The organism is Microbacterium sp. Nx66 (assembly GCF_904066215.1).
Lineage (GTDB): Bacteria > Actinomycetota > Actinomycetes > Actinomycetales > Microbacteriaceae > Microbacterium > Microbacterium meiriae.
This window is the reverse complement of record NZ_LR880474.1, coordinates 1,075,080-1,131,046: the sequence shown is the minus strand read 5'-3', so window position 1 is coordinate 1,131,046 and position 55,967 is coordinate 1,075,080. Positions and strand designations below refer to the sequence as shown.

Annotated in this window: 53 protein-coding genes, 1 tRNA gene and 1 riboswitch (2 of these 55 cut by a window edge); of the genes, 23 read left to right on the top strand and 31 right to left on the bottom strand. The window is 71.5% G+C overall.

The features are described from left to right. A protein-coding gene (locus MICNX66_RS05295) for a class II fumarate hydratase (protein ID WP_187663597.1) crosses the window boundary here: on the top strand, nt 1-1,301 show its 3' portion. The gene continues 94 nt to the left of window position 1, outside the view; the window shows 1,301 of its 1,395 coding nt (coding positions 95-1,395); the start codon falls outside the window, past its left edge; the stop codon is at nt 1,299-1,301. A 277-nt stretch (nt 1,302-1,578) separates the two neighbouring features. Continuing rightward, the gene (locus tag MICNX66_RS05290) at nt 1,579-2,415 is read left to right on the top strand and encodes a DUF559 domain-containing protein (RefSeq protein ID WP_187663596.1); all 837 of its coding nucleotides are present in this window, start codon (nt 1,579-1,581) and stop codon (nt 2,413-2,415) included. Between the two features lie 426 nt (nt 2,416-2,841). On the opposite strand, the gene MICNX66_RS05285 is transcribed toward MICNX66_RS05290, so the two are convergent. The 3 genes from MICNX66_RS05285 to MICNX66_RS05275 all read right to left on the bottom strand — a co-directional run bounded on the left by MICNX66_RS05285 (nt 2,842) and on the right by MICNX66_RS05275 (nt 6,327). Continuing rightward, entirely contained in the window at nt 2,842-4,224 is a 1,383-nt protein-coding gene (locus MICNX66_RS05285; protein WP_187663595.1) for a PhoH family protein, read from the bottom strand. A gap of 158 nt (nt 4,225-4,382) precedes the next feature. Beyond that, nucleotides 4,383-5,513: an aminotransferase class V-fold PLP-dependent enzyme gene (locus MICNX66_RS05280; protein ID WP_187663594.1), complete on the bottom strand. Its 1,131-nt coding sequence runs from the start codon at nt 5,511-5,513 to the stop codon at nt 4,383-4,385. A gap of 34 nt (nt 5,514-5,547) precedes the next feature. Beyond that, complete coding sequence (locus tag MICNX66_RS05275) at nt 5,548-6,327, bottom strand: isoprenyl transferase (RefSeq protein WP_187664116.1); 780 nt, start codon at nt 6,325-6,327, stop codon at nt 5,548-5,550. A 96-nt stretch (nt 6,328-6,423) separates the two neighbouring features. Here MICNX66_RS05275 and trhA point away from each other — a divergent pair, with 96 nt between their 5' ends. Beyond that, a complete protein-coding gene (trhA, locus tag MICNX66_RS05270; protein ID WP_187663593.1) occupies nt 6,424-7,155 on the top strand; it encodes a PAQR family membrane homeostasis protein TrhA in 732 nt (243 codons plus the stop codon). Nucleotides 7,156-7,162: 7 nt separating this feature from the next. On the opposite strand, the gene MICNX66_RS05265 is transcribed toward trhA, so the two are convergent. Then, nucleotides 7,163-7,450, bottom strand: coding sequence for a hypothetical protein (locus MICNX66_RS05265; RefSeq protein WP_187663592.1), 288 nt, complete (start codon nt 7,448-7,450; stop codon nt 7,163-7,165). A 68-nt stretch (nt 7,451-7,518) separates the two neighbouring features. On the opposite strand from MICNX66_RS05265, the gene MICNX66_RS05260 reads away from it, so the two are divergent. Continuing rightward, nucleotides 7,519-7,905 (top strand): DUF4307 domain-containing protein, encoded by a 387-nt coding sequence (locus MICNX66_RS05260; RefSeq protein WP_187663591.1) that lies wholly within the window; start codon nt 7,519-7,521, stop codon nt 7,903-7,905. A 97-nt stretch (nt 7,906-8,002) separates the two neighbouring features. Further along, on the top strand, nt 8,003-8,494 hold the full coding sequence (gene greA / locus MICNX66_RS05255) for a transcription elongation factor GreA (RefSeq protein ID WP_136051615.1): 492 nt from the start codon (nt 8,003-8,005) through the stop codon (nt 8,492-8,494). A 66-nt stretch (nt 8,495-8,560) separates the two neighbouring features. Here the strand turns inward: greA and ilvA are convergent, their stop codons facing one another. Both ilvA and MICNX66_RS05245 read right to left on the bottom strand, forming a co-directional pair. Then, nucleotides 8,561-9,790 (bottom strand): threonine ammonia-lyase, encoded by a 1,230-nt coding sequence (ilvA, locus tag MICNX66_RS05250; RefSeq protein WP_187663590.1) that lies wholly within the window; start codon nt 9,788-9,790, stop codon nt 8,561-8,563. Next, nucleotides 9,787-10,983, bottom strand: a complete 1,197-nt coding sequence (locus tag MICNX66_RS05245) for an AI-2E family transporter (protein ID WP_187663589.1) — start codon at nt 10,981-10,983, stop codon at nt 9,787-9,789. The genes ilvA and MICNX66_RS05245 overlap by 4 nt, the downstream gene beginning before the upstream one ends. A gap of 85 nt (nt 10,984-11,068) precedes the next feature. On the opposite strand from MICNX66_RS05245, the gene MICNX66_RS05240 reads away from it, so the two are divergent. After that, nucleotides 11,069-12,328, top strand: coding sequence for a winged helix-turn-helix domain-containing protein (locus MICNX66_RS05240; protein WP_187663588.1), 1,260 nt, complete (start codon nt 11,069-11,071; stop codon nt 12,326-12,328). Further along, entirely contained in the window at nt 12,325-13,224 is a 900-nt protein-coding gene (locus tag MICNX66_RS05235) for an Rv0361 family membrane protein (protein ID WP_187663587.1), read from the top strand. Before MICNX66_RS05240 ends, MICNX66_RS05235 begins: the two co-directional genes overlap by 4 nt. A gap of 9 nt (nt 13,225-13,233) precedes the next feature. Here MICNX66_RS05235 and MICNX66_RS05230 read toward each other — a convergent pair whose 3' ends face one another. The 3 genes from MICNX66_RS05230 to MICNX66_RS05220 form a co-directional block, all read right to left on the bottom strand. Beyond that, nucleotides 13,234-13,800, bottom strand: coding sequence for a LemA family protein (locus tag MICNX66_RS05230; protein WP_136051621.1), 567 nt, complete (start codon nt 13,798-13,800; stop codon nt 13,234-13,236). An 88-nt stretch (nt 13,801-13,888) separates the two neighbouring features. Next, on the bottom strand, nt 13,889-15,202 hold the full coding sequence (locus MICNX66_RS05225) for a D-arabinono-1,4-lactone oxidase (protein ID WP_187663586.1): 1,314 nt from the start codon (nt 15,200-15,202) through the stop codon (nt 13,889-13,891). Continuing rightward, complete coding sequence (locus MICNX66_RS05220) at nt 15,199-16,443, bottom strand: alanine racemase (RefSeq protein ID WP_187663585.1); 1,245 nt, start codon at nt 16,441-16,443, stop codon at nt 15,199-15,201. Before MICNX66_RS05220 ends, MICNX66_RS05225 begins: the two co-directional genes overlap by 4 nt. Nucleotides 16,444-16,507: 64 nt before the next feature. On the opposite strand from MICNX66_RS05220, the gene MICNX66_RS05215 reads away from it, so the two are divergent. Then, nucleotides 16,508-16,580 (top strand) — tRNA-Leu (locus tag MICNX66_RS05215). 4 nt (nt 16,581-16,584) lie between these two features. On the opposite strand, the gene MICNX66_RS05210 is transcribed toward MICNX66_RS05215, so the two are convergent. The 11 genes from MICNX66_RS05210 to MICNX66_RS05160 all read right to left on the bottom strand — a co-directional run bounded on the left by MICNX66_RS05210 (nt 16,585) and on the right by MICNX66_RS05160 (nt 27,411). Then, nucleotides 16,585-17,439 carry a cation-transporting ATPase gene (locus MICNX66_RS05210; protein ID WP_187663584.1) on the bottom strand — a complete coding sequence of 285 codons (855 nt, stop codon included), beginning with the start codon at nt 17,437-17,439 and terminating at the stop codon, nt 16,585-16,587. A gap of 199 nt (nt 17,440-17,638) precedes the next feature. Then, nucleotides 17,639-18,721 (bottom strand): hypothetical protein, encoded by a 1,083-nt coding sequence (locus tag MICNX66_RS05205; RefSeq protein WP_187663583.1) that lies wholly within the window; start codon nt 18,719-18,721, stop codon nt 17,639-17,641. 163 nt (nt 18,722-18,884) lie between these two features. Then, entirely contained in the window at nt 18,885-20,396 is a 1,512-nt protein-coding gene (locus tag MICNX66_RS05200) for an NAD(P)/FAD-dependent oxidoreductase (protein WP_232089201.1), read from the bottom strand. A 25-nt stretch (nt 20,397-20,421) separates the two neighbouring features. Further along, nucleotides 20,422-21,741 (bottom strand): S8 family serine peptidase, encoded by a 1,320-nt coding sequence (locus MICNX66_RS05195; protein WP_187663581.1) that lies wholly within the window; start codon nt 21,739-21,741, stop codon nt 20,422-20,424. After that, nucleotides 21,738-22,280 (bottom strand): DUF501 domain-containing protein, encoded by a 543-nt coding sequence (locus tag MICNX66_RS05190; protein WP_187663580.1) that lies wholly within the window; start codon nt 22,278-22,280, stop codon nt 21,738-21,740. The genes MICNX66_RS05195 and MICNX66_RS05190 overlap by 4 nt, the downstream gene beginning before the upstream one ends. Nucleotides 22,281-22,328: 48 nt before the next feature. Further along, nucleotides 22,329-22,757 carry an FtsB family cell division protein gene (locus MICNX66_RS05185; protein ID WP_232089200.1) on the bottom strand — a complete coding sequence of 143 codons (429 nt, stop codon included), beginning with the start codon at nt 22,755-22,757 and terminating at the stop codon, nt 22,329-22,331. A gap of 182 nt (nt 22,758-22,939) precedes the next feature. Beyond that, nucleotides 22,940-24,220 (bottom strand): phosphopyruvate hydratase, encoded by a 1,281-nt coding sequence (eno, locus tag MICNX66_RS05180; protein WP_187663578.1) that lies wholly within the window; start codon nt 24,218-24,220, stop codon nt 22,940-22,942. Between the two features lie 112 nt (nt 24,221-24,332). Continuing rightward, complete coding sequence (locus tag MICNX66_RS05175; RefSeq protein WP_187663577.1) at nt 24,333-24,992, bottom strand: O-methyltransferase; 660 nt, start codon at nt 24,990-24,992, stop codon at nt 24,333-24,335. A gap of 4 nt (nt 24,993-24,996) precedes the next feature. Continuing rightward, nucleotides 24,997-25,965, bottom strand: coding sequence for a CPBP family intramembrane glutamic endopeptidase (locus tag MICNX66_RS05170; protein ID WP_187663576.1), 969 nt, complete (start codon nt 25,963-25,965; stop codon nt 24,997-24,999). Continuing rightward, nucleotides 25,962-27,017, bottom strand: a complete 1,056-nt coding sequence (locus tag MICNX66_RS05165; protein ID WP_187663575.1) for a DUF1648 domain-containing protein — start codon at nt 27,015-27,017, stop codon at nt 25,962-25,964. Before MICNX66_RS05165 ends, MICNX66_RS05170 begins: the two co-directional genes overlap by 4 nt. Beyond that, nucleotides 27,004-27,411 (bottom strand): GntR family transcriptional regulator, encoded by a 408-nt coding sequence (locus MICNX66_RS05160; RefSeq protein WP_187663574.1) that lies wholly within the window; start codon nt 27,409-27,411, stop codon nt 27,004-27,006. Before MICNX66_RS05160 ends, MICNX66_RS05165 begins: the two co-directional genes overlap by 14 nt. A gap of 99 nt (nt 27,412-27,510) precedes the next feature. Between MICNX66_RS05160 and MICNX66_RS05155 the strand changes: the two genes are divergently transcribed. Beyond that, nucleotides 27,511-27,981, top strand: a complete 471-nt coding sequence (locus MICNX66_RS05155) for a PaaI family thioesterase (protein WP_187663573.1) — start codon at nt 27,511-27,513, stop codon at nt 27,979-27,981. 41 nt (nt 27,982-28,022) lie between these two features. Next, nucleotides 28,023-29,261, top strand: coding sequence for an APC family permease (locus MICNX66_RS05150; RefSeq protein ID WP_187663572.1), 1,239 nt, complete (start codon nt 28,023-28,025; stop codon nt 29,259-29,261). 6 nt (nt 29,262-29,267) lie between these two features. Here the strand turns inward: MICNX66_RS05150 and MICNX66_RS05145 are convergent, their stop codons facing one another. Continuing rightward, entirely contained in the window at nt 29,268-30,047 is a 780-nt protein-coding gene (locus MICNX66_RS05145; protein WP_187663571.1) for an AraC family transcriptional regulator, read from the bottom strand. A 93-nt stretch (nt 30,048-30,140) separates the two neighbouring features. On the opposite strand from MICNX66_RS05145, the gene MICNX66_RS05140 reads away from it, so the two are divergent. After that, on the top strand, nt 30,141-30,668 hold the full coding sequence (locus MICNX66_RS05140; RefSeq protein WP_187663570.1) for a VOC family protein: 528 nt from the start codon (nt 30,141-30,143) through the stop codon (nt 30,666-30,668). Here MICNX66_RS05140 and MICNX66_RS05135 read toward each other — a convergent pair. The 4 genes from MICNX66_RS05135 to nhaA all read right to left on the bottom strand — a co-directional run bounded on the left by MICNX66_RS05135 (nt 30,637) and on the right by nhaA (nt 34,667). Beyond that, complete coding sequence (locus MICNX66_RS05135) at nt 30,637-31,440, bottom strand: SGNH/GDSL hydrolase family protein (protein WP_232089199.1); 804 nt, start codon at nt 31,438-31,440, stop codon at nt 30,637-30,639. The genes MICNX66_RS05140 and MICNX66_RS05135 overlap by 32 nt on opposite strands. A 60-nt stretch (nt 31,441-31,500) precedes the next feature. Next, the gene (gene hisS / locus MICNX66_RS05130; protein WP_232089228.1) at nt 31,501-32,751 is read right to left on the bottom strand and encodes a histidine--tRNA ligase; all 1,251 of its coding nucleotides are present in this window, start codon (nt 32,749-32,751) and stop codon (nt 31,501-31,503) included. Nucleotides 32,752-32,818: 67 nt separating this feature from the next. After that, complete coding sequence (locus tag MICNX66_RS05125; RefSeq protein WP_187663568.1) at nt 32,819-33,481, bottom strand: MazG family protein; 663 nt, start codon at nt 33,479-33,481, stop codon at nt 32,819-32,821. Nucleotides 33,482-33,500: 19 nt separating this feature from the next. Continuing rightward, entirely contained in the window at nt 33,501-34,667 is a 1,167-nt protein-coding gene (nhaA, locus tag MICNX66_RS05120; protein WP_187663567.1) for a Na+/H+ antiporter NhaA, read from the bottom strand. A 78-nt stretch (nt 34,668-34,745) separates the two neighbouring features. Between nhaA and MICNX66_RS05115 the strand changes: the two genes are divergently transcribed. Both MICNX66_RS05115 and gdhA read left to right on the top strand, forming a co-directional pair. Further along, nucleotides 34,746-37,562 (top strand): phosphoenolpyruvate carboxylase, encoded by a 2,817-nt coding sequence (locus MICNX66_RS05115; protein WP_187663566.1) that lies wholly within the window; start codon nt 34,746-34,748, stop codon nt 37,560-37,562. A 132-nt stretch (nt 37,563-37,694) separates the two neighbouring features. Continuing rightward, entirely contained in the window at nt 37,695-39,065 is a 1,371-nt protein-coding gene (gene gdhA / locus MICNX66_RS05110) for an NADP-specific glutamate dehydrogenase (protein WP_071328131.1), read from the top strand. A 74-nt stretch (nt 39,066-39,139) separates the two neighbouring features. On the opposite strand, the gene MICNX66_RS05105 is transcribed toward gdhA, so the two are convergent. After that, a complete protein-coding gene (locus MICNX66_RS05105) occupies nt 39,140-39,736 on the bottom strand; it encodes a gamma carbonic anhydrase family protein (RefSeq protein WP_025103909.1) in 597 nt (198 codons plus the stop codon). Between the two features lie 145 nt (nt 39,737-39,881). Further along, nucleotides 39,882-43,448 (bottom strand): transcription-repair coupling factor, encoded by a 3,567-nt coding sequence (gene mfd, locus MICNX66_RS05100; protein ID WP_187663565.1) that lies wholly within the window; start codon nt 43,446-43,448, stop codon nt 39,882-39,884. A gap of 142 nt (nt 43,449-43,590) precedes the next feature. Between mfd and MICNX66_RS05095 the strand changes: the two genes are divergently transcribed. The 7 genes from MICNX66_RS05095 to MICNX66_RS05065 all read left to right on the top strand — a co-directional run bounded on the left by MICNX66_RS05095 (nt 43,591) and on the right by MICNX66_RS05065 (nt 49,296). Then, the gene (locus tag MICNX66_RS05095; RefSeq protein ID WP_187663564.1) at nt 43,591-44,154 is read left to right on the top strand and encodes a GNAT family N-acetyltransferase; all 564 of its coding nucleotides are present in this window, start codon (nt 43,591-43,593) and stop codon (nt 44,152-44,154) included. A 48-nt stretch (nt 44,155-44,202) separates the two neighbouring features. Further along, nucleotides 44,203-45,066 carry an Fpg/Nei family DNA glycosylase gene (locus MICNX66_RS05090; protein WP_187663563.1) on the top strand — a complete coding sequence of 288 codons (864 nt, stop codon included), beginning with the start codon at nt 44,203-44,205 and terminating at the stop codon, nt 45,064-45,066. A gap of 66 nt (nt 45,067-45,132) precedes the next feature. Continuing rightward, a riboswitch (FMN riboswitch) is annotated at nt 45,133-45,277 on the top strand. Nucleotides 45,278-45,343: 66 nt separating this feature from the next. Next, nucleotides 45,344-46,402 carry a bifunctional diaminohydroxyphosphoribosylaminopyrimidine deaminase/5-amino-6-(5-phosphoribosylamino)uracil reductase RibD gene (gene ribD, locus MICNX66_RS05085; protein WP_187663562.1) on the top strand — a complete coding sequence of 353 codons (1,059 nt, stop codon included), beginning with the start codon at nt 45,344-45,346 and terminating at the stop codon, nt 46,400-46,402. Beyond that, a complete protein-coding gene (locus MICNX66_RS05080) occupies nt 46,402-47,115 on the top strand; it encodes a riboflavin synthase (RefSeq protein WP_187663561.1) in 714 nt (237 codons plus the stop codon). Before ribD ends, MICNX66_RS05080 begins: the two co-directional genes overlap by 1 nt. Continuing rightward, nucleotides 47,112-48,380 (top strand): GTP cyclohydrolase II, encoded by a 1,269-nt coding sequence (gene ribA, locus MICNX66_RS05075; protein WP_187663560.1) that lies wholly within the window; start codon nt 47,112-47,114, stop codon nt 48,378-48,380. Before MICNX66_RS05080 ends, ribA begins: the two co-directional genes overlap by 4 nt. Continuing rightward, complete coding sequence (gene ribH / locus MICNX66_RS05070) at nt 48,377-48,850, top strand: 6,7-dimethyl-8-ribityllumazine synthase (RefSeq protein ID WP_025103903.1); 474 nt, start codon at nt 48,377-48,379, stop codon at nt 48,848-48,850. Before ribA ends, ribH begins: the two co-directional genes overlap by 4 nt. Nucleotides 48,851-48,936: 86 nt before the next feature. Beyond that, nucleotides 48,937-49,296 (top strand): Fe-S protein, encoded by a 360-nt coding sequence (locus MICNX66_RS05065; RefSeq protein WP_187663559.1) that lies wholly within the window; start codon nt 48,937-48,939, stop codon nt 49,294-49,296. Between the two features lie 8 nt (nt 49,297-49,304). Here the strand turns inward: MICNX66_RS05065 and MICNX66_RS05060 are convergent, their stop codons facing one another. Further along, nucleotides 49,305-49,763 carry a GAF domain-containing protein gene (locus MICNX66_RS05060; protein ID WP_232089198.1) on the bottom strand — a complete coding sequence of 153 codons (459 nt, stop codon included), beginning with the start codon at nt 49,761-49,763 and terminating at the stop codon, nt 49,305-49,307. A gap of 41 nt (nt 49,764-49,804) precedes the next feature. Further along, on the bottom strand, nt 49,805-50,302 hold the full coding sequence (locus MICNX66_RS05055) for a metallophosphoesterase family protein (RefSeq protein WP_187663557.1): 498 nt from the start codon (nt 50,300-50,302) through the stop codon (nt 49,805-49,807). A 144-nt stretch (nt 50,303-50,446) separates the two neighbouring features. Here MICNX66_RS05055 and MICNX66_RS05050 point away from each other — a divergent pair, with 144 nt between their 5' ends. Further along, nucleotides 50,447-51,907, top strand: coding sequence for an MFS transporter (locus MICNX66_RS05050; RefSeq protein ID WP_187663556.1), 1,461 nt, complete (start codon nt 50,447-50,449; stop codon nt 51,905-51,907). Between the two features lie 62 nt (nt 51,908-51,969). Here the strand turns inward: MICNX66_RS05050 and MICNX66_RS05045 are convergent, their stop codons facing one another. Continuing rightward, nucleotides 51,970-52,590, bottom strand: a complete 621-nt coding sequence (locus MICNX66_RS05045; RefSeq protein ID WP_232089197.1) for an HAD family hydrolase — start codon at nt 52,588-52,590, stop codon at nt 51,970-51,972. Nucleotides 52,591-52,721: 131 nt separating this feature from the next. On the opposite strand from MICNX66_RS05045, the gene MICNX66_RS05040 reads away from it, so the two are divergent. Together MICNX66_RS05040 and MICNX66_RS05035 are read left to right on the top strand one after the other, a co-directional pair. Next, nucleotides 52,722-52,928, top strand: coding sequence for an AsnC family protein (locus MICNX66_RS05040; protein ID WP_187663555.1), 207 nt, complete (start codon nt 52,722-52,724; stop codon nt 52,926-52,928). A gap of 76 nt (nt 52,929-53,004) precedes the next feature. Then, entirely contained in the window at nt 53,005-54,891 is a 1,887-nt protein-coding gene (locus MICNX66_RS05035) for an ABC transporter ATP-binding protein (RefSeq protein WP_187663554.1), read from the top strand. A 239-nt stretch (nt 54,892-55,130) separates the two neighbouring features. Here the strand turns inward: MICNX66_RS05035 and MICNX66_RS05030 are convergent, their stop codons facing one another. Continuing rightward, nucleotides 55,131-55,967 carry the final stretch of a phosphoenolpyruvate carboxykinase (GTP) gene (locus MICNX66_RS05030; RefSeq protein ID WP_187663553.1) on the bottom strand. 1,026 nt of this gene lie beyond the right edge of the window, so only the last 837 of its 1,863 coding nucleotides appear in the window; the start codon falls outside the window, past its right edge; it ends in the stop codon at nt 55,131-55,133.

The window sequence follows — 55,967 nt, the reverse complement described above, 5'->3', positions numbered from 1 at the left end:
TGGAGAACTTCCCGATCTCCGGCAAGGGCCTGGAGTCGACGCAGATCGCCGCACTCGCGCGTATCAAGAAGGCCGCCGCCCTGGCCAACAAGGAGCTCGGCACCCTCGACGGCGCCATCGCCGATGCCATCGCGCAGGCCGCCGACCAGGTCGCATCCGGCGCACACGACGGCGAGTTCCCGGTCGACACCTACCAGACCGGCTCCGGCACCTCCTCGAACATGAACATGAACGAGGTCCTGGCGACGCTCGCGAGCCGCATCCTCGGATCGACCGTGCACCCCAACGACCACGTGAACGCCTCGCAGTCGTCGAACGACGTGTTCCCGACCTCGGTGCACATCGCGGTCACCCAGGCGCTCATCGACACCCTGATCCCCGCGCTCGACCACCTCGCGGTCGCGCTCGAGGCCAAGGCGGAGCTCTGGAAGGACGCGGTCAAGTCCGGCCGCACGCACCTCATGGACGCGACGCCCGTCACGCTCGGCCAGGAGTTCGGCGGCTACGCCCGCCAGATCCGTCTGGGCATCGAGCGCGTGCAGTCGGCGCTCCCCCGAGTGGCCGAGGTGCCCCTGGGCGGCACCGCCGTCGGCACCGGGATCAACACTCCCCTCGGATTCCCGCAGAAGGTCATCGAGCTGCTCGCGGCCGAGACCGAGCTGCCGATCACCGAGGCGAAGGACCACTTCGAGGCGCAGGCGAACCGCGACGGTCTCGTCGAGGCTTCCGGCGCGCTCCGCACGATCGCCGTGTCGCTCACGAAGATCAACAACGACCTGCGCTGGATGGGCTCCGGCCCCAACACCGGTCTCGGCGAGCTGCACATCCCCGACCTGCAGCCGGGGTCGTCGATCATGCCGGGCAAGGTCAACCCCGTCGTGCCCGAGGCCGTGCTCATGGTGTGCGCGCGGGTCATCGGCAACGACGCCACGGTCGCCTGGGCCGGCGCCTCCGGCTCGTTCGAGCTGAACGTCGCCATCCCGGTCATGGGCACCGCGGTGCTCGAGTCGATCCGTCTGCTGTCGAACGCCTCGCGGGTGCTCGCGGACAAGACGATCGACGGCCTGCAGGCGAACGTCGAGCGGGCGGCGGCCTTCGCGGGTATGAGCCCGTCGATCGTGACGCCCCTGAACAAGCTCATCGGCTACGAAGCCGCGGCGAAGATCGCCAAGCACTCTGTCGCCAAGGGCATCACGGTGCGCGACGCCGTGATCGACCTCGGCTACGTCGAGCGCGGCGAGCTCACCCTCGAGCAGCTGGACGAGAAGCTCGACCTGCTGTCGATGACCCACCCGGGCTGATCCACGCTCGAAGACGGATGCCGCGAGGACCTCGGTCCCCGCGGCATCCGTCGTTTCCGGCACCGTCCCGTTCTCCGATCCCGTTTTCCGTCCGTCTCGGTTCCCACCTCGGATGCACGACCACGTTCCGTCTGCACGACGGAATCCCCGGATCAGGACTACCCGCGGCTCCGGATCGTGCAGGTGACTCTTCCTCCACGGATCCCCGGACATCCCGACTCGTCCCCACGACGTCCTTCGGCCCCCGCCGTGACGCCGGAGGACGCAGAATCGGCGAGTGCTCGATCCCGTCTCGACCGTTCACCGTCTCGGAGGCATCGCCCGCGGTCGCGACCTCGGGGCTTTCGGAATCTCCCGCTCCGCCTTGTCCCGCGCGGTGCGCGCCGGCCGGATCCATCGGGTCCGCGCGGGGGTGTTCGCCACCCACGACCTCGACGCGACGGTGCTCACGGCGGCTGCCCACGGAGGGGCCATCAGCTGCGGCACCGCGCTACGTGCCCACGGAGTCTGGGTGCTGTCGGAGAGCGATGCGCCGCACGTCTGGCTCGGGCGCAACGGCCGCGCGCACCCGCACATCGAGTGCCGGTGCATCCCGCATCATTTCGAGGGACGCACCCGGTTCGGCATCGTGGCTGTCGAGGACGCGCTCCGGCATCTGCACGCCTGCGAGGGTGACGAGTCGTTCTTCGTCTCGTTCGAGTCCGCCTGGCGCCTGGGTCTGATCGGCAGCGCGTCACGAGCCCGGATCCGCGCCGCGCTGCCCCGGTCCGCGCGTTGGCTCGTGGACTTCGCCCGTTCCGACGCGGACAGCGGTCTGGAATCCCTCCTGCGCCTCCGTCTCCACATCCTCGGCGTGCACCTCGCGACGCAGGTCTCGATCCCCGGTGTCGGCCGCGTCGACTTCGTGGTCGACGGCCGACTCATCATCGAGGTCGACGGCCGGGAGCACCACGGTGCTCCCGAGATGCGCCACCGCGATCTCTCCCGCGATGCTGCGGCATCGCGACTCGGGTACGAGACGCTGCGCTTCGACTACGCCCAGGTCGTGCACGACTGGCCCATGGTCCAGGCTGCGATCGAAGGGGCTCTGCGCCGGGCCCGCGACCGCGTCTGACCGCGGTTCCTCCCGCACGGCCCTGTTCCGCCCGCACGGCCCCGTTCCACCTGCACGACCTCGTTCCGCGTGCACGACCCCTCTGGCCCCGGCAGCCGGCCGACGGACCAGGATCGTGCAGGTGTCGCTACCGACGTCCGAGGGCCCGCGGGACGGATGCACGAGCTGGATACGCCTGCACGACGGAACACCCCTGATCGACCCACCACTGTCGTCGGATCGTGCATCCGGGAGATCGTGTATCCGACGTGACCGTGCATCCACCCGCTCGTGTGACGTGACGTCCGGACCTCCAGGTGCACGAGCCCGACATGGATGCACGATCGAAGAGGCCGGTGGGGCCAACAGGCGGGACGAGATCGTGCGGCCGGGACGCGATCGTGCGGGCGGGCCCGGGTCGTGCAGAGCCCGCCCGCACGGATCGGGTCAGCTGAGCTCGCCGCCCTCCAGGAGGTCCGTGACGAGGGCGGCGATGGCGGAGCGCTCCGAGCGGGTCAGCGTGACGTGGCCGAAGAGGCCGTGTCCCTTGAGGGTTTCGATGACACTCGCGATGCCGTCGTGCCGACCGACACGGAGGTTGTCGCGCTGCCCGACGTCGTGGGTGAGGATCACCCGGGAGTTCTGGCCCATCCGGCTGAGCACCGTGAGCAGCACGTTCCGCTCCAGGGACTGCGCCTCATCCACGATCACGAAGGCGTCGTGCAGGGACCGTCCGCGGATGTGGGTGAGCGGCATGACCTCCAGCAACCCGCGCTCCACGACCTCGTCGATGACGTTCCCGGAGACGACGGAGCCGAGGGTGTCGTACACCGCCTGGCCCCAGGGGTTCATCTTCTCCCCCTGGTCGCCCGGGAGGTATCCGAGCTCCTGGCCCCCGACGGCGAACAGCGGACGGAACACGATGATCTTCTTCTGCTGCTGCCGCTCCAGCACGGCCTCCAGACCCGCGCACAGCGCCAGCGCGGACTTGCCGGTGCCCGCGCGTCCGCCCAGCGACACGATGCCCACCTCGGGGTCGAGGAGCAGATCGATCGCGATGCGCTGTTCGGCGGAGCGCCCGTGCATGCCGAAGATGTCCCGGTCCCCGCGGACGAGCCGGAACTCGCCGTCGCCGGTGACCCGACCGAGGGCCGATCCGCGCTCGGAGTGGATGATGAGGCCGGTGTTGACGGGGAGCCCGTGCACGTCCTCACTGATCCCGACCTCGCTCTCATAGAGGTCGCTGATGTCATCGCCGGAGAGGTCGAGGGGGGCGATACCCGTCCAGCCCGAGTCGACGGCCTGCTCCGCGAGATACTCCTCGGCACGCAGCCCGAGGGACGCGGCCTTCACCCGCATCGGGAGATCCTTCGACACGATGGTCACGTCCTGGCCGTCCTGCGCGAGGTGCATCGCCACGGAGAGGATGCGGCTGTCGTTGTCACTGAGGCGGATGCCGGCCGGGAGCACCGAGAGGTCGGCGTTGCCGAGCTCCACGCGGAGGGTGCCGCCCTCGCCGACCTCCACCGGGAAGTCGAGGCGGCCGTGCTCGACGCGGAGGTCGTCGAGGTGACGCAGCGCCTGGCGGGCGAAGTAGCCGATCTCCGGGTCGTGCCGCTTGCCCTCGAGTTCGGTGATGACGACCACCGGGAGCACCACGGAATGCTCCGCGAAGCGGAAGAGCGCCTGCGGATCGCTCAGCAGGACCGAGGTGTCGAGGACGTAGGTGCGCAGATCCTGATCGGGTTCTGCGGCCGCGGCCTGTCTCGTCGTCTGACGGGTGGACTGCTGCGCGGTGCTGGTGGACTGCTGCGCTGAACGTGTGGTCACGACCCACTCCCGACCCGGGGATTCCCGGCTATTCGAACGAGTCGACCAGGGGGTCACGAGTCGCGAACCTGAGGCCGACCCGACCGGGCGCCTTGCCCGATGCCTTGAAGGTACGACCGCCCGGGCGTTTTCCACGGACAAGACACGCCAGCGATTCGTTACGGGACGATGAACGATTCCTTGCCGAACGCGCCGAGGGTCTCATCGAGCAGTGCGAGGGTCTCGGCGTCGGTGCCCGCGTGCGGTGCGACGCGGATCGACTCGCCACGCGCCGTGACGACCAGTCCGGCGTTCGCGAGGGCCGCCGCGAGCCGAGCGGGTTCCTCGGGTGCGAGGGCGACGATCCCCGCGCGCTCGGTGCGGTCGCGCGGGGAGACGACGGCGATCCCATGGCGGTCGGCGGTCTCGATCACCGCGTCCACATGCGCGGAGACCCGCTCTTCGATGGCCGCGACACCGGCGTCCCTGACATCACGTGCGCCGGTTGAGAGCCGGCCGGCGGCGAGCGTGTCCGGCACGCTGATCGTGTACGCCTTCGCGTCCGGTGCCGGGGCGGGCAGCTCGTCGACGAAGAGTCCGCTCGCCGTCGTCCCGGTGATGCCGGAGAGCACGGGCGCGATGCGCTCGCGCGCCTGCGGCGAGAACCAGGCGAACCCGGTGCCCCGGCCCGCGCGCAGCCACTTGTACCCGTGCCCGACGACGACGTCCGCGACGCTGTAGTCGGCGTCGATCACACCGAAGGACTGCACGGCATCGACGATGAGGAGGCGATCAGGGCCGAGGACGTCACGCAGCGCGGCGAGGTCGGCACGGTAGCCGGTGCGGAAGTCGACGTGGCTGACGGCGAGGGCGACGACCTCGTCGTCGAGGACAGCACTGACGGCGTCGGGAGTGACCCGTCCGTCCTCGGGCGTGATCCACCGTGGTGTGACCGCGCGGCCGGACGCGGTCGCCGCGCGCTCCAGAGTGAGGCTCACACTCGGGAACTCCGCCGTGCTCGCGACGACCGCGCCGGAGACCCCGTAGAGCGCGTGCATGAGGCCGTGCGTCGACGACGGCTGCAGCGTGACCTCCGCGGCGTCCGCGCCGAGGAGTTCGGCGATGACCTCCTGCGCCTGCCCGATCCGCTCTCCCACGAGGGCCAGCGACGACGGCCGACCGCTGCCGAGCAGGTCCGCGTCCGCGAACACCTCGGCACGGACCGAGGGTGACACGGGGCCGAACGCCGCCCAGTTCAGGTACCCGGGCTCGGCGTCGAACGTTCCGATGTAGTCGTCGAAGGAGCTCACTGCGTCATTGTGACACGCGCGCGCGGTTCCCGGATCAGCGTCCGAATCGGCGGTCGCGGTCGGCGTAGTCGCGGATCGCGCGGAGGAAGTCGACCTGGCGGAGGTCCGGCCCCAAGGCCTCGACGAAGTAGAACTCGCTGTGCGCGCTCTGCCACAGCAGGAAGTCGCTCAGCCGCTGCTCGCCGCTTGTGCGGATCACGAGGTCGGGGTCGGGCTGGCCGCCCGTGTAGAGGTGCTCCCCGATCATCTCCGGAGTGAGGTGCGCCGCGAGGTCTTCCAGCGTGCCACCCGATGCCTCATGCTTCGTGATGATGCTGCGCACCGCGTCGACGATCTCGTTCCGGCCGCCGTAGCCGACCGCGAGGTTCACGTGCAGTCCGGTGTGGTCCTTCGTCCGCTCCTCCGCGTCGGCGAGCACCCGTGCCAGTTCGACGGGGAGGATGTCGGAGCGGCCGACGTGCTTGACCCGCCAGTTCCCCTTCTGGGATAGCGCCTCGGCGAGCTCCGCGATGATCTCGATGAGATCGGCGAGCTCGGCCGAGTCACGTTTGCGGAGGTTGTCGCTGGACAGGAGGTAGAGCGAGACGACCCGTACCCCGAGCTCATCGCACCAGCCGAGGAACTCCTGCATCTTGGCCGCCCCCGCACGGTGTCCTTCGGCCGGGGTGTCGAATCCGAGCTGCCGCGCCCACCGGCGATTGCCGTCGATCATCATCGCGACATGGTGCGGAACGGAGGCCGGATCGAGCTGACGACGCAGCCGGCTGGTGTACAGCCGGTACAGCGGTCCCCGCCCCGGGCTCTCGCGTGACATCACCCACCTACGCTACCCTGCCCCGGTCTTCCGCGCCGGTGCAGAACCTGGGGACATGTACGGGGCGGGGCATGCGCAGCCGCTTAGAGTGAGCACGTGAGCACTTCCGACCAGACCGGCGCCGACGTCCCACAGCTGCCGCTGCTCGAAGCCGCGGCCGCCGATGCGGCGACCGAGATCAAACCGACCTGGCGCGGCTGGATCCACGCCGGCACGTTCCCCGTCGCGCTCGTCGCCGGCATCATCCTCGTCGTCGTGTCGCAGGGCGCCGCGGCGAAGTGGGCCGCGGTGGTCTTCATGGCCACCTCGCTGCTGCTGTTCGGGAACTCGGCCGTGTACCACCGCTTCAACTGGCGGCCGCGGGTCAAGGGCATCCTCAAGCGGATCGACCATGCGAACATCCTGCTGCTCATCGCCGGCACGTACACGCCGCTCGCGACCCTGGCGCTGCCGCCGGCGAAGGGCGTCCTGCTGCTGACGCTGGTCTGGAGCGGAGCCCTGCTCGGCATCCTCTTCCGGGTGTTCTGGATCCACGCGCCGCGCTGGCTCTACGTCGCGCTGTACCTACTGCTCGGCTGGGCCGCGGTGATGTACATCGTCGACCTGCTCGACGCCAACGTCGCCATGATGGTCCTCGTGATCGTCGGCGGTCTGCTCTACACGGGCGGCGCCATCGTCTACGCGCTGAAGAAGCCGAACCCCTGGCCCGGACACTTCGGCTTCCACGAGATCTTCCACGTGTGCACTGTTCTGGCGTTCCTGTGCCACTGGACGGCGTGCCTGCTGATCGCCCTGCACCCGCTGTCGCCGTCGCTCGGCGCGCCCTGAGCCGGGGTCAGCGCTCGCGCGGCTCCTCATCGGACGCGGCCGGAGCTTCCGGTGCGGTGCGACCGTCGTCCGCGGCGTTCTCGGCGGCGCGGGCGGCTTCTTCCGCGTCGAGCTCCTCGCGGACCTCTTCGCGGTACCGCACCCGGCGGATCCGGCGGTTCATGTCCCAGATCAGCAGGATCACGGCGATGAGCACGAAGACGATCACCGCGAAGCCGGCGAAGCCCGGCGTGACCGACTCCGGAGCCACCGTCATCGACGGTGTCGGCATCGGAGTCTCGGAGAGGAAGCGCATGAATCGGCCTTTCGTACGCAGGTCGCATAACCTGGTAACACCAGCCTAACGACCGGAAGACCCCACCTGTGACGACCGCCCTCCAGCTCGACGAACGCTACGGCCGCACCCGCCGCCGTCGGTGGCCGTGGTTCCTCGCCGGGGCCGTCGCCCTGCTCCTCCTCGCCGCCCTCGCCTGGTCCACCGTGAGTCAGTCGATGAGCTCCGTCGATGCCGACGACCTGGGCTTCGAACTCGTGGACGAGCATGCCGTCGACCTCCGCTTCCAGGTCACCGGCGTCCAGGGCAAGGACGTCGTCTGCGTGCTCGAAGCCCTCGACGAGGAGTTCGGTGTCGTGGGCTGGAAGATCGTGGAGATCCCGGCCGGAGACGCCCACTCGCTCACCCGTGCGGAGCGCATCCCGACCGTCGCGGAGGCCACGACAGGTTTGGTGAACACCTGCTGGGTCGCCTAGACTGATGCCAGACAGACGACGCCCCGGCACCGTGCCGGGGCGTCTTGGCATATCCCCCGCGGCATCTCGGCGGGATCCCGATAGAAGGAGCTTCGTCATGTCCACCGATGCTCAGGTCCCCTTCCTCACGCAGGAAGCCTACGACCGGCTCGTCGCCGAGCTGGAACACCTCTCCACCGTCGGCCGCGACGAGATCGCCAAGCGCATCGAGGCGGCCCGCGAGGAGGGCGACCTCAAGGAGAACGGCGGCTACCACGCGGCGAAGGACGAGCAGGGCAAGCAGGAGGCGCGCATCCGCACCCTGGAGGCGCTGCTGAAGACCGCGAAGGTGGGCGAGGCTCCCGCCAGCCGCGGCATCGTCGAGCCGGGCACTGTCGTGACCGCGGTCGTCGCGGGCGGCGAGGAGGTCTTCCTCCTCGGCAGCCGCGAGATCGCCGCCGCCGGCAGCGACCTCGACGTCTACAGCGAGGCCAGCCCGCTGGGCCAGGCGATCCTCGGCCTCAAGGTCGGTGAGTCCTCGTCGTACGAGGCGCCGAACGGCCGCTCGATCAGCGTCGAGATCGTGAAGGTCGAGACCTACACGGGCTGACGCCTGTTCGTCACGACGCACCCCCTCGACCGCGACGGTCGAGGGGGTGCGTCGTATCGGGCGGACTCAGTCCGGGACGACGATGGGCGCGAACCCGGCGCGACGGAGGGTGTCCAGCGTGTGGGCCGAGTGCTCCGCCCCGCGGGTCTCCACGCTCAGTTCGAGGATGACCTCGCTGATCTGGAGTCCGTGGCCGTGACGGGTGTGCATGGCCTCGATGACGTTCGCTCCCGCCTCCGCGATGAGCTCGGACACGCGGGCGAGCTGACCCGGACGGTCGGGTAGCGGGATGCGGATCGTCAGGTACCGCCCGGAGGCCGCGAGGCCGTGCGACACCACCCGCTGCAGCAGGAGCGGGTCGATGTTGCCGCCGGACAGCACCGCCATCGTCGTGCCGGTCGCCGACACGCGTCCGGAGAGGATGGCGGCGACGCCTGCCGCACCGGCCGGCTCGACCACGACCTTCGCCTGTTCCAGGAGCACGAGCATCGCGCGCGCGAGGTCGTCGTCGGAGACCGTGACGACCTCGTCGACGAGCTCCTTGATGATCTCGAACGGCACGGCGCCCGGTCGCGCGACGAGGATGCCGTCCGCGATGGTGGGGCGCGTGACGATGTCGACCGGCTCCCCGGCCGCCAGCGACGGCGGGACGGCGGCCGCGTTCTCCGCCTGCACGCCGATCACGCGGATCGTGCGACCGAGTTCCGCGGCCTTGGCCTTCACCGCTGCGGCGACGCCGGCGATCAGCCCGCCGCCGCCGATCCCGAGGACGACGGTGTCGATCTCGGGCGCATCCTCCAGCAGTTCCAGGCCGAGTGTGCCCTGCCCGATGACGATGTCACGGTGATCGAAGGGATGGATGAGCACGGCACCGGTGCGCTCCGAGAACTCGGCGGCCAGGCGCAGCGAGGTGGCGACCGTCTCCCCCTCGAGCACCACGTCCGCGCCGTACCCGCGTGTGGCGAGGAGCTTCGGAACCGGGACCCCGAGCGGCATGAAGATCGTCGCGGGGATGCCGAGTGCCTGGGCGGCCAGGGCGACGCCCTGTGCGTGGTTCCCGGCCGAGGCCGCCACGACGCCGCGGGAGCGCTCCTCCGCGCTGAGCCGGGAGAGGCGGTAGGCCGCACCGCGGATCTTGAAGGAGCCCGTGCGCTGCAGGTTCTCCATCTTCAGCAGCACCGGGGCGCCGAGCGCATCGGACAGCGCCCGCGAGGGCAGGGTCGGGGTGTGCGAGATCACCTCAGCCAGACTTCGAGCCGCGTCCTGGAACTCGGTCAGGCTGGGGACTGCGCTCATCGATTCCTCCGTCTCCGCTCGCGCGGAACTGTGCTCCAGATCAGGTCTCCGCTCGGCCCGACGCCGGTGCGCCAGGATCCCGAGCTGATGGTCACCGCCGCCACGTTCACGAACGCGGCCAGCGGAACGGCGAAGAGGGCGCCGGGGATCCCCGCGATCATCGCGCCGCCCGCGACCACGAGGACGACGGCGAGCGGGTGCACCTTGACGGCGGAGCCCATCATGATCGGCTGCAGGATGTGACCCTCGATCTGCTGCACGGCCAGCACGACCACGAGCATCCAGAGCGCGATCCACGGGCCGTTGTAGACGAGCGCGAGGAACACGGCGACCGCACCGGTCACGACCGCACCGACGATCGGGATGAACGAGCCGAGGAACACCAGGACGGCGACGGGCAGCGCGAGCGGGACCTGGAGCAGGAAGGCACCGAGGCCGATGCCGATCGCGTCGATCGTCGCCACGAACAGCTGCGTCCTGGCGTAGTTGACGATCGTCGTCCAGCCGTTGCGCGCGGCACCGTCGACAGCGGGACGGGCCTTCCGCGGGAAGATCCGGAGCGTCCAGCGCCAGATACCGGCGCCGTCCGCGAGGAGGCAGATGAGGATGAACAGGGACAGCAGCGCCCCCGTGGCGACGTGCCCCACGGTGGTCCCGATCGCGAGGGCCCCCGTCCAGAGGACCTGCGCCTGCTCGCTGATGAAGTCGAGGCCCTGCTGCAGATAGTCCGCGATCTGCGTGTCCGACAGACTCAGCGGGCCCTCGTGCAGCCAGACCTGGAACTGGTCCAAGGCCTCGGTCGTGCGCTGCTGCACGTCGGGGAGCTGGGCGCGCACCTGCCACACCACGAGCCACATGAGTCCCGTGACGATCGCCGCGGTGCCGATGAGCGAGACGGCGATCGCGAGCCAGCGCGGGAACCCGTGGCGCAGCATCCAGGAGAACGCCGGCCACAGCAGGGCGGTGATGAGGATCCCGACCATGAGCGGGATGACGAGGAGCTTGAGCAGCATCACCAGCCAGATGAAGACGCCGATGGCCGCTGCGATGAGCAGCAGGCGCCAGGCGTAGCTCGCCGTGATGCGCAGAGGCAGCGGCACCGCTTCGTCGGCTTCGGTGGTCACGGTCCGGTCGGTCACCACGGGGCGCGGACGGAACAGATCGCGCAGCCGGGGTCGCTGGTCCTCGCTCATCGCCTCAGTCTACGGTCATGCCGTATGCCGTTCGACGCATCTTGCGCGCGGCGACGATGTCGGATACCGGGGATACGCTGGCGGCGTGACCGACACCCTCAGTCCCGCTCAGGCACGCCGGATCGCCCTCGCCGCCCAGGGCTTCACCCGCGCACGTCCGGCCACCGTCTCCGGGCGCCATCTGCACCGCGTGATGGACCGGCTCGGCGTGCTGCAGATCGACTCCGTCAACGTGTTCGCCCGGTCGCACTACCTCCCGCTGTTCTCCCGTCTCGGCGCCTATGATCCCGCGCTCCTCGACCGCCTCTTCCTGTCCCGCACGACCCATTACGTGGAGTATCTCGCCCATGAGGCGACTTTCATCCCCGTCGAGGACTGGCCCCTGTGGCGGTTCCGCATGGACGACTTCCGGCGACGCTGGTCCGCGGAGGACTCCTGGCTCCGCTCGAATGCCCGGACGGTGGAGTGGGTGCAGGACGAGCTTCGCGCGCGCGGACCCCTGCGCCCCGTCGACCTCCGTGCCGATGCCCCGCGCGAGCGCGGCACCTGGTGGGACTGGGACGAGGTCAAGCTCGCTCTCGAGCATCTGTGGCGCACGGGCGATGTGGCCGTGAGCGGGCGGCGGGGGTTCGAACGCACGTACGCCCTCGCCGAGCAGGTCATCCCGGACGGCATCCGGTCCCGGGAGATCCCGCGGGAGGACGCCATCCGCGAGCTCGTCCGGCGTGCGGCGCGCTCCAGCGGCGTCGGCACCGCGGCCGATCTCGCGGACTACTACCGTCTCCGCGACCGCGCTGCGGTGACGGCGGCGATCGCCGACCTCGTGGACACCGAAGAGGTGCAGCCGGTGAGCGTCCGCGGCTGGGAGCGTGGTGGCAGACCTCTCCCCGCCTGGCGGCACCGGGACGCCGTGCTCCCACGCCGGGTCGAGACCGCCGCCCTGCTGACCCCCTTCGATCCGGTGGTGTGGTTCCGGGAACGCGCGTTGCGGGCATTCGAGCTCGACTACCGCATCGAGATCTACGTCCCGGCTGCGAAGCGCCGCTACGGCTACTACTCGCTGCCCGTGCTCGTCGGCGACCGGATCGTGGCGCGCGTCGACCTCAAGGCCGACCGCGGCACCTCGACCCTCCAGGTGCAGTCGGCGTGGTGGGAGCCGCAGGCTCGCCCGGGTGATGCCGAGGCGATCGCCGCGGAGCTCCTGCGGGCCGCGCAGTGGCAGCGCCTCGAGCAGGTGTCGGTCTCCGGGTGGGGCGATGCGACCGCAGCCGTCCACGCGGCGCTCGCCTCGACCGCGCCGGGCGTGGTGCGGCGTCATGTCCACGTGCGCGAGGGTGTCGCATGACCCGTCGTCACCGGTGGCTCCTGGCCGGTCTCGTCGCGGTCGTCGCCGTGGCGGCAGGGGTGTGGTGGGGTGTCTCCACGCTCCGCTCGCCCACCCCGGAAGAGGCCGTGCGGGACTACCTCCGGGCTCTGGAGACGGGCGATCCGGAGGCGGTCACGGCGACCGGGACCGCGGTGTCCGACCGCGCCCTCGCCGCCTTCGCCGGGGCAGCCTCGACCATCGAGGACGCCCAGGTCACGGGGGTCCGCGACAGCGACGGCGAGGCGTCAGCGACCGTGACGTTCCGGCTCGACGGGGACGAGCACGAGGCTCGGCTGAGGCTGGATCAGGAGGACGGGCGCTGGGTCGTCGACGCCTCCGGCCTCGGCACGCTCCGCGCCACGACGACGGTCGGGACGGCCGTGCAGGTCGGCGACGCCGTCCTCCCGGTGGCGGAGGATGCGGCGCTGCTGCCTGCCGTGTATCCCGTGGCGGCCGCGCCCCTGACGCTGCTGACGGGGACGACCGAGGCCGTCGTGCTGCCCGGCGGCGACGCCACGGCGACAGTGACCGCCGCGCTCCGCCCCGAGGCGACCGAGGCCGCGCAGTCGCAGCTCGAGGCCTACCTGGAGACCTGCACGGCCGGTGGAAGCGCGATTCCCGAGAACTGCGGCATCCGGATCCCCTGGGGCACGGAGTTCCGAGAGGTCTCCGATGTCGCCTTCCGCGTCGAGCGGTTCCCGATGGTGACCCTCACCCCGACGACGTTCGCCGCCGACGACGGCGTCCTCGAGGCGACGGTGACCGGCACCGGACAGAACGGGACGACGCGGTCGGTCACCTATCGCAGCACCGCATGGAGCGTGCGCGGAGGCGTCGAGATCACCGCAGACGAACTCGCCCTCACCGTGTGGTGAGGGCGAGGATCAGAACTGCACGCGCGGCGGCTCGGAGATGGCGCCGCTGTCGGCGACCTCGAAGAACTCGCGCTCCGTGAAGCCGAGCCCCTTGGCGAAGAGGTTGTTGGGGAACACCTTGATCTTCGTGTTCAGCTCCCTCACCCCGCCGTTGTAGAAGCGCCGCGCGGCCTGGATCTTGTCCTCGGTGTCGACGAGGGCCTGCTGCACCTGCAGGAAGTTCTGGCTCGCCTGAAGCTGCGGGTAGGCCTCGGCCACGGCGAAGAGGCTGCGCAGCGCCTGCTGCAGGTGCCCTTCGGCGATCCCCGCCTCACCGGGGCTGCCGGCGGAGAGGGTCTCGGCACGGGCGCGGGTGACGTTCTCGAACACCGCCTTCTCGTGCGAGGCATAGCCCTTGACCGTCTCGATGAGATTCGGGATGAGGTCGGCACGGCGCTTGAGCTGGACCGTGATGCCGCTCCAGGCTTCGTCCACGCGGACGTTCAGCTGCACCAGCGAGTTGTACGTCGCCCAGAGATAGACGCCGACGAGCAGGATCACCCCGACGACGATCAGTACCGGCACGAGCCATTCCATCAGTGCCCCACCCTTTCCCGTGTTTCTCTCATCCTAGACGCGGTGCCTGCACGTGGACTGGGGACTCGGCAGCTCGCCGGCCCGCGCATCAGCTGCCCAGAACCCGCTCCAGGTACCGGTTCGTGAACCGGCGCTCCGGATCGAGGCGGTCGCGCACTGCCACGAAGTCGTCGAAGCGGGGATACCGGTCACGCAGGGTCTCGTGCGTCAGCGTGTGCAGCTTGCCCCAGTGCGGGCGGCCGCCGTGCGCCAGCATGATCTCCTCCACCGCGCCGAAGTACACGGTCGGGTCCGCCCGCCAGTACCGGTGCACCGCGATGTACGCGGTCGCGCGGTCGTGCGCCGTCGAGAGCCAGCGGTCGTCCGCCGCCGCGAACCGCACCTCCACGGGGAATTCGATGCGCCAGCCGCGCTGTGCGATGAGCTCCTGGAGGGCGCGGAACGCCGGCACGACCTCGGCGGCCGGCAGCGCGTACTCCATCTCGCGGAACCGCACGGTCCGACTCTGGGTGAGCACGCGGTTCGACAGGTCGGTGTACTCCCGGTCCCCGGTGAGCCGCACGGCGAGCCGGTTGAACGGCGGCGTGATCGCCGGGACGGCCTGTCCCGCCGCGCAGACGACGCGGTACACGCCGTTGGCGAGAAGGGTTTCGTCCACCCACCGGCCCACGATCGGCAGAGGCTTTCTCCGCGTCGACTCGGGCAGCCGCGATTGCCGCTTGGTCAGTGCCACGTCGGTGTGCGGGAACCAGTAGAACTCGAAGTGGTCGGCCGCGGCGATGCGTTCGTCGATCGTGGAGAGCACCTCGTCCAGGGGCACCGGCTCGTCGATCGCATGCATCACGAACGTCGGCACGCACTGCAGCGTCACCTCGACGATGATGCCGAGCGCACCCAGCCCCAGGGCGACCGCCGGCAGCAGCTCGGGACTGTGCGCCTCATCGATGCGGAGGAACTCCCCGTCTGCGGTGATGAGGGTCACCCCCACCACCTGCGTGGCGAGACCGCCGAAGCCGGCGCCGGTCCCGTGCGTGCCCGTGGAGATCGCGCCCGCGATGGATTGCCGGTCGATGTCGCCGAGGTTCTCCATCGCGAGACCGTAGCGCGCGAGCAGCCCGGGGATGCGATGCAGCCGCGTGCCGGCGAGGAGCGTGACGTGTCCGCTCGCGACGTCCGCCGAGACGAGGCCCTGGAGATCGTCGAGTTCGAGGAGCACACCGGGCGCGACGGCGATCCCGGTGAAGCTGTGACCGGCGCCGACCGCTTTGATCGTCAGCCCCTGCCGCGCCGCTGCCCGCACGGCGCGCTGCACGCCTTCGGGGCTGCGCGGGCGCTCGACCCGGACCGGGCGGACGGACGCCGATCGGCCCCAGTTCTGCCAGGTGCCGCCGATCCTCGTCACAGGAACGCCTTCCCCTCGCCGCGATACGTCGGCAGCTCGTCGACGACCTCGTCGCCGGAGACGAGGTGGTAGGCGGCGATGCGCTCTGCCGGTTCGCCGCTCTTGGCGTGACGGAACCAGACGCGATCGCCGACGCCCAGGGTCGCGGCGGTCGGCCCCTGCACCGGCGTCTGCACCTCTCCGGCCGCCTCCCGCGGAAGCGTGCGGAGGTTCGCCGGCCACACCGGGCGCGGCTGCCGCGAGGCGACCGCGGGACCGGAGGCGATCCAGCCGCCGCCCAGCACGGTGGCGATGTCCACCGCGGGACGGCGCACGACGTCGAAGGCGAACGCGGCGGCCGGTGCGGGCCGGAAGGACCGGTACCCGTCGAACAGGTGTCCCCCGAGCAGGCCGCTGCCCGCGCTGGCCTCGGTGAGGGACTCGTCGCTGCCGCTGAACTCGAGGGAGCCCGTCCCCCCGCCGTTGAGGAACTCGAGGGGCGTCACCGCGCCGACTGCGGAGACGATCGCCGCCCGCCGCTCCCGCAGCTCGTCACGCGACCGGGCCTGGACTCGACGGATGAGCGGCCCATCGGGGCCGGCGTCGCCCTGTCCCGCGATCTGCGCGTCGTACATCTGCAGCCCCACGAGACGGAAGCCGGGGCGCGCCGCGACCTTCCGAGCGAACGCCGCGACCTCACCGGCCGAGAAGAGGGCCGAGCGGCGGACGCCGATGTGTCCGAGCAGCGCCGATCGCCAGGACGCGTCGACGTCGATCGCCACCCGGAGCTCGGGCCGCGCCGAAGGAGCCGCAACGCTGTCGACGAGATCAAGGTGCACCGGGTCGTCGATCATGAGAGTGATGCGCTGCGCCGCCTGTTCGTCGGCGCAGAGCCGTTCGAGGGCGGCCCGGTCGACCGTCGGGTAGCCCAGCACGATGTCGTCGTGCGTCTCCGCGAGCCAGAGGGCCTCCTCCAGCGTGAACGCGAGGATGCCGCGGAAACCCGGGAGGCGCAGCACGGCATCGAGGACCGCACGCACCCGCACCGACTTCGACGCCACCCGGATCGGCAGACCGCCCGCACGGACGAGCAGGTCCATCGCGTTGTAGCGGAGGGCCTCGCGATCGATCACCGCGACCGGCGCCGGAAGATGCCCGGTCGCCGCCGACAAGCGCGGCCAGTAGCGGCCCGGGTCCTCCCATTCGGGGGCGACCGCGGGGCCGCCCGGGACGGGGCTCAGTTCGTCGGTGAGGTCGAGCACTCCCCCACCCTATGGCCTGAGCCCCGCCGGGTCACGACCCCGCCGACGATAGGCTGGCCGCGCGGCCCCCGTAGCCCAATGGCAGAGGCAGGCGACTTAAAATCGCTTCAGTCTGGGTTCGAGTCCCAGCGGGGGCACCCGTCACCGTCCGAGGATGTCGCCGATCCCGGGGATGCCGAGATCACCGAGCCGCTCCCCCCAACCGGTCGCCGCCTCGCCGAGCCCCGACACGGCCTCGCCGGCCGAGCCGAGGATCTCGTCGGCGCCGCCGGCCAGAGCATCGAGGTCGACGCCGGAGGCCAGGGCCTCGAAGTCCACGCCGAGCCCCGCCGCCTGCTCCAGGAGCGGTGCGGCCACGGTGCTCACGACGGCGCCGCCGGCCACGACGCCCAGCACGCCGACCGCCGCGCCGCCCGCAGCGACCGCGGCCCCGCCCGCACCGCCGCCGCGGACACGGGAGAGGAGTCCGCGCAGACGGCCCGGTCGCATCGCCTCGGTCCGCCCGGCCGCGCGGGCGAGGTCGTCAGGGGAGGACGAGCGCGGCCGCTCTTCCGCGGGGAGCTCGGCCCGCATGCGGGCCTCGACGTGCTCCCGCTGCGTCGGCGTGAGGCGCGTGAAGGCCTCGCGATGGATCTGCTCGATCCGGTGGGGGTCGGCCGTCTGCAGGAGGTAGTCGTACCGGGCGATGGCCGCACGGTCCGCCGCGGTGACGTCGCGCCCGCCGGCGGCACCAGGGGCCGGCGGTGGGGCGTACGTGCCCGAGGTGGACGCTCGTGCGCCACCGGGACGGGCGTCCGGAGTCGAGGAGGCGGCAGAAGGCGTGGTCGGGCGTTGCGGCTGGGGGTCCTGGGCTCGGACGGCGTCCACCGCGCTCCGGATCATCCCGCTCCAGTCCGTCGAGGGGCGAGTGCCGTCGCCGGCACGCGCACCGGGACTTCCGCCCTTCGCATCGATGGCATCGGTGGCGAGGCGGATCAGGCGGGAGAGCTTCGACATGGGGGTCCCTTCGTGGGACGGGCCGCCGTTCTCCGCGACGTCGGGCGACGACAAGGGTTCCGGGCAGCCCGCGATTCGGGTGCCAAGGTCTCCTCCACCCTCGCGGGCCAGCGGGCCGGGGCACGATGACATGCCCGTCATGACGACGTCGCTGCAGACGGGAGTACTCCCCTTGCCTTCGACACGCTAGCGAGGCGGCCTATGGATCGGCTCCACGCTCCGGCATGGGGAGGGAGCCGCCGAGGATCCCGGTCATCTCCTCATACAGCGTCTGGAACGCGTCGCGGAGCTCGGCAGCGCCATCCGGTCGCCCCGCGGCCGGTACCGCCTCCGGCAGCGTCCCGAGGGCGAGGGTCGCCGCCGCCTCCCGTGCTACCGCCGCGCCGAAGCCGTCGGACGGCCGCCCCCGATCCGATGCCAGGACGAGCTGGTCGCGCAGCACTCCCGCCACCCCGAGGAGCACGGCGGCCGCGCGCAGGTGGCTGCGAGCGACCTCCGTGCCGAGAAGGCGGTCGTGCATCATGCGTGCGAATCGGCGGGCATGCGGCGTCGGAACGTCTCGCCGCGCGCGAAGGCGCCAGCTGTCCGCCGCGCCCGGCACGGCCTCGTAGGAGAGCGGCTCTCCATCCCGCAGATGCACCACCGGGATCGAGGGCGGCGCGAGGAGCGTCTCGCGCTGCCACCAGTCCGCGGGAGCGACCGCGGCGGGGAGGAAGGCGGTGCCCGGAGCGTGCGTCCCCGGCCGGTCGGGCTGCACGAGATCGGCGGTACTGGCGAGCAGAGCGAGGCCGCGTTCCCTCGCGAACCGATGCAGCAGCACTCCCGCAGGGGCGACCTCGCCGACCTGGAGGGAACGCGCGAACTCCGCGGCCTCGGGGAGCGGGAGCACCACGGCGACCGCCGACGGGTCGGGTCCGGGCGGCATGAGCCACGGGCGGCCGGAGAACGCCGCCACCCGGAGGGCGTGCGAGGCGTAGCCGTCTCCGGGGGTGAAGAGTCTCAGGGCCGCCCCGGGCCGTCCGGCGATCGCCTCGTGCACCTGCGCGATGAGACGCGGGTGCGGGCGCACCGCGGCGTCGAGTACCAGATGGTGGGTGGCTCGTCGTGTCCATGGCTGCCACGCCCCGGCCTCGGCGCCGACATCCGCCTCCGTGTTCGTGCGGCTGATGCGGACGAGCGCGCCGTCGAGCTGTTCCGCGAGTCGCTCCGCCCGCTCCTCGTCGCCCGCCGCCGTCCGGATCGACACACTGACGGTCGGCGACTCTCCCCCGTGCGCGCTCACCGGACCTCCTCCCAGCGTCGTCCGGGGGTGCGTGCACACGCCCTTCCCGAGCACCCTGCGAGCGTACAATGTGAGATGTTACGTCGCCAACTCTCGCCGCCCCGCGAACGGAAGAAGGCCCCGGCGCTCACGCGCTCAGGGCCTTCTCCTCAGAACCGGGTGGTCACTTCGCCGCGGCGGTCTCCGCGGAGTCCTTCGTCGAAGAGGCCGGAGCCTTCTTGGCTGCGGGCCGCTTGGCGGCCGGCTTCTTGATCTCTGCAGGCGTCTCCGCCGCGGGGGCAGCGGCCGGCTTCTCGGCGGCCGGGGCCTTCGCCGCCGGGGCACCAGACGCCGGAGCAGTGTCCGCGGGTGCGGCGGGACGCGGGCGGGCGGCGAACTCCTCGAAGACGTAGCGAGGGTTCTGCACCGTCTGCAGGTTCACGAGGTCGCGGCCCAGCCACAGGTTGTTCCACCAGCCCCAGAGCACGCGCCACTTGCGCTCCCACGTCGGCATCGCGAGGCCGTGGTAGCCGCGGTGCGCGAGCCAGGCGATGAAGCCCTTGAGCGCGATCTTGCCGGACTGGAAGACGCCGTTGTACAGACCGAGGCCCGCGACAGCGCCGAGGTTCTTGTGGAAATACTCCTTAGGGCTCTCGCCACGGAGCACGGCGACGACGTTCTTGGCCAGGAGCTTCGCCTGACGCACGGCGTGCTGGGCGTTCGGGACGCAGAAGCCGCCCACGCCGCCACCCGAGAGGTCGGGGACGGCCGAGACATCACCGGCGGCCCAGGCGCCCTCGACGAACGCCTCGGGCGTACCGACGCGGAGGTCGGCACGGGTCTGGATGCGACCGCGCTCCTCCACCGGCAGATCGCCGCCGCGCACGACGGTCGGGTTGGCCATGACACCGGCGGTCCAGACGATGACGTCCGTCGGGATGACCTCGCCGGTCGAGAGTTCGACGTTGCCGTCGATGGCACCGGTGACCTGTGTGTCGAGGTGGACGTTCGCGCCGCGCTTGGCGAGGTCCTTGAGAACCCACTCACTCGTCTTCAGCGAGACCTCGGGCATGATGCGCCCCATGGCTTCGATGAGGTGGAAGTGCGTGTCCTCGAAGCTCAGCTGCGGGTACTTGCTCACCAGCGAGGAGGCGAGCGAGCGGAGCTCCGCGAAGACCTCGATACCCGCGAAGCCACCGCCGACGACGACGACGGTCAGCAGGCGGTCGCGCTCGGGGCCGGCCGGGAGGGAGGCGGCCTTGTCGAAGTTCGACATGACCTTGTCGCGGATCGCGACGGCCTCTTCGATCGTCTTGAGCCCGATGGCGTTGTCGGCGATGCCCGGGATCGGGAACGTGCGCGAGACGGCGCCCGCGGTGACGACGATCTGGTCGTACGCGAACTCGTACGGCTCGCCGACGGGCGGCGTGATGGTGGCCACCTTCTGCGCGTGGTTGATGTTCGTGACCTTGGCGGTGAGCACGTGCGTGCGCTTCAGGTGACGGCGGTGCGCGACGACCGAATGCCGGGCCTCGATCGATCCGGCGGCGACCTCGGGGAGGAACGGCTGGTACGTCATGTACGGCAGCGGGTCGACCATGGTCACATCGGCCTCACCCTTGCGCAGGTGCTTCTCGAGCTTCCACGCGGTGTAGAAACCCGCGTACCCTCCGCCGACGATCAGGATCTTGGGCACAGTGCTGTTCTGAGGCACAGAAGAACTACTCCTCGGAGTCGGGATTGTGGCGTACGGGAACGCGCGCCGATCGGATGCGCCGGGCAGCTGCGGTGACGCCAAGCGCTACCAGGATACCAGGGACCGTGAGGGCGATGAGCGGCAGGGTACCGTAGCGCAGGGAATCGGCGCTGGGAAGCAGCGGTGAACCGGGCTCGGTCGGTGCATCCGCATCCGGCAGCGGCGGGATGTCCACGGGGGCGAGGGTGGGCTCGGGGGTCGGCGCGCTGTCCGCGCGGCGGAACAGCCGCACCCATTCGGCAAGGTCGCCCATCGGGTTCTCGCTGACGGTCGGGATGTTCGCCGAGATCGCCGCGTCCGCGTCCACGAGCCCGAAACCGTACAGCGGGTCGCGTGGCTTCTGCGCATCGGCCACCGGCATCGCCGTCTTGATGATGCGGTTGATGACGTCGTTGGCCGAGATGTCGGGATGCGCCGAGCGGATGAGTGCGGCGACACCGGCCACGATGGGGGCCGCGCCGCTGGTCCCGCTCCAGGAGACGACCTCGCCGTCCGCGGACACGCCGAGCAGGCCCTCGCTCGGCGCCGAGATGCCGATGGTGATGCCCTGGGTCGAGGCCTCGATGCTGGCCGTTCCGGTCTGGTCGACACCGCCGACCGTGAGCACGCCGGGGATCGTGGCGGGAGCGCCGATGATGTTCGTGCCGCTCCCCCGGTTGCCGGCCGCGACGACGACCACGACATCGTGCTCGAAGGCGTAGAGGAACGCGTCGTCCCAGCTCTCGTCCCAGTCGAGGGTGTTCGTCGTGAACGACAGGTTGATGATGTCGGCGCCGTGATCGACCGCCCATCGGATGCCCTTGGCCACCTGCTCGGTGAACGGCACGGCCGCCGCGGCGCCGAAGCCGACCGAGACCGAGAGCAGGTCCGCCTCCGGTGCGACGCCGATCATCCCGGTGCCGTCGGGCTTGCCTCGCCCGGCCGCGAGCGACGCGACCCAGGATCCGTGGTTGCCGTCCACCGCACCGAGCGGCGTGCGGCCGTCGGGGGTGCCGGCTCCGGACACGTCGGTGCCGCCGACGACCGCCTCGCCGAAGACCTGCGGCACCTTGCCGATGCCCGTGTCGATGACGGCGATGGTCACGCCCTCGCCGCGCGTGGTCTGCCAGGCCTCCCTGATGCCGGCGCCGTCCAGCCAGTACTCCGCCGCGCGGATCGGGTCGGCGGGGTCGTCGGCGACCGGCGGCGGCGTGGGGGTCGGCGTGGCGGTCGACCCGAGGAGCAGGACGGATGCCGCCACCGCCACGAGGGCGACGGCGCCGCGCAGCACCCGCCGCCGCGTCATGCCGAGCGTGCCGGATCGTCGCGGAGGGCGGCGCCGGGCTCCTCGCAGCGGCACACCTCGGGAGACCAGGAGCTGCGGGCGAGCGCGGCGTCGCCGATCGGGTTCACACCGGCACCCGCCGCCAGGGCGTGCCCGGCGAGCGCGTGCAGGCACTTCACCCGCGTGGGCATGCCTCCGGCAGAGATCCCGTCGATCTCGGGCACCTCGCCGAACTGCGCCCGGTCCGCGAGATAGGCCTCGTGCGCCGCCTGATAGGCCGCGGCCACGGTCTCGTCCTCGGCGAGCAGCCCCGCCAGCTCGGGCATGACCTGGTTCGCCTCGAGCGTGGACATCGCCGCCGTCGCGGCCGGGTGCGTCAGGTAGTAGAAGGTGGGGAACGGCGTGCCGTCCGGCAGGCGCGGAGTGGTGGCCACCACCGTCGGGTTGCCGCACCGGCAACGGGCCGCGATGCCGACGACTCCGCGGGCGGGCCGTCCGAGCTGGGTCGACACGACGGCGAGCTCGGCGGAAGTGGGCGCGGGGAACGGCGGAGTGGTCACCCCACCAGCGTAGGGGAGCCGTCCGGGAGGATGCTCGGAGCCGGACCCTCAGCCGGCGGTGGCGGCGGTGTCGCTCAGTCCCGCGGAGACGAGGGTGCGCAGCAGCTGCGGCATCCAGTCGGCCGGCTTCTCCTCGAGCGTGTCACTCACCGGCTCCTGATCCCGCGGGAGGGCGGAAGGATCGAGGTCGTTGTCGATGAGGTACACGACCTCGCCCGGCTTGACGTAGTAGAGCCGCTCACGGGCCTGCGTCGTGATGTACGCGGGGTCGTCCCACCGCTCCCGCTCCGCGGTCAGCGCCGCGATCTCGTCTTCGCTCACCTGCACGGACTGCTCCAGCGCGGCGATCTTCTGCCGCTGGTCGATGAAGGTCCCGAGCGTGGGGACGAGCACCCAGGCGCCCAGCACGACGAGGGACAGCATGATCACCGAGAACGCGGACAGACGGATGCCGGATGCCCACTCGCGCACGTCCACGCGTGGCGCGGTCGTGGCGGCCTCGCGGGGCCGTCGCGACCTGGACGATGCGGGGCGGGCAGGGGCCGCCCCGGGAGACGGCGAAGGAGGAGCCGGTTGTCGTGCCACGGCTCCTCCTTCGTCTCTGCCGCCTTCCGGGCGGCGCGGTCGTGCCGCGGAAGCGGCGTCGCTGTCTCGGGCGCTCAGGCCCGGTAGCGCGGGAAGGCCGAGCGGCCGGCGAAGACCGCCGCGTCGCCCAGCTCCTCCTCGATGCGCAGCAGCTGGTTGTACTTCGCGACGCGCTCGCTGCGCGCCGGGGCGCCCGCCTTGATCTGGCCGGCGTTCGTCGCGACCACGAGGTCCGCGATCGTCGTGTCCTCGGTCTCACCCGAACGGTGCGAGAGCATGGCGGTGTAGCCCGAGCGCTGCGCGAGGCTCACCGCGTCGAACGTCTCGGTGAGCGTGCCGATCTGGTTGACCTTCACCAGGAGCGAGTTGGCGACGCCGCGCGTGATGCCGTCGGCCAGACGCTGCGGGTTCGTGACGAACAGGTCGTCGCCGACGAGCTGCACCTTCGAGCCCAGGGCGTCGGTGAGGTGCTTCCAGTTGTCCCAGTCGTCCTCCGCGAGGGCGTCCTCGATCGTGACGATCGGGAAGTCGTTGACGAGACCGACGTAGTACTCGGTGAGCGCCTCGGCGTCCCAGTCCTTGTTGTCGAGACGGTAGACGCCGTCGGTGAAGAACTCGGTGGCAGCGACGTCGAGGCCGAGCGCGATGTCGGTGCCGGGGGTGAAGCCCGCCTTCTCGATCGCCTTGACGAGGAAGTCGAGGCCCTCGCGGTTGCTGGGCAGGTCGGGGGCGAAGCCGCCCTCGTCGCCGAGACCGGTCGCGTAGCCCGCGGCCTTCAGCTCGGCACGCAGCACGTGGTAGGTCTCCACGCCCCAGCGCAGCGACTCGGAGTAGGTCTCCGCGCCGATGGGCGCGAGGAAGAACTCCTGCATGTCGATGCCGTTGTCGGCGTGCTCGCCGCCGTTGATCACGTTGAACAGCGGCACGGGCAGCACGTGCGCGTTGGGACCGCCGAGGTAGCGGAACAGCGGCAGGTCGGCGGAGTCGGCGGCCGCCTTGGCCACGGCGAGGCTCACGCCGAGGATGGCGTTGGCGCCGACGCGCTTCTTGTTGTCCGTGCCGTCGACCTCGATGAGGATCTCGTCGACGATGCGCTGCTCGCTCGCCTCCACGCCCTCGATGGCCGGGCCGAGCTCGTCGATGACGGCCTCGACGGCCTTGAGCACGCCCTTGCCCGAGTAGCGGCTCTTGTCGCCGTCGCGCAGCTCGTACGCCTCGAAGGCGCCGGTCGAGGCGCCGGAGGGGACGGCCGCGCGCTGCACGATGCCGTCGTCGAGGAGCACCTCCACCTCGACGGTCGGGTTTCCGCGCGAGTCGAGAATCTCGCGTGCGCCTACAGCCTCGATCAGTGCCACTGATGTGCTCCTTGTTCAGGATGGAAGGGTGTGTGGAGCGTCGTCGATCCGCGCCCAGTCTATCCCCGGCATCGGACGGCTCCCGGAGACGAGGCGGGGCGATGCGCCGGAGTCACACGACGAGTGCGAGCGCGATGCCGTCCCACCCCTTGATCCCGACCGTCTGCAGCGCCGTGGCGTCGAAACGCGGGTCTTCCCCCAGCATCCGCAGGCCCGCACGGGTGCCGTTGACCTTGGAGTCCGTCGAGTCGTCGCGGACGATCTCGCCGTCGCGGCCGATGTTGTCGAGCACGACCACGGTGCCGGGGTGACCGAGCTTCGCGGCCCAGTCCAGGTAGACGGTGTTCGACTCCTTGTCGGCGTCGATGAAGACCAGGTCGAAGGCGCCGGTGAGGGTCGGCAGCACGTCGGCTCCGCGCCCGATCCGGATGTCGACCCGATCCCCCACTCCGGCGGCATCGATGCTCGCGCGGGCGACGGCGGCGTTGTCGGCCTCCGCCTCGATCGTGACCACTCGTCCGTCCGGTCCCACCGCTCGCGCCATCCAGATCGTCGAGTAGCCGCCGAGGGTGCCGATCTCCAGCACGCGGCGCGCACCACTCATCCTCACGAGGAGGTTCAGCAGCTTCCCCGCGACCGGGGCGACCTCGATCTCGGGGAGCCCCGCGGCCCGCTGCGCCTCGAGCGTCGCCTCCAGGGCCGGGTCCGTGCCCACGAGCGTGTCGGCGAGGAAGGTGTCGGCGCGGGCCCAGGCGGCGGGAGTGGATTCCATGTGCTCAGCCAACCCCCGGCGCCGGTCGGCCGTCAAGCGTCGGCGGGGCCGGAGGGGTCCGCGGCGCGGCGAGCTCCGGCTGACGGCGGAACTGCCCGGTGAGCGCCAGGACGAGGGCCACGACGGCGGCGACGATCCAGCCCGCCACGCCGAGCGGCCCGGCCAGGGCGAGGTCGGGCTGCACGGCGGCGACGATCATGATCATGCCCGCGGCGGCGTTGAGGGATCCATGCGCGACGACCGCCGGCCACAGCGAGCCGGAGCGCAGCCGGAGCCAGCCGAACAGCACGCCCCACGCCACGCAGCCGCCGATCATGAACATCACGCCGGTGACGTCCGTCCGGCCGAAGTTGTAGCCGAGCAGGATGACAGGGCTGTGCCACAGCCCCCAGATTGCTCCGGTGAGCAGGAGCGCCGGCCAGGTGCCGAGCGGACGAAGCGCCGGGAGCAGCCAGCCGCGCCACCCGAGCTCCTCCCCGAAGGCGAGCACGCTGTTCACGAGGGCGCCGACGGGGATCGCCGCGAGCTGCGCGAACACGACCACGCCGACCGGCGGCACCGGCGTCCCCGGGGGAAGAGCCTGGGCGAGCTGATCCGCGAAGGCCGAGAAGGTGAGGTCGAGCCGCACCCACCCGAGCACGGCCGCGAGGAGGATGCCGAGGGCGACGAGCACCGGCGGCACGAGCCAGGCCGCGACCAGCAGCCCGACGACGCGCTTCGCGGGCCGCAGGGGCCACATCCCGAGGAAGCGCGCGCGGACGCCCTTCTCCGGCACGCCCGTGGTGAGCATGACGACGAGCACCGCGGCCGCCGGGGTGAACATCATCACGGGAAGGATCGCCCCCGCGAAGGGCTCGGCGAGGCCGTCGCCGAGCCAGAGGGGCAGGCAGACGAGAGCGGCGAGCCCGCAGGCCGTGAGGGTGAAGATGAGGACGGCGCGCCACGGGACGCGCGTCGGTGTCGTGGTGGTCATCGCTCCGCCCTCTCCGTCTCCCCGGAGATCGCAGGCCCCGCAGACCGGTCCACGTACGTCTGCAGGAGCGCTGCCGCCTCCTCCGCGCCGTCGATCGTGATGACGAAGGGACCGTGGTCGCGGCGATGCACCTCGATCGCCGGCCCCTGCCGCATCACGATCCCGCTGCGGCCGTCCGGGGCGAGACGCCAGCCCCAGCCGCCGAACTCCCCGAAGGGCGAGATGCGCACGGCCCGGACCGAGACGATCTCCGCCACCGGGATGGTCCTGCGAGGCCACCCGATCACGGCGCGGGCGTCGATGCCGTCCGGCGTGACACGCACCCGGAACGACGTGGTCGCCGCCAGCGCGAATCCGACGACGAGCGCCACCAGGGCCGAGACCCAGGCCATCGGGGTTCGGGTGACGACCATGATCACGGCGAGCGCCACGAGCCCGAGCAGCACGAGCAGCAGGAAGACGAGAGCACCGGTGGGCATGGTCGTCGTCCCCACCCACACGACGCGCTCCCCCTCGCCGACCCGCACGTCGTGTCGCGGCGTGAGGGCGGCGCCGGGGATCGCACGGACGCGCGGCTGCACGAACCACGCCATCGCGCCCACGCCGAGGAGGGCCGCGAAGGCCAGCCCCATCACCCCCGCGATGCCAGGGACGTCACCGGCGGGCGGCAGGTCGCGCTGGATCGCGAGGGAACCCAGGCAGATCACGGCCGCGAACGCCGACATGCCGGCTGCGGTCGCCCCGAGCAGCCGGGCGGTGGCGCCCCAGTGCGCCCCGACGGCGACGAGCGTCGTGATGGTCAGGAGCACCGGGATGCCGAGACCGACCCCGAGGAGCACCCAGAGGTAGGTGGTTGCCGGGCCGAACCCGTCCGCCCCGTCGACGCCCCAGTGGATCGCGACGTCGGCGGGGAACGACGGCAGCCAGGTCATCAGCACGAGAGCGGAGATCGCGACGATGAGCACGGGGAGGACCGACGCCACGAGGACGAAGGCCCGTCGCGCGCGGCGCAGGGTGGCCGGAGGGGTGCGAGTGGGGTCAGGCGTCGTCATCGGGGGCCTCCTGGGGAGTCGCGGCTGGAGTGGGCGGTTCGGCTTCTGCGCGGTGCGTGCGGACGATTCCGGCGAGAGTGTCGGCGGAGACCCCCAGGGCGGCGGCCCGTCGGATCAGCCCGTCGATCTCGTGCGAGAGCTCCGCGAGGGGCGCGGCGGAGGCGGCGATCACGGCGCCCCTGCCCCGCCGGAGGTCGACCAGGCCCTCGTCCCGCAGGCGCTGGTAGGCGTGCAGGACGGTGTGCTGGTTGATGTCGAGCGCGGCCGCCACGTCGCGGGCGGCCGGCAGACGATCGCCGGGCGCGAGGGCGCCGGAGAGGATGTCCGCGCGCACCGAAGCGGCCACCTGGTCGTAGAGCGCGTGCGGACTGTCGACATCGACGCGGATGAGCATGGCGCCTCCCTTCTCTAGTTATTCTATGTGAACTAGAATAACTGTGCCAACCCTCCAGTCGTCTTCGTCGCAGCCGCGCGCATCCTCCACACTGACCTCATGCGCATCACGCCCCGCCGCCTCGCCCTCGGCATGAGCCTCTGGATCCCCAACCTGTGCAGCGGCATCCGTGTCCGCCGGTTCAGCGACGACTGGACGCGCGCGACCGTGGAGCTGCACGTGAACCTCCTCACCCGCAACTATGTGAAGACCGCGTTCGGCGGGTCGATGTCGGCGATGACCGACCCCTACTTCTTCATGCTCGTCATGCACCAGCTCGGGCGGGACTACGTCGTATGGGACACGCGCGGCGAGATCGAGTTCCTCAAGCCGGGGCGTGGGGTGCTGACCGCGGAGTTCGAGGTGACGCGGGAGAAGGCCGAGGAGTTGCGACAGCGTGCCCACGGCGGGGCCAAAGTGCTCGAGTGGTTCGAGACCGTCATCACCGATCGCCACGGGGACGTCGTGGCGAAGGTGCGCCGCGAGGTCTACATCCGCGAGAAGAAGCGCGTCACCGCAGCGCGGGGATGACCCGTCACCCGCCGTTCACTCCGGCGTGGGACGATGACCGGATGCCCCTCGCCCGCCGCCTGACGCTGCCAGACGCCGTAGCGATCGGCCTCGGATCGATGATCGGCGCCGGCGTGTTCGCGGTCTGGGGTCCGGCCGTCGACGTCGCCGGAAACGCGACGCTCGTCGCCCTCGCGATCGCCGCCGCGGTCGCCTACGCGAACGCCACCGCCTCTGCGCAGCTCGCCGCTGTGCACCCGGTCGCCGGCGGCACGTACGCCTATGCGCGGGCGGAGATCGGACCGTGGTGGGGCTTCGTCGCCGGATGGAGCTTCGTGATCGGCAAGATCGCGAGCTGCGCCGCCATGGCCATGACCTTCGCCGCCTACGCCGCGCCGGCGGGATGGCAGACCCCCGTCGCCGTGATCGCCGTCGCCGCCCTCGCGGTCGTGAACTGCCTGGGCGTGACCCGGACGGCGCTGGCGACCCGCATCCTCGTGGCGTGCTCCCTCCTCGGGCTCGCGGTCGTGGTGGCGGTCGGCTTCGGCGCCGCCCCGACCGCCTCGCCCGCACCGCTGCCTGACGCGACCGTCTACGGGGTGCTGCAGGGCGCCGGGCTGCTCTTCTTCGCCTTCGCGGGCTACGCCCGGATCGCCACGATGGGCGAGGAGGTGGTGGACCCCGCGCGGACGATCCCGCGCGCGATCGTGCTCGCTCTCGGCGGCGCCGTCGTCGTCTACGCGCTCGTGGGCCTCGTGGTGCTCCTCGTCCTCGGCGGCGACGCGCGGGGAGCGGCCGCACCCCTGGCCGACATCCTCACCGCGGCCGGCTGGTCGGCGTTCGCCCCCGTGGTGCGGATCGCTGCGGCGGCCGCCTCCCTCGGCGCGCTGCTCGCCCTGCTCACCGGCATCGGCCGCACGACGCTCGCCATGGCGCGGGAAGGCGATCTCCCTCGGGTCCTCGCCCGTATCGACGACCGGCACCAGGTGCCGCGCCGTGCCGAGATCACCCTCGCCGTCATCGTGATCGGGCTGGTGCTCGTGGGAGACCTCCGGGAGGTGATCGGGTTCTCGTCCTTCGGCGTGCTGCTGTACTACCTCATCGCGAACGCCGCCGCGTTCCGCCAGCAGGGGGCCGCCCGACGCTACCCGCGGATGCTGCAGGTGGGAGGAGCGCTCGGCTGTCTCGTGCTGGTGAGCACGCTTCCCGTCCTCGCCTCGCTCCTCGGCACAGGCGTCGTGCTGCTCGGCATCGCCGGACGGGCCCTGCGGATGCGGTGGCCGCAGCGCGGGCGGCCCTGATCGGTCTCAGCCGGAGACACCCGCGCGATAGTCGCGGGGTGGCAGACCGAGGACGGCCGCGAAGTCGCGCGTGAGATGGGCGTGGTCGGCGTACCCCAGCGCGGCGGCGAGCGACGTCAGATCCGTCTCCGGCTCCTCGCGGAGACGCTGTGCCGCCTCCTGCAACCGGCGGCGGCGGATGATCGCGCCCGGCGAGAGCCCGACGGTGCGGTGCGTGAGCCGCTGCAGCGTGCGCACCGAGACCGCGAGTCGGGTCGCCGCCTCCTCCGGAGTCAGCGCCGCCCCCTCCCCCAGCAGCACGTCGAGCATCGCGTTGGCCTGCCGCCCCACCGCGCCGACCGGGCCGACGCGCTGAGACAGCCACGCGGAGAAGACCGCGACGGCGCGCTCCCGTCGCCCGGGCTGTGACCGCATCGCCGCCGTCACCCCCTCGTGCAGATCGGGGGCGTCGAAGGACCGCTCCGCGTCGACCAGACCCGGCGCGTCGTCGGTGAGGGCCACGACGGCCGCCGGGCGCAGGAGAGCGCCGACAGCCCACCCCGACCCCCGCAACTCCCTGGTCGACGCCCGTGTCGTGGCGCCCGAGATCGACACGCCCTCGGGGGCGACGACGAGGTTGACGGCCGGATACGCGACGATCTCCTGCCGGGATACCTCGCCCTCCGGCAGGCTCCACTCCGGGATCCAGAACCAGGCGACGAGCGCGGCGGCGTCTTCGGGCGGGGGCAGCCGATGGAACGCGGGCAACCGCGCGGGGTAGAGCACTCCGCGCGTCCGGTCCACCATGGCCCCCAGCGTAGAGCGCGCCACCGACGTGTCGTCGAGGACGTGTCGCGGATCTTCAAGCGGCTGTCGCCCTCCCCGTCCTACCGTGGCGACATGACGGATCAGACACCTCCGGCCGGCGTGACCGGCGCGCACACGACCGACGGCCGCCCCCACAGCGCGACCTCGCTGACCCCCTTCCTCGCGATCCCCGACGCCGCCCGCGCCGTGGAGTTCTACCGGGACGTCTTCGGCGCCCGCGTGGTCGACGTCACGGAGTTCGGCGGTACTGTCGCGCACGCCGACCTCGACTTCGGACTCGGTCGGCTCCAGCTCGGCGAGCCCAGTCCCGAATATCACCTCGTGCCCGCTCCCTCCGGCGACGACGACTGCTATTCGATGGGCCTCTATGTCCCGGATGTGGACGCCGTGGTCGCGCGCGCCGTCGAGGCGGGGGCGACCGTCCGCGAGGCGCCGTCCCTGTTCGTCTCCGGCGACCGCTACGCGAGCATCCGCGACCCGTTCGGCGTGCGGTGGTCGATCATGACGCGCGTGGAGGATCTGTCCGACGAGGAGAGCGCCCGACGGGTGGCCGCGTGGGCTGCCTCCTTCACTGCGGCACCGCAGGGCGCCGAGAGCTGAAAGCGGCCACGGCGGCGCGCTCGACCGCGGGCAGCAGCGCCTCCGCGGTGCGGCGGTAGCCGAGGGCGCTCGGATGGAAGCGGTCGAGGCTGAACATCTCCTCGGGCTCGTCGAAGAACATCGGCCCCACGGCGCGCCGCAGGTCGACCGTCTCCGCGCCCTCTCGGCCTGCCGCCTCCGCCTGAACCTCGGCCAGCCGCCGGGACAGACCGGAGGCGATGCGGCGCAGCGGCTGGGGCACGGCACGCAGGGCGCCGAGGTCGGGGCAGGTGCCGACGACGACGCGGGCGCCGAGCGCGTGCAGGCGGACGATGGCCTCGCGCAGATGCCGTGCCGACTCCGCGGGCGGGAGGCGGTGGGTGACGTCGTTTCCGCCGACCACGATCACGGCGACGTCGGGGCGATAGTCCGTGGGGAGCCGGGAGATCTGCCCGGCGAGATCCCGCGACTCCGCGCCCACGACCGCGGCGGTGCGCAGCCGCACCGGACGCCCGAGTCGGCGTGCCGTCGCCTTCGCGAGCCGCGCCCCGAGGGTCTCCTTCCGCCGTGCCGCTCCCAGCCCGGCGGCGAGGGAGTCGCCCAGCAGCAGGAGGTCGAGCGGCTCGCCCTCGAGCCCTGGGCGCCAGACACGGTCGGCGTCGAGCGACTGCTCCCCCAGCGGCTTCCCGATGCGGCGGCGCGCGACGGCGGCCTGCCGGTCGAGGACCGTGCGGGCGCCCACGAGCAGGGCCGCGGCGAGCGCGATGACGGTGAAGAGAGGCAGGCGGCGCACGGCCCGATTCGAGCCGACCGCCGTGAACGCCCGGTGAACGCGTCTTCCGACGGGGGCGACTCAGGCCAGCGTCTTTATCTCGAGCTCGTCGTCTCCCGGTCGCACGCTCGCGAAGTGCGTGTACCCGTCCGCCGCCGACCGTTCCAGCAGCGCCTTGAGGTTCTTCGTCCGCTGCTCGAGTCGCACCCGCGCGCCCCTGGCGACGAGAGCCGTCTTGTGCGCCACGAGCTCCGCCACGGGGACGGCGGCGTCGTGGACGAGCACGATGGCCTGCGCGGCGGTCGCCGGATCCGTCGAGACGAGGTCGACCAGGCGCTCGAAGCCGAGGGAGAAGCCCACCGCCGGGACCTCCTGCTGCAGGAACCGGCCGATCATGCCGTCGTACCGTCCACCGCCGCCGAGCGAGTACGTCACGGAGGGGTGCGCGAGCTCGAAGATGGTCCCCGTGTAATAGCCCATGCCCCGCACGAGGAAGGGGTCGAACACGAGAGGGATGTCGTCCTGCCCGCGCCCCGCCGCGACCGCCTCGCCGATGCCGACAAGGTGGGCGACGAGCTCGTCCGGCGCGCCGTCCGGGAGCGCCTTGCGGATCTGGCTGTCGCCGAACGGGTGGTACTCGAGCGTCTGCGGGCGACCGAGGAAGGCCTGGAACGCGTCGACCGCCGTGGCCGTCGCCCCCCGCTCGCGGAGCTCGGCGGCCACGCCCTCCGGTCCGATCTTGTCGAGCTTGTCGATCGTGATCAGCACCTGCGGGCGCTCGTCCTCGGTGAAGCCGAAGTGCTCGAGCATCCACTCCAGGACGCGGCGGTCGTTGATCCGCACGCTCGCGCCCTCCAGACCCAGCGCGTCGACGGTGTCGAGCGAGGCCGCCAGCAGCTCGGCCTCCGCGCGCGCCGACGCGTCGCCGATGATGTCGATGTCGCACTGGACGAACTGGCGGTAGCGCCCCTTCTGCGGGCGCTCGGCCCGCCACACGGGCCCGATCTGGATGGACCGGAAGACACCGGGGAGCTGCCCGCGGTTGCTCGCGTAGAAGCGGGCGAGCGGCACCGTCAGGTCGTAGCGCAGGCCGAGATCGGAGAGCTCGGCGGGGTCATCGGCAGCGGCGCGGATGGCCTCCGCATCCAGGCCGCGGCGCAGGATGTTGAACGACAGCTTCTCGTTGTCGCCGCCGATGCCGGCATGCAGCCGGTCGTACTCCTCGACCACGGGGGTCTCGATCTCATCGAATCCGTGCGCGCGATAGCGGTCGCGGATGACGGAGAGCACCCGCTCACGGCGGGCCTTGTCGGCGGGGAGGAAGTCGCGCATGCCGCGCGGCGCGTTCACGGTAGCCACCCGTCCATCTTCCCAGGTCGGCGGCGGTGTCCGCGTCGCGTCAGCCGGCCTCGGCGGCGCGGACCTCGTCCTCCAGGCGCGTCAGCCGTTCCCGGAGCGCGCGCTCCGCGTCCCAGCCCTCGGCCCTGGCGGTGTCCACGAGGGCGAGCAGGGCATCGCCGAGTTCCTCCTCCGAAGACGGGCGCAGGGCGGACGGATGCGTGGGCACCACGCCGGCACCGGCGGCACGGCCCGACATCTTCTGGGCGCGGGCGAGGGCCGGCATCGCGCGCGGGATCCCGTCGAGCACGCTGCGGCGGGTGCGCTTCTCCGCCGCTTTGGCGGCGTTCCAGTGCACGAGCACCTCCTCCGGCGTCTCCGCGACCTCGTCGCCGAACACGTGCGGGTGCCGCCGCACCATCTTCTCGGTGAGCGTGCGGGCCACATCGTCGATGTCGAAGGGGCCGTCCGGATCCTGCGCCGCGATGGCGGCGTGGAAGAGCACCTGCCACAGCAGATCGCCGAGTTCCTCGCGGAGGTCGGCGCGAGACCCGTCCTCGACCGCGTCGATCACCTCGTGGGACTCCTCGATGAGGTACGGCACGAGATCGCGATGCGTGATGCGCTGCGACCACACGCACCGCTCCCGCACCGTGCGCATGGTCTCCGCGGCCGCACGCAGCGGATCATCGATGCCCTCGGGTCCTCGCTGCTCGCTGGTCATGCTTCCTCCGGACTCCGGCTCACGCGGGAATGGGCGCAGCGCGACGGTACCACCGGGCGCGCAGGGTGACGACGATGCCGGACAGGATGAGCGCGAGCAGCGAGCCCACGAGGACGCCGAGGATCGCCTGGTCCCGGATGACCGCATCGTCCTCGAACGCGAGATTCGCGAGCAGGAGCGAGACGGTGAACCCGATACCGCCCAGGGCGCCAGCGGCGACGATGTCCGCGAAGGGCAGCGCCGGGTCGGCGCCCTTCGGCCGGATGCGCATGGCGAGCCAGCCGAACAGGGAGATGCCGATGATCTTCCCGACCGGCAGCGCTACGACGATCGCCCAGAACGCCGGGGACAGAGCCGTCGGCGAGACCGCCGGGATCACGACGAACGCCGCCACGAACGCGAACAGCGGCAGGATCGCCCCGTTCACGGTCGGCTCCAGCGCATGCCGGGTGCGTCCGGCGGGTACCGGCGCCATGACGAGGCCGAGCATCACGCCGGCGATGGTCGCGTGGATGCCGGACGAGGCGACGAGGCCCCACGTGACGACGCCGACGACGGCCATCGCGACCGCGACGAGTGTGTGGCCGGTGGCATGCAGCAGGCGGCTCAGCAACCAGAACACGGCCACCCCGACGATCGCGAGACCGAAGAGGAGCCACTGCACGTCGTGCGCGAAGAGCACCGCGATGAAGATGATGCCGATGATGTCGTCGAGGATCGCAAGGGCCAGCAGGAACACCCGCACCCGGGAGGGCAGGCCGCGACCGAACATCGCCAGCACGCCGAGGGCGAAGGCGATGTCGGTGGCGGTCGGGATCGGCCAGCCCGACGCCGTCTCCGGCCCGCCCGCGATCAGCAGGTACACGAGGATCGGCACGAGCACGCCGCCGGTCGCCGCGATGGCCGGCTGCACAGCCTTCCGCGGGGAGTCGAGCTCGCCGTGGGTGAGCTCGTGCCGCAGCTCGATCGCCACGACGAGGAAGAAGATCGCGAGCAGGCCGTCCGACACCCAGTGCGCGATCGAGAGGTCCAGCGCCGTCCCCGGGACCGCGAGATGCGTCTCCAGCAGTCCGGCGATCGCGTCGTGCGTGGGCAGGTTCGCGAAGAGGAGGCCGAGGCCGGCGGCCACGAGCAGGAGGACGGCGGGGAACTGCTGCCCGCGGAGGGGGTTCGCTGTGATGCGCATCCCGTCCATCGTAGGCCGGGATGTCACACGGTCGTCATGCGTGCGGGACACCCCGATCCACCCGGCTACTCTCGGAGGGTGACCCCCGATTCCCCCGCTTTCTCCGAGCCGACGCCCACCGAGGCCATCCGCGTGATCGGTCGTTTCGAAGCCGGTCGCGGCATCCCCGATGCCATGCGCTCCGACGTGCGGATGCTGGGCCAGCTCCTCGGCCAGGTGCTCCGCGAAGCCGGCGGCGACGACCTCTTCGAGGACGTCGAGCGCCTGCGCCTCGCGACGATCCAGGCCTACGAGGACCACAGCTCCGACGCGTTCGACCGCGCCGCGGCGATCGCCGACTCCTTCACGATCGCCCGCGCCGACGAGGTCGCCAGGGCGTTCACCTGCTACTTCCACCTCGTGAACCTCGCCGAGGAGCACCAGCGCGTGCGCGTGCTCCGGGAGCGGGCGGGACAGCCGAGCCCTTCGACAGGCTCAGGGACCCAGGGGGGCACGGGCCCTTCGACAGGCTCAGGGACCCAGGGGGGCACGGGCCCTTCGACAGGCTCAGGGACCCAGGGGGGCTCGGGCCCTTCGACAGGCTCAGGGACCCAGGCGACGGACACGGTCGCGGGGGCGTATGCGCGGCTGCGCGAGGAGGTCGGCGACGACGAGGCCCGCCGGCGTCTGGACGGCCTGCGCTTCCACCCGGTCTTCACGGCGCACCCGACCGAGGCCCGTCGACGCGCCGTCTCGTCGAGCATCCGCCGCCTCTCCGAGCTGCTCACCCAGCACGACGCGGCGAGCGTCGGCGGCTCCGAGGAGCACCGGGCCCGCCGCCGGATGCTCGAGGAGATCGACACCCTCTGGCGGACGGCGCCGCTGCGCGCACAGAAGCCCTCCCCGACCGACGAGGTGCGCACCGTCATGGGCGTCTTCGACGAGACGCTGTTCACCACGGTCCCGCACGTCTACCGCCGGATCGACGACGCCCTCCGCGGCGAGGAGTCCGGCGCCAGCGCTCCGGTCGTCCCCGCGTTCGTGCGTATCGGCTCCTGGGTCGGCGGCGACCGCGACGGCAACCCGTTCGTCACGGCCGCCGTGACCCGTGAGGCGTCGCAGATCGCCTCCGACCACGTGCTCCGCGGGCTCGAGCGGGCACTCGACCGGATCGGCCGCACCCTCACGCTCGCCGCCGACGACACCCCGCCCAGCACCGGCGTCATCGCGCTCTGGGAGCGTTTCGCGGCCGCAGAGCCGGCGGTCGCCGACGAACTCGCAGCCCGCTCGCCCGACGAGCCGCACCGCCGTGTCGTCCTCGTCATGGCCCGCCGCGTGGCGGCCACCCGCCGCGGAGACGACGAGGGCTACACCGGTCCCGAAGAGCTGCTCGCGGAGCTGCGCGCCGTGCAGTCCTCCCTCGTCGCCGCCGGAGCCCGCCGCCACGCCTTCGGGGGCGTGCAGCACCTGATCTGGCAGGTCGAGACCTACGGCTTCCACCTCACGGAGCTCGAGGTGCGCCAGCACTCCCAGGTGCACGCGAAGGCTCTGGCCGAGTTGGAGGCCGGCGGGGCGATCAGCACGCAGACGGAGGAGGTGCTGGAGGTGTTCCGCGCGATCGCGGACATCCAGCGCGACCGGGGGCTTCGCGCCGCGGGCCGCTACGTCGTCTCCTTCACACAGGCGGCCTCCGACCTCGCGAACGTGCACCGCCTCGCCCGCCACGCGCTCGGCGACGACGCCCCGGTGCTCGACGTCGTGCCCCTGTTCGAGACCTTCGCCGACCTCCAGGCCGCCCCGGAGATCCTCGCCGAGGCCGTCACCTTCCCCGAGTTCCGCGAGCGGATGGCCGCCACAGGGAACCGGCTGGAGGTCATGCTCGGCTACTCCGACTCCTCCAAGGACGTCGGGCCCGTCGCCGCGAACCTGGCGCTGTACACGGCGCAGGAGAAGATCGCCCGCTGGGCGCAGGAGTCCGGCATCGAACTGACCCTCTTCCACGGCCGCGGCGGTGCGCTCGGCCGCGGCGGCGGTCCCGCGAACTCGGCGATCCTCGCGCAGCCCCCGCACTCCGTCGACGGCCGGTTCAAGCTCACCGAGCAGGGCGAGGTCATCTTCGCCCGCTACGGCGAGCCCGCGATCGCGATGCGGCACATCGACCAGGTCGCCGCGGCGACGCTGCTCGCCTCGTCCCCCACGGTCGAGGAACGCACCAGCAGCGCAGCAGCCCGCTACGCCGATGTCGCCGCGACCATGGACGCCGCCTCGCGCGAGCGGTTCTTCGCGCTCGTCAAGGCCGAGGGCTTCGCCCCGTGGTTCGCCACCGTGACCCCGATGGAGGAGATCGGCCTGCTCGCGCTCGGCTCGCGTCCCGCCCGCCGCGGCCTCTCGGTCGAGTCGCTGGAGGACCTCCGGGCCATCCCCTGGGTGTTCGCGTGGACGCAGGCCCGCATCAACCTCGCGGGCTGGTTCGGGCTCGGCACCGCGCTCGAGGCCGTCGGCGACGAGGAGCTGCTGGCGGAGGCCTACCGCGAGTGGCCGCTGCTGCGCACGATGGTCGACAACGTCGCGATGAGCCTCGCCAAGACCGACGAGCGCATCGCCCGGCAGTACCTCGCCCTCGGCGACCGCGACGACCTCGCCGCCCTGGTGCTCGACGAGCTCGCGCTCACCCGCCGCTGGGTCATCCGCCTCACCGGTGGCGAGGGCCTGCTGGAGAACAAGCCCGTGCTGCAGCGGGCCGTGCAGCTGCGCAGCCCGTACGTCGACGCCCTCTCGCTCCTGCAGCTGCGGGCGCTCCGCGCGCTCCGGTCCGCGCCGGAGCAGCCGGAGGGATCGGGGGCCGACGCCGAACAGCAGCGCCTGCTCCTCCTGTCCGTCAGCGGGGTTGCCGCCGGCCTGCAGAACACCGGGTGACCCGAGCCCTCCCGCCGCGTGCGCGGAGGCCCTCGTCGCCGACGCTAGAGTGAAACCTCCGCCTCACCCGGCTCTGCTTTCGCGCGCGACACGATCGCCCGCACCCCATCCCCCATCAGAAAGCCCTCCCGCGTGACCGTCACCACCCCCACCGACTTCCACCCGCTCGCCGACTCCGTGCAGCCCGTCTTCGACACGGTGCTGGCACGCAGCCCGCACGAGCCGGAGTTCCACCAGGCCGTCCACGAGGTGCTGCACTCCATCGCCCCGGTGCTGGAGCGCCACCCGGAATACGTGGACGGCGGGATCCTGGAGCGCCTGGTCGAGCCGGAGCGGCAGATCATGTTCCGCGTACCGTGGGTCGACGATGCCGGAAAGCTGCAGGTCAACCGCGGGTACCGCATCCAGTTCTCCTCCGTGCTCGGCCCGTACAAGGGCGGCCTGCGGTTCCACCCGTCGGTCAACCTCTCGATCATCAAGTTCCTCGGCTTCGAGCAGATCTTCAAGAACGCGCTCACCGGTCAGGGCATCGGCGGCGGCAAGGGCGGCTCCGACTTCGACCCGCACGGGAAGTCCGACGCCGAGGTCATGCGGTTCTGCCAGTCCTTCATGAACGAGCTCTACCGGCACCTCGGCGAGCACACCGACGTCCCCGCGGGTGACATCGGCGTCGGCGGCCGCGAGATCGGCTACCTCTTCGGCCAGTACCGCAAGGTCACCAACCGCCACGAGTCCGGCATGTTCACGGGCAAGGGCACCGGCTGGGGCGGCGCCGAGGTGCGGACGGAGGCCACGGGCTACGGCGCGGTGTTCTTCGCGCAGGAGATGCTCGGCGTGCACGGCGACTCCCTCGACGGCAAGCGCGTCGGCATCTCGGGCTCCGGCAACGTGGCGATCTACGCGATCCAGAAGGCCGCTCAGCTCGGCGCGACCGCGGTCACGGCGTCCGACTCCTCCGGCTACGTCGTCGACGACGCGGGCATCGATCTCGACCTGCTGCGTCAGCTCAAGGAGGTCGAGCGCGCCCGCATCGTCGAGTACGCCAACCGCCGCCCCAGCGCCCGCTTCGTGGAGAGCGGCAGCGTGTGGGAGGTGCCCGTGGACATCGCGGTGCCCTCCGCCACGCAGAACGAGGTCAGCCTCGCCGACGCGGAGGCCCTCATCGCGAACGGCGTGCGTGCCGTGTCCGAGGGCGCCAACATGCCGTGCGTCCCCGAGGCGGTCGAGGCCTTCCAGAAGGCGGGCGTGCTGTTCGCCCCGGGCAAGGCAGCGAACGCGGGCGGTGTCGCGACCTCCGCGCTGGAGATGAGCCAGAACGCCTCGCGGCAGCGCTGGAGCTTCGGCGACAGTGAGAACAAGCTCCGCGAGATCATGGGCGACATCCACCGTGCCGCCTTCGAGGCCGCCGAGCGTCACGGAGTCCCCGGCGACTACGTGGCCGGCGCCAACATCGCCGGCTTCGAGCGCGTCGCTGCGGCGATGCTCGCCCAGGGCGTCATCTGACCCGGTTCGAATCGCCTGATTGGTCGTGAATCCGGCCGGAATGCGACCAATCGGACGATTCGAAGGGTGTGCGGTCAGACCTGGCGGTCGTCGGCGTGCCGCGCGAGGGAGCTGCCGTAGCGCTCCGTGAGCTGGACCATGAGGTCGGGAGTGTCCCGGTCGACGCCGAAAACGTGTCCGGGGAAGTCGAGCTCGGGCTGTGCCGCCGCGATCTCCGCGTCCCTGTCGGGCGAGAGCAGCTGCACGGGATCCCCCACCGCGACCCAGCCGATCGGCACCACCGTCCCCGACGGCAGCACGGCCCGGCGATGCACGATGGCGTTGACCCGCACCTCGCAGCGGTCCCCGACGAGCGCCCCGTTGAAGACCCGGGCCCCGGACGCGAAGAACACCTCCTCGCCCACGGTGGCCCCCGCGATGCTCGCCAGCGTGCCGACGAGGGTGTGCGCACCGATGTGCACGGCGTTGGCCGCGGTCGCCCTGATCAGCGCGTTCTCCATGACGATGACGTGCGCCCCGAGGGTGATGGGGCCGCCCTCCGCGGTGATGACGGCGCCGTGCAGCACCTGGCAGCCGGGTCCGAGCTCCACGTCGCCGGAGATGACGGCGGTGGGAGCGACGACGGCGGTGTCGTGGATGCGGGGGCGAGCCCCGAGGTGCTCGTACAACATGCGGCCAGACTAGCCCCCGGCGTCTGCGGCGTGCACGACTTCGGAGATCATCACCGACACGCCGGACCCGAGCCGCCGGCGACGGCGTGTCGTCCGCGGGCTCCGCAGTCGTGCACGGCGGAGGCGGCCGCGACCGCCGCCCGGGTCACTCGGGCTTGGCGGGCTCGGGGAAGATGGCGGTGAACAGCTGGTCGACCCAGGCGAGCAGCTCCGCGTCGGGCAGCGGCTCCACGCCCACGCCGACCGCGGCGGGCACCGTGGGCATCGGCACGACGAGAGCCTCCCCGCCGGAGACGAGCTTCGCCTTCGGATAGAGCCGCTGCAGCCGGACCTTGATCGAGTCCTCGAGACGGGCGGGCGCGAGGCGCAGGTTCGAGCCCATGGCCACGACGTCGGTGAGCCCGGCCCTGGCCGCCCGGCGCCGCAGTCGCGCGATCGACACGAGTCCGGTGACCTCGTCCGGCGGCGTGCCGTACCGGTCGACGAGCTCCTCCACCACGAGGTCGATCGCGTCGTCCTTCGCGGTCGCGGCCGAGGCGGCGGAGAGCTTCTGGTACGCCTCGAGCCGGAGGCGTTCGCTGTCGATGTAGTCCTCCGGGATGCGGGCGTCGAGCGGCAGCTCGAGTCGGAGCTCCTGCCCGGTCTCGACCTCCTCGCCCCGGAAGGTCGCGACGGCCTCGCCGATCATGCGCAGGTAGAGGTCGAAGCCGACCCCCGCGATGTGTCCGGCCTGCTCGGCGCCGAGGAGGTTGCCCGCACCGCGCAGCTCGAGGTCCTTGAGGGCGACCTGCATACCGGAGCCGAGGTCGTTGTTGACCGCGATGGTCTGCAGCCGGTCGGCCGCGGTCTCGCTCAGCGGCTTCATGTCGTCGTAGAGGAAGTACGCGTAGGCGCGCTCCCGTCCGCGACCCACGCGTCCGCGGAGCTGGTGGAGCTGGCTCAGACCGTACTTGTCGGCGCGGTCGATGATGATCGTGTTCGCGTTGGAGATGTCGAGGCCGGTCTCGATGATCGTGGTCGACACCAGGACGTCGAACTTGCGCTCCCAGAAGTCGTCCACGACCTGCTCCAGCGCGTGCTCGCCCATCTGGCCGTGCGCGACGGCGATCCGCGCCTCGGGGACCAGCTCGGCGAGCTCCGCCGCGACGCGCTGGATCGACTGCACGCGGTTGTGCACGAAGAAGACCTGGCCCTCGCGAAGGATCTCGCGGCGGATGGCGGCGGCGATCTGCTTGTCGCTGCGGGGGCCGACGAACGAGAGGATCGGGTGCCGATCCTCCGGCGGCGTGGCGAGGGTCGACATCTCGCGGATGCCGGTGACCGCCATCTCCAGGGTGCGCGGGATCGGGGTGGCGCTCATGGCGAGGATGTCGACGTTGGTCTTCATCTTCTTCAGCGCGTCCTTGTGCTCGACGCCGAACCGCTGCTCCTCGTCGATGATCATGAGGCCGAGGTCCTTGAACAGCACCTGGTCCGTGAGGATGCGGTGCGTGCCGATCACCATGTCCACGGAGCCGTCGAGCAGGCCCTGCAGGGTGAGCCGCGCCTCCTTGTCGGTCTGGAACCGCGACAGCGGCCGCACCTTGACCGGGAACCCGGCGAAGCGCTCCGTGAACGTCTCGAGGTGCTGCTTCACGAGCAGGGTCGTCGGGACGAGCATCGCCACCTGCTTGCCGTCCTGGATGGCCTTGAACGCCGCCCGGACCGCGACCTCGGTCTTGCCGAAGCCGACGTCGCCCGAGAGCAGCCGGTCCATCGGGATCGGCCGCTCCATGTCGGCCTTGATCTCGTCGATGGTCTGCAGCTGGTCGTGGGTCTCCGCGAACGGGAACGCCTCCTCCAGCTCGCGCTGCCAGGGGGTGTCAGGGCCGAAGGCGTACCCCTTGGCGCTCATCCGGGCGGAGTAGAGCTTGACGAGCTCGACGGCGATGTCGCGGACCGCCTTGCGCGCCTTGCCCTTGGCCTGCGCCCAGTCGCTGCCGCCCATCTTCGACAGCGTCGGGGCCTCGCCGCCGACGTACTTCGACAGGAGGTCGAGCTGGTCGGTGGGCACGTACAGCTTGTCGCCGGGGTAGCCGCGCTTGGACGGCGCGTACTCCAGCACGAGGTAGTCGCGGATCGACTTCGCGGCGTTGCGGCCGCCGGTGGAGACCTCGCGCTGGGTCATCTCGACGAACCGGCCGATGCCGTGTGTGGCGTGCACCACGAAGTCGCCCTGCTTGAGCTGCAGCGGGTCGACGACGTTCTTCCGACGGGACGCGAGCTTCTTGACGACGCGCTGGTCGCCGCCGATCGTGCGGCCGTAGAACTCGTTGTCGGTGAGGACGGCGAGCTTCGCCTCGGGCACCTGGAAGCCGGCCTCGACCCCGCCCACCGTGAGGGTCGCGACCCCCGGGTCCGGTGCGTCCGCGATCGACTCCACCACCCGGGCCGCGATGCCGCGGTCGGAGAGCACGTCGCGGGCACGGTCGACGAGGCCGTGTCCGGTCGCGAGGACGACCACCCGCCAGCCGTCGGCGACCTTCGCCTCCACGAAGGCGATCGCGCCGTCGACGTTGCCGTGGAAGGAGGGGATGACGGTGGCCGCCTCGACGCTCTCCGCGGTCGCGTCGCCGATCCCGAAGGGGCTCAGGCGCCACCACACGCCGCCGCGGTCGCGGACGACCTCGCGCAGATCGGCGATGGTGAGGAAGTCGCCGGCGCCGAGGTCGATGGGGGCCGAGGCTCCCGAGGTCGCCGCGCTCCAGGCGGCGTCGAGGAACTCGCGGTTCGTCTCGCCGAGGGTGAGGGCGCGGGCGGTCGAGCGCTCCGGGTCGATGACGGCGGTCGCCGTGCCCTCGGGCAGGTACTCGACGAGCGACTTGAGGGGACCGGCGACCGCGGGCAGCAGCGACTCCATGCCCTCGACCGGGATGCCCTCGGCCATCTTCTCGAGCATGCCGCTGATGGCGGGGAAGCCCCCGATGAGCGCCCTGGCCCGCTCCCGCACCTCGGCGGTGAGCAGGAGCTCGCGGCTGGGCGGGAGGTCGACGCCTGGCACGTCGCCGGGCAGCGAGCGCTGGTCCGCCACGGAGAACGCGCGGATCTGATCGATCTCGTCGCCGAAGAACTCCACGCGGTACGGGTGTTCGGACGTGGGAGGGAAGACGTCGAGGATGCCGCCGCGGACGGCGAACTCGCCCCGTCGCGACACCATGTCGACGCGGGAGTAGGCCCGTTCCACGAGCTGCTCGGCGACGTGGTCGAGCTCGTTGCCGCGGCTGCCCACCGTCAGCTCCAGCGGCACGATGTCGCCGAGGTTCCCGGCGATGGGCTGGAGCGCGGCGCGCACGGAGGCGACGACCACGAGAGGGCGCTCGCCTCTCCATTCGGCGACGCGGCGCAGGGTCTGCAGTCGCAGGCCGACCGTGTCCGGGCTGGGGCTGAGGCGCTCGTGCGGCAGCGTCTCCCAGGCCGGGAAGGTGAGCACCTCGGCATCCGGGACGTAGGTCTCCAGGGCCTGCGCGACCGATTCCGCGCGGCGCCCCGTGGGCACCACGGCCAGCAGCGCCGCCGGGTGGCCGGCCGCCGCACGCTTGGCGAGCAGACCGGCGAGAACGGGCGCGTCGAGCCCGTCGACCAGGCCGAGGTCGGCGTCGGTGTGCGCCCAGGCGAGAGCGTCACGATACAGAGACGCCTCTTCCAAGGCGCGCAGAATCCCCGGAACAGTCACCGGACAAGCCTAATCGCGCCCACGGACACTGCGGTCGACTCTCCCTTTCCCACCCCTTTCCGTGCCTCCCACCCCGTTACGGACGCGCGGAAGGGGCCGGGGCGGACCGAAGGGGCCGGGTCGGGCGTCTTAGGCTGGAGGGATGCCTCCGGTCACCCTCACCACCGCACGACTCGTCCTCCACGCTCCGACGGAGGCCGACGTCGACGCGATCACCGAGGCCTGCCAGGACCCCGAGATCGGGCGGTGGACGACGGTGCCCTCCCCCTACTTCCGCCAGGACGCGGAGGACTTCGTCGCCCTCGTGGAGCAGTGGTGGGAGGACGGCTCGCAGACCGTCTGGGGTGTCTACGCCGACGACGTCCTCGTGGGCATGGTCGGCCTCCACCACATCGGGGAGCATCCGGCCGGGGGTCATGCCGAGCTCGGCTACTGGGTCGTCGCCGACGCACGCGGCCGCGGCTACCTCGTCGAGGCCGCGCGCGCGGTGCTCGACTGGGGTTTCGCGGAGCTCGGCCTCGCCCGGATCCGCTGGCAGGCCGTCGTGGGCAACGTCCCCTCCGCCCGCGCCGCCCGCGCCCTCGGCTTCCGCTTCGAGGGCACCATGCGTCAGGGCCTCACCAGCCAGCGCGGTCGGGACGACGGCTGGCTCGCGGGGCTGCTGCGCGACGACGACCGGACGCCGGTGGAGTGGCCGGTGCTCTGAGCGCACGCCACGCGTGACAGCGTCGGACCCCGGTGACAGGATGGCTGCATGCCTGAGATGCCGGAGGTCGAAGGACTCGTCGCGTTCCTCGGCGAGCGCACCACCGGACGCACCATCACCCGTGCCTCCGTGGCCGCGATCGCCGCGCTGAAGACCTACGACCCGCCGATCTCGGCGCTGGAAGGCGCGTCGATCACCGGGGCGGAGCGCCGCGGCAAGTTCGTCGTGCTGTCCTGCGGGCCCGAGCTGCACCTCGTCTTCCACCTGGCGAAGGCGGGATGGCTGCGCTGGTACGACACCCTGCCCACCACGCTCCTCAAGCCGGGCAAGTCGCCCATCGCGCTGCGGATCGCCCTCGACGACGGCAGTGGCTTCGACCTGACCGAGGCCGGGACGAAGAAGTCGCTCGCCGTGTACGTCGTCCGCGACCCCGCCGAGGTGCCGGGTATCGCCCGCCTCGGCCCCGATCCGCTCGACCCGTCCTTCACCCGCGACGCCTTCGCCGCGCTGCTCGACGACCGCCGGATGCAGATCAAGGGGCTGCTCCGCGACCAGGGCGTCATCGCGGGTATCGGCAACGCCTACTCCGACGAGATCCTGCATGCAGCCCGCATGTCGCCGTATGCCATCGCCGGCACGCTGGACGACGCCGAGATCGACCGGCTGTTCGCGGCGATGCAGGAGACCCTCGCCGAGGCCGTCGCTGCTGCCGCGGGCAAACCTCCGGCCGACCTCAAGGACGCCAAGCGCCGCGGCATGCGGGTACACGCCCGCCGGGGCGAGGCGTGTCCGGTCTGCGGCGACGAGGTGCGCAGCGTCTTCTTCGCCGACCGCTCGCTAGAGTACTGCCCCACCTGTCAGACCGGCGGCAAGGTCCTCGCCGACCGGCGACTGTCCCGCCTGCTCAAGTGAGGGCCGGGCACGGCCCCTGCCACGGAATGAAACGGGCGCAGACGCGTTGAGTACACTCAGAGCAGCAACGTGCTCCGGGGTCGGTGGGAATCCGAACCGGCGGTGACAGTCCGCGAGCGTTCCGAGTGATCGGGATGCCGATCCGGTGGAATTCCGGAACCGACGGTGATGCGAGGGACACCTCGCTAGTCCGGAAGGGAGGCAGCACGAGGCGCACGCGCGTGCGTCCGTTCCGCCAGCCTGCAGCGACCCCGAGCCGCAGAGAGGACGACGACGGATGGCAGTGACCGCGACAGAGCGCCGTGCGATGGATCGTGCGCTCGCCCTCGCGACCCGCGGCCCGCGCGGGGTCAACCCGCAGGTGGGCGCCGTGATCCTCTCCCCCGACGGCGAGGTGCTGGCCGAGGGCTGGCATCGGGGCTCCGGCACCCCGCACGCCGAGGTCGACGCCCTCTCGAAGCTCGCGCCGGGCGCTGCACGGGGCGCGACGGCGATCGTGACGCTGGAACCCTGCAATCACACCGGTCGCACCGGCCCCTGCGCGCTCGCGCTCATCGAGGCCGGCGTGACGCGGGTCGTCTACGCGCTCGACGACCCCGGTGAGGTCTCCGGCGGCGGCGCGGAGCGGCTGCGCGCCGCGGGCGTGAGCGTGGAGTCCGGCGAGCGCGCCACCGAGGCCCGCGCCGTGATCGGCGACTGGCTCATCGCGTCGCGCCTCGGCCGTCCGCACGTGACCGTCAAGTGGGCGCAGAGCCTCGACGGCAGGGCTGCGGCGGACGACGGTTCCAGTCAGTGGATCACCGGCCCGGAGGCCCGCGCCGATGTGCACCGGCGACGCGCCCAGGCCGACGCGATCGCGGTGGGTACCGGCACCGTGCTCGCCGACGACCCCGCGCTCACCGCCCGCGCCGGCGACGAGCTCCTGCCGCACCAGCCCGTCCCGGTCGTGATCGGCACCAGTGCCACCCCTGCGGATGCGGCGGTGCATCGTCATCCGCACACGCCGCTGTTCTTCGACACGCACGACCTGTCGGCGGTCCTCGCCGAGCTGCACGCGCGCGGCATCCAGACGCTGTTCGTGGAGGGCGGCCCGACGCTCGCCAGCGCGTTCCTCTCCGCCGGGCTCGCGGACCGCGTGCTCGCATACGTCGCCCCCGTCCTGCTCGGCGGGAGCCGCCTGGCCGTGACCGACATCGGTGTCCGCTCGATCGACCAGGCACATCGCCTCGTCGTGGACGAGTGGCTGCCGTTGGGTGCAGACCTGCTCGCGATCGCGCATCCTGCGGACGCGGACGACCCGGACCGCACCGGCCCGGAGAAGGAGGGAACCCTCTGATGTTCACCGGAATCATCGAGGAGATCGGCGAGATCACCGCCATCGCGGAGTCGGGCGACGGCTGGCGCCTCACGGTGCGCGCCCCGATGGCCGCTGCCGACGCCGTGCACGGCGAGTCGATCGCGGTCTCCGGCGTCTGCCTGACCGTCGTCGGCTCCACCGCCGAGACCTTCGACGCCGACGTCATGAAGCAGACGCTCGACGTCGCGGCCCTCGGCGCGGCGACTGTCGGCACCAGGGTCAACATCGAGAAGGCGATGCCCGTGGGGGCGCGGCTCGGCGGGCACATCGTGCAGGGCCACGTCGACGGCACCGGCACCGTGCTCGAGGTGCGCCCCGGCGCGCAGTGGAGCGTCCTGCGCATCAGCCTTCCCGACGACCTCGCGCCGCTCGTCGTCGACAAGGGCTCCATCTCCGTCGACGGCACCTCGCTGACGGTGAGCGCAGTGAGCCCTTCGACCCCTTCGACCCCTTCGACAGGCTCAGGGACCCCGGAGGGCTCAGGAACCCGGGAGGGCTCAGGGACCCAGGAGGGCTCGGGCACCGGGGGCGGGCACTGGTTCGAGGTGTCGCTCATCCCGGAGACCCTGGCGGCGACCACCCTCGGCACCCGCGCGGTCGGCGACCGCGTGAACCTCGAGACCGACATCCTCGCGCGGCACGTCGAGCGACTGCTCGCATTCCGCGCCGCACCGGAAGGGGGCTCGCGATGAGCCTGGCAACCATCCCCGAAGCCCTGGAGGCGCTGCGCGCAGGACGCCCCGTGCTCGTGGCCGACGACGAGAATCGCGAGAACGAGGGCGACGTCGTTCTCTCCGCCGAACTCGCCACACCCGAGTGGGTGGCCTGGACCGTGCGCTGGTCCTCCGGGTTCATCTGCGCGCCGATGCCCACCGACCTCGCGGACAGCCTCAACCTGCCGCCGATGGTCGCGGCCAGCGAGGACGCCCGCTCCACCGCCTACACCGTGAGCGTCGACGCCGCGGAAGGGGTGACGACCGGGATCAGCGCCAGCGACCGCGCCCGCACCCTCAACGTGCTGGCGAACCCCGACTCGACGGCGACGAGCATCATCCGCCCCGGCCATGTGCTCCCGCTCCGGGCCGTGGACGGCGGCGTGCGCGAGCGCAGCGGTCACACCGAGGCCGCGGTCGAGCTCATGAAGCTCGCCGGCCTCCGGCCCGTCGGCGCGATCGCGGAGGTCGTCGCCGAGGACGGCAGCATGATGCGGCTTCCCGGGCTCCTCGAACTCGGCGCCCGCGACGGCGTGCCGGTCATCACGATCGAGCAGCTCATCGCACACCTCAACGAGATCGACCCGGAGGGGGCGACCCCGGCCGCCCAGCGCGGTCGCCGGGTGAGCCTCCGTGCTGACGCCACCGTGCCCACCGACCACGGCACGTTCCGCTTCCTGGCCTACAAGGACCGCGTCACCGGCACCGACCACATCGCGGTCGTATCGGGCGAGCCGACCGAGACCGCCCTCGTGCGCGTGCACTCGGAGTGCCTGACCGGCGAGGCGTTCGGGTCCCAGAAGTGCGAGTGCGGCCCGCAGCTGGATGCCGCGCTGGACGCCATCGACCGCGAGGGCGGCATCGTCATCTACATGCGGGGACACGAGGGCCGAGGCATCGGTCTCATCAACAAGCTGCGCGCCTACAGCCTGCAGGAGGACGGCCTGGACACCGTCGACGCGAACCTGGCACTGGGCCTCCCGGCGGACGCCCGCGACTACGCGGCGGCGGCCGGGATCCTCACCGATCTGGGGGTCTCGAAGGTCCGTTTGCTCACTAACAACACCGACAAGGTGAACAAGCTGCGTGAGCTCGGCCTCGACGTCGTCGAGCAGGTGCCGCTGATCGTGGGCGTGGGACCGAACAACCACCAGTACCTGGAGACCAAGCGCGACCGCATGGGCCACATCATCGGCGAAGCAGAGCTCGCCGAGGCCCTCGCGGCAGGAAAGGACGAGGAATGAGCGGCGCCGGAGCACCCAAGACGGGGAACATCGACGGGCGGGGGCTGGAGGTCGTCGTGATCGCCGGCACCTGGCACGAGGTGATCTCGAACGGCCTGATCGCCGGCGCCCAGCGGGTGCTCGACGAGGCCGGAGCGACGCATCGCCTGGTGCGGGTGCCCGGTTCGTTCGAGCTCGCCGTGGCCGCGCAGGCCGCCTTCGCGGGCGGTGCGGATGCGGTGGTCGCCCTCGGGGTCATCATCCGCGGCGGCACGCCGCACTTCGAGTACGTCTCGGCGGCGGCGACCGACGGCCTCACCCGCGTCTCCCTCGACGCCGGCAAGCCGGTCGGGTTCGGGCTGCTCACGCTCGACGACGAGAAGCAGGGACTGGACCGCGCGGGCCTGGAGGGCTCGAAGGAGGACAAGGGCGCGGAGGCCGCGGACGCGGCGCTGCGCACTGCCCTCGTGATCCGCGAGCTCCGCGGCTGATTCCCCTCCGCCTCGCGCCCGATCGCGGGCGCGAGGTCAGGCGTGCCTTGGTGGCGCGGAATGCCGCGCTCTCGTACGGTGAGGGCATGGAGACCCTGCGCCACATCGTGCTCTTCGTCCACCTCATCGGCTTCGCCGTGCTCTTCGGGGCCTGGGCGGCGCAGGCGTTCGGCGGCAAGCGGGTGTTCACGCGTCTGATGACCATCGGCATGACGATCGCCGCGGTCGCCGGCCTCGCCCTCGCCGCCCCGTGGGGCCTCCCGGAGGGCGTCGAGATGAACTACGCCAAGATCGGCACGAAGCTCGTCATCCTCCTCGTGATCGGCGCCCTGCTCGGCATCGGCACGGCGCGCCAGAAGCGCGACCAGGTCGTGCCGCCCGCGATCTTCTGGCTCGTGGGCATTCTCACGGCCGTGAACGCCGCCATCGCCGCGATCTGGCGCTGACGCGCGGATCAGCGCAGGCTGCGCTCCCAGAGCGCGGATGACTGCTCCCCGGCCCCATCCGTACGGATGCGCTGGCCGTTGCGTCCCCCGCGGGCGAACGTGGCGGTGACGCCCGGCGGGACGTCGGAAGCCGCCACCGGGCTCGACGACCAGGTGCAGGCGCGCACGTGCACGAGGTCTGCCGCCACCGCGGCCGGATCGTCGTCGTAGCGCCACGGTCCCGTCAGCCGCCCGAGCCAGAAGAGTCCGTCGACGTCCCTGGTCCAGACGAGGGTTCCCGTCGGAAGCGCCGCGAAGCGCTCCAGCCGCCGCGCGGCCCGCTCTCCATGGCGGGCGTCGACGGCGGCGAGCGCCGCAGTCAGAGAGCCGGGCGTGCTGTCGAGCCGCCCACCCATGCCGCAGACGCCCTCGGCGAGCGCACGCTCGACCGCGACTCCCGGCGCGACGGCATCGTCGCGAGAGCGCATCGGTGCGCGGTAGGCGAGCGGTTCGCCGGGGCCATCGTCCGTCATGGGAGCGGCACGAGGGTCGCCTCGACATCGCCCCCGTCGACCACGACGCGCATCATCGTGTGCACGGGCTGTCGACGCCGGTCGGTCGGAGAGCCCGGGTTGAGCAGCCGCAGACCGTTCGGCGTGACGGTGTCCCAAGGGATGTGCGAGTGTCCGAAGATCAGCACGTCGACATCGGGGAAGGCGAGATCCATCCGCTTCTCCCGCCCGGTCGCGGCGCCCGTCTCGTGGATGACGGCGACGGCGGTGTCCTCCACGGTGAACCGCGCGATCTCCGGCAGCACCCGGCGGATCTCGGGGCCGTCGTTGTTGCCGTGCACACCGTGGAGCACGCGCGCGCGGGACTGGAGCAGCTCGACGGTGGGGAGATCGACCCAGTCCCCCGCGTGCACGACGACGTCGGCCTCGTCGATGGCCTGCAGCACCGCGTCCGGCAGCCGCTTCGCCCGCTTCGGGACGTGCGTATCGGCGAGGAGCAGCATCCGTGTCGTCATGATCCCCCTCCGGCCGGTCTCCCCCGACTCTACGCGCGGGCACCGACGCCCTCGACCCGGTCCGTCATCAACGTCCAGGGAACTCCCAGGAAGGCGTAGACTCGCCCGAGTCCGCCGGTATACCGGCGGAGGATCGGAGACCCCTTGAGCACCGCCACCACCCCCGCGAACCCCCGCTCGCGCGTCATCACCGCGAGCCTCGTCGGCACCACCATCGAGTTCTATGACTTCTACGTCTATGCGACGGCAGCCGTGCTCGTCTTCCCCACACTCTTCTTCCCGAGCACGAACGACACCGCGTCGCTGCTGTCGTCGTTCGCCGTCTTCGGCGCGGCCATGGTCGCCCGCCCGATCGGCGCCGTCGTCTTCGGGCACTTCGGCGACAAGTTCGGGCGCAAGGCGACCCTCGTCGCCTCGCTCCTCACCATGGGCATCGCGACGTTCGTGATCGGCCTCCTGCCCACGTTCCAGCAGATCGGCTGGGTCGCCCCGCTGCTCCTGCTGATCCTCCGTCTCGCCCAGGGCTTCGCGCTGGGCGGCGAGTGGTCGGGCGCGGCGCTCGTGGCCACCGAGAACGCCCCGAAGGGCAAGCGCGCCTGGTACGGCTCGTTCCCGCAGCTCGGCGCACCGCTCGGCTTCATCATCGCGAACGGCATCTTCCTCGCCATCAACTTCGCCCTCCCGCACCCGGAGGACTCGGCGCTGAAGTCGGAGGCCTTCCTCTCCTGGGGCTGGCGCGTGCCGTTCCTGTTCTCCGCCGTCATGGTCATCATCGGTCTGTGGGTGCGGCTCCGCCTCGTCGAGTCGGACACGTTCAAGAAGGCGGAGAAGACCGGCGCGATCCGCAAGCTCCCGCTCGCGACCGTATTCCGGCACCACTGGAAGCAGCTCATCCTCGGCACGTTCATCATGCTGGCGACGTACGTGCTGTTCTACCTGATGACGAACTTCACGCTCACCTACGGCACGAAGGCCGCCGACCTCGAGACCGCGTCGGCCGCCGCCCGGGCAGCGGCCGAGGCGACCGGCAAGGACTTCGACCCGAGTGTGTTCGCGGCGCAGTTCTACCCGGGCCTCGGCTTCGGCTACACCGACTTCGTACTCATGCAGATCATCGGCGTCGTGTTCTTCGGCATCTTCACGTTGCTGTCCGGACCGATCGCCGACGCCATCGGGCGCCGCAAGCTGCTGCTGTGGGTCACCGGACTCATCGTCGTCTTCGGTCTGTCGTTCAACCTCTTCCTGCTGCCGCAGGCCGACCCGAAGTTCACCGGGGCCCTCACCCAGGCTTTCCTCGTGTTCGGCTTCATGCTCATGGGTACGACGTTCGGGCCGATGGGGGCGCTCCTGCCGGAGCTGTTCCCGACGAACGTGCGCTACTCCGGCTCGGCGATCGCGTACAACGTGTCGTCGATCCTCGGTGCGGCCGTGGCGCCGTTCATCGCGGTGGCCCTGTGGGCGGCGGTCGGCGGCGAGCCCTGGCTCGTGGGACTGTACCTGTCGTCGATGGCGGTGCTGACCTTCATCGCGCTCATCTTCACTCCCGAGACGAAGGACCACGACTACGAGGACGACCTCGGTCTCGCCTCCGCCGTCGAGCTCTAGAGGCCGGCCGGAACGGCGCCCGTGTCCTCGGACACCGGGCGCCGTTCGCGGTCCGGCGACGCTCAGACCCGGAGGAACCGCTCGATCGCGGCTACGGTCTGCGGGGTGCTCCGGTGAAGGATCGCCGACATTCCGACCTCATGGGCGCCGCGGACGGCCTCCACGTGGTCATCGATGAAGAGGACATCCTCCGGGGCCGCATCCATCCGTTGGAGCGCACTGCGGTACGCCCGGCCGTCGGGTTTCGCCACTCCCAGCTCGTGGCTGTAGCAGATGGGATCGAACACCGCAGAGAACCCGAAGCGCCGTTCCTCCTCCTCGCGCGCGCCGTCCGCCGAGTTCGAGAGGATCGCCACCCTCGCCCTTCCCCGCAACGTCGCGGCGTGCGCGATCAGCTCCGCGTCGGCATGACCGCAGTAGGAATCCCAGAACTCCGCACGCATCTGCGCCTGGCGGTCACTGTCGAGACGCAGCACCGCCCCGAGTCCCTCCCAGAACGCCTCAGCCACTCCCGCTTCGAGGTCGATCCTCGGTAGCGCCGCAGCCGCCAGGCGCTCATCCGCCTCCTGGCGCGTGATGTCAGCCTCACGGCACCAGCGCGCCCACCACCGGTCCTGCCAGGCGTCATCGTCGACGACCTCGAGCACGCCGCCGACGTCGAACAGTATCCACTTCTCCGGCATCCGCTCACCCTAGCTCGGAGCGGGGCGGGGTGCTCTCGCATCGCAGCTCTCACGCCAGTGGGCAACGCGCACGTCAACACTTCTTGACACCGTCCCAAGCGTCAACGAACATTGACGCGAAGGAGGTCTCCATGTCTCACCCCACCACCATCGCCGCGGCCGAGGGCGGCGAACCCCTCGCCGAGCTCCACCGCCTGGCGGCGCTACGCAAGGAGCTCGCGCGCGCCGAAGAGGCCCAGGTCCGTCGCGCTCGCACGAGCGGCTACTCGTGGCAGGCGATCGCGAGCGCCCTCGGCGTCACCAAGCAGGCGGCACATCGCCGTTTCGGTCGCACCTGAGCCCATACAGCCACCCCATAGGAAATGACCGCGCCCCGAGTACGGTCGAAGTACCATCTCCAGATCGAGGTCCCCCATGTCCCGCAGGGCGACAGCACGCCGACGCGGACGGGGCGCACCGGCCGACGGGCCGCGCGCCACCTTCCGCCAGCTCCTCCCCTTCCTCTTCGAGCACAAGCGCACCCTCGTCGTCGTCGCCGTCCTCAGCGTGTTCGGCGCCGCGACCTCGCTCGTGCAGCCCCTCCTCGTCGGACAGGTCATCGAGGCAGTGCAATCCGACGGCACGATCGGCGTCCTCGTGTGGCTGCTCGTCGGTTTCGTGATCGTGTCGTCGATCATCTCCGGGTTCCAGCACTATCTGCTGCAGCGCACCGGCACCGCGGTCGTCTACTCGAGCCGCCGCAAGCTCATCGCCCGCATCCTGCACCTCCCGACGTCCGAGTTCGACGCACGGCGCACCGGCGATCTCGTCTCCCGCGTCGGCACCGACACCACGCTCCTCTACGCCGTCCTCACGCAGGGGCTCGCCGACGCCGTCGGCAACGTCGTGCTCTTCGCGGGCGCGCTCATCGCGATGCTGCTCATCGACCCCGTTCTGCTCCTGCTCATCGTCCTGGTCATCGGCGTCTCCGTCGTGGTCGTCGTCGCCCTCAGCGGCCGGATCCGGACGGCGTCCACGGCCCAGCAGGAGAAGGTCGGCGAGCTGGCCTCGGGCGTGGAGCGGGCCGTCGGCTCCATCCGCACCATCCGGGCCTCCGGCGCGACCGAGCGGGAGACCGCGGCGGTGACGGAGCGGGCCTCCGAGGCGTACGGCATCGGCGTGCGGATCGCGAAGATCTCCTCGCTCGTGGTGCCGGTCGCCGGCATCGCCCTCCAGCTCTCCCTGCTCGTCGTGCTCGGCGTGGGCGGCTTCCGCGTCGCGGCCGGAGCCATCTCGATCGCGGCCCTCATCTCGTTCGTGATGTTCCTCTTCCTGCTGGTGATGCCCCTCGCCTCGACGTTCGGCGCGATCACCTCCGTCAACCAGGCCCTCGGCGCGCTCGGCCGCATCCAGGAGGTGCTCGACCTCCCCACCGAGACCCAGGACGACGCAGCCACCGCCGCGGCCCTGCCCCGTGACGAGGAACCGGCTCCGGACGCCCCCGCTCTGGAGTTCCGCGACGTGCGCTTCCGCTACCCGGAGAACGTCGTCGCCGCCCGCCGTGCCGCCGCGAGGGAGGCGCAGACCCTGCTCGCCGATGCGCACCTGGAGCAGACCGAGGCCGCACCCGACCCCCAGGACCACGAGGTGCTCCGCGGGGTGTCGTTCGCGGTACCTGGTGGGGCACGCGTGGCGCTGGTCGGTCCGAGCGGAGCGGGGAAGAGCACGATCCTCTCCCTCATCGAGCGCTTCTACGACCCGACAGGCGGATCCATCCGGTTGAAGGGGCACGACACGCGCACCTATCCGCGGGACGAGCTCCGCGCCCACTTCGGCTACGTCGAGCAGGACGCCCCGACGCTGGCCGGCACCCTCGCCGAGAACCTGCGGCTCGCGTCACCGACGGCCACGGACGAGGACTGCGCCCGCGTGCTCCGCGCCGTGAACCTCGGCGACGTGCTCCAACGGAACCCGCTCGGCGTCGACGCTCCCGTCGGCGAGGACGGCGTGATGCTCTCCGGCGGCGAGCGGCAGCGACTCGCGATCGCCAGGGCGCTCCTCACCGACGCCCCGATCCTGCTGCTGGACGAGTCGACCTCCTCGCTCGACGGCGTGAACGAGCAGCGCATGCGCGAGGCCATCGATGCGGTCGCCACAGACCGCACGCTCGTCGTGATCGCCCATCGTCTGTCCACCGTCGTCGACAGCGACCTCATCGTGGTGCTGCAGGACGGCGTGGTCGTGGGACAGGGCACCCACGCCGAGCTCGTGGAGTCGACCCCGCTCTACCGCGACCTCGCCCGCCACCAGCTCCTCGCCTGACCCTCCCTGCCCCCCTGTACACCGCCGAGACCCCGGCTTTCTGCCGAGACCCCGCCTTCCGCACGTATGCGGGGCGGGGTCTCGACGCGAAACCGGGGTCTCGCCAGGAGTGGGCACACGAAGGCGGGGCGTCGGAGACCACTCAGCCATGGGTTCGTCTCTGATGCCCCGCCTTCGCGGGTAGGGCTCGGCCTGAGGCCGAGGGTGCCGGCTCCCCCGAACCGGCACCGGTCTGGGGGCTACGCCTTCGCGAGGCGGTAGCGCAGCGACGCGAGCTCCGTGCGGAGGGCCGCGGGCACCCGGTCGCCGAAGGTGTCGTAGAACTCCTCCGTGAGGTCGGCCTCGGCCTTCCACGCCTCGGGGTCGACGGAGAAGAGCTCGTCGAGGTCTTCCGCGGGGATGTCGAGCCCGTCGAGGTTGAGGTCCTCCACGCGCGGCAGGCGTCCGATCGGGCTGTCCACCGCCGGCACGTCACCGGCCACGCGGCGGATGATCCAGTCGACGACGCGGGAGTTGTCGCCGAACCCGGGCCAGAGGAACCGGCCGTCCGCTCCGCGACGGAACCAGTTCACCTGGAAGATGCGCGGCGCGCGGTCGAAGCGCAGGCCGCGGCCGACCTTGAGCCAGTGACCGAAGTAGTCGGCCATGTTGTAGCCGCAGAACGGCAGCATCGCGAACGGGTCGCGGCGCAGCTCGCCGACCGTGCCCTCGGCCGCCGCCGTGCGCTCGGAGGAGATGTTCGAGCCGAGGAAGACGCCGTGCGTCCAGTCGGTGGCCTCGACCACGAGCGGCACGTTGCTCGCGCGGCGTCCGCCGAAGAGGATGACGTCGAGCGGCACGGCCTCCTCCCAGTCCTCGGAGATCTGCGGGCACTGAGCCGCCGACACGGTGAAGCGCGAGTTGGGGTGCGCGGCGGGACGACCGGAGTCGGGCGTCCAGTCGTTGCCCTCCCAGTCGATGAGGTTCGCGGGCGCCTCGTCGGTCAGGCCCTCCCACCACACGTCGCCGTCGGGGCGGAGCGCGACGTTGGTGAAGATCGTGTTGCCCCACAGCGTCTCGACTGCGGTGACGTTGGT

Bases quoted from the DNA above. Each gene is read 5' to 3' on its own strand.
- MICNX66_RS05275 (WP_187664116.1), bottom strand. From the start codon at position 6,327: ATGTCACGCGAGAGCCCGGGGCGGGGACCGCTGTACCGGCTGTACACC.
- MICNX66_RS05265 (WP_187663592.1), bottom strand. From the start codon at position 7,450: ATGCGCTTCCTCTCCGAGACTCCGATGCCGACACCGTCGATGACGGTG.
- greA (WP_136051615.1), top strand. From the start codon at position 8,003: ATGTCCACCGATGCTCAGGTCCCCTTCCTCACGCAGGAAGCCTACGAC.
- ilvA (WP_187663590.1), bottom strand. From the start codon at position 9,790: ATGAGCGCAGTCCCCAGCCTGACCGAGTTCCAGGACGCGGCTCGAAGT.
- MICNX66_RS05245 (WP_187663589.1), bottom strand. From the start codon at position 10,983: ATGAGCGAGGACCAGCGACCCCGGCTGCGCGATCTGTTCCGTCCGCGC.
- MICNX66_RS05235 (WP_187663587.1), top strand. From the start codon at position 12,325: ATGACCCGTCGTCACCGGTGGCTCCTGGCCGGTCTCGTCGCGGTCGTC.
- MICNX66_RS05230 (WP_136051621.1), bottom strand. From the start codon at position 13,800: ATGGAATGGCTCGTGCCGGTACTGATCGTCGTCGGGGTGATCCTGCTC.
- MICNX66_RS05210 (WP_187663584.1), bottom strand. From the start codon at position 17,439: ATGTCGAAGCTCTCCCGCCTGATCCGCCTCGCCACCGATGCCATCGAT.
- MICNX66_RS05195 (WP_187663581.1), bottom strand. From the start codon at position 21,741: ATGACGCGGCGGCGGGTGCTGCGCGGCGCCGTCGCCCTCGTGGCGGTG.
- MICNX66_RS05175 (WP_187663577.1), bottom strand. From the start codon at position 24,992: ATGGAATCCACTCCCGCCGCCTGGGCCCGCGCCGACACCTTCCTCGCC.
- MICNX66_RS05170 (WP_187663576.1), bottom strand. From the start codon at position 25,965: ATGACCACCACGACACCGACGCGCGTCCCGTGGCGCGCCGTCCTCATC.
- MICNX66_RS05165 (WP_187663575.1), bottom strand. From the start codon at position 27,017: ATGACGACGCCTGACCCCACTCGCACCCCTCCGGCCACCCTGCGCCGC.
- MICNX66_RS05160 (WP_187663574.1), bottom strand. From the start codon at position 27,411: ATGCTCATCCGCGTCGATGTCGACAGTCCGCACGCGCTCTACGACCAG.
- MICNX66_RS05155 (WP_187663573.1), top strand. From the start codon at position 27,511: ATGCGCATCACGCCCCGCCGCCTCGCCCTCGGCATGAGCCTCTGGATC.
- MICNX66_RS05150 (WP_187663572.1), top strand. From the start codon at position 28,023: ATGCCCCTCGCCCGCCGCCTGACGCTGCCAGACGCCGTAGCGATCGGC.
- MICNX66_RS05145 (WP_187663571.1), bottom strand. From the start codon at position 30,047: ATGGTGGACCGGACGCGCGGAGTGCTCTACCCCGCGCGGTTGCCCGCG.
- MICNX66_RS05140 (WP_187663570.1), top strand. From the start codon at position 30,141: ATGACGGATCAGACACCTCCGGCCGGCGTGACCGGCGCGCACACGACC.
- hisS (WP_232089228.1), bottom strand. From the start codon at position 32,751: ATGCGCGACTTCCTCCCCGCCGACAAGGCCCGCCGTGAGCGGGTGCTC.
- MICNX66_RS05125 (WP_187663568.1), bottom strand. From the start codon at position 33,481: ATGACCAGCGAGCAGCGAGGACCCGAGGGCATCGATGATCCGCTGCGT.
- nhaA (WP_187663567.1), bottom strand. From the start codon at position 34,667: ATGCGCATCACAGCGAACCCCCTCCGCGGGCAGCAGTTCCCCGCCGTC.
- MICNX66_RS05105 (WP_025103909.1), bottom strand. From the start codon at position 39,736: ATGTTGTACGAGCACCTCGGGGCTCGCCCCCGCATCCACGACACCGCC.
- MICNX66_RS05095 (WP_187663564.1), top strand. From the start codon at position 43,591: ATGCCTCCGGTCACCCTCACCACCGCACGACTCGTCCTCCACGCTCCG.
- MICNX66_RS05090 (WP_187663563.1), top strand. From the start codon at position 44,203: ATGCCTGAGATGCCGGAGGTCGAAGGACTCGTCGCGTTCCTCGGCGAG.
- ribD (WP_187663562.1), top strand. From the start codon at position 45,344: ATGGCAGTGACCGCGACAGAGCGCCGTGCGATGGATCGTGCGCTCGCC.
- MICNX66_RS05080 (WP_187663561.1), top strand. From the start codon at position 46,402: ATGTTCACCGGAATCATCGAGGAGATCGGCGAGATCACCGCCATCGCG.
- ribA (WP_187663560.1), top strand. From the start codon at position 47,112: ATGAGCCTGGCAACCATCCCCGAAGCCCTGGAGGCGCTGCGCGCAGGA.
- ribH (WP_025103903.1), top strand. From the start codon at position 48,377: ATGAGCGGCGCCGGAGCACCCAAGACGGGGAACATCGACGGGCGGGGG.
- MICNX66_RS05065 (WP_187663559.1), top strand. From the start codon at position 48,937: ATGGAGACCCTGCGCCACATCGTGCTCTTCGTCCACCTCATCGGCTTC.
- MICNX66_RS05060 (WP_232089198.1), bottom strand. From the start codon at position 49,763: ATGCGCTCTCGCGACGATGCCGTCGCGCCGGGAGTCGCGGTCGAGCGT.
- MICNX66_RS05055 (WP_187663557.1), bottom strand. From the start codon at position 50,302: ATGACGACACGGATGCTGCTCCTCGCCGATACGCACGTCCCGAAGCGG.
- MICNX66_RS05045 (WP_232089197.1), bottom strand. From the start codon at position 52,590: ATGCCGGAGAAGTGGATACTGTTCGACGTCGGCGGCGTGCTCGAGGTC.
- MICNX66_RS05040 (WP_187663555.1), top strand. From the start codon at position 52,722: ATGTCTCACCCCACCACCATCGCCGCGGCCGAGGGCGGCGAACCCCTC.
- MICNX66_RS05035 (WP_187663554.1), top strand. From the start codon at position 53,005: ATGTCCCGCAGGGCGACAGCACGCCGACGCGGACGGGGCGCACCGGCC.